The 49,879-nt window shown below is 63.0% G+C and carries 40 protein-coding genes and 5 tRNA genes; 29 read left to right on the top strand and 16 right to left on the bottom strand.

Annotated elements, in window-relative coordinates; translation table 11 throughout:
• The first annotated feature begins 28 nt into the window (after window positions 1-28).
• Window positions 29-1,318, top strand: a complete 1,290-nt coding sequence (locus tag AADX97_RS24135) for a citrate synthase (protein ID WP_374235028.1) — start codon at window positions 29-31, stop codon at window positions 1,316-1,318.
• A gap of 187 nt (window positions 1,319-1,505) precedes the next feature.
• On the opposite strand, the gene AADX97_RS24130 is transcribed toward AADX97_RS24135, so the two are convergent.
• Window positions 1,506-2,003 (bottom strand): hypothetical protein, encoded by a 498-nt coding sequence (locus AADX97_RS24130; RefSeq protein WP_374234941.1) that lies wholly within the window; start codon window positions 2,001-2,003, stop codon window positions 1,506-1,508.
• 450 nt (window positions 2,004-2,453) lie between these two features.
• Here AADX97_RS24130 and AADX97_RS24125 point away from each other — a divergent pair, with 450 nt between their 5' ends.
• On the top strand, window positions 2,454-3,035 hold the full coding sequence (locus tag AADX97_RS24125; protein ID WP_374234942.1) for an OmpA family protein: 582 nt from the start codon (window positions 2,454-2,456) through the stop codon (window positions 3,033-3,035).
• A 233-nt stretch (window positions 3,036-3,268) separates the two neighbouring features.
• On the opposite strand, the gene purB is transcribed toward AADX97_RS24125, so the two are convergent.
• The 7 genes from purB to AADX97_RS24090 all read right to left on the bottom strand — a co-directional run bounded on the left by purB (window position 3,269) and on the right by AADX97_RS24090 (window position 14,140).
• Entirely contained in the window at window positions 3,269-4,636 is a 1,368-nt protein-coding gene (gene purB, locus AADX97_RS24120; protein ID WP_374234943.1) for an adenylosuccinate lyase, read from the bottom strand.
• Between the two features lie 10 nt (window positions 4,637-4,646).
• The gene (gene acnA, locus AADX97_RS24115) at window positions 4,647-7,307 is read right to left on the bottom strand and encodes an aconitate hydratase AcnA (RefSeq protein ID WP_374234944.1); all 2,661 of its coding nucleotides are present in this window, start codon (window positions 7,305-7,307) and stop codon (window positions 4,647-4,649) included.
• Window positions 7,308-7,589: 282 nt separating this feature from the next.
• Window positions 7,590-10,781 (bottom strand): efflux RND transporter permease subunit, encoded by a 3,192-nt coding sequence (locus AADX97_RS24110; RefSeq protein ID WP_374234945.1) that lies wholly within the window; start codon window positions 10,779-10,781, stop codon window positions 7,590-7,592.
• Window positions 10,782-10,783: 2 nt separating this feature from the next.
• Window positions 10,784-12,196, bottom strand: a complete 1,413-nt coding sequence (locus AADX97_RS24105; RefSeq protein WP_374234946.1) for an efflux RND transporter periplasmic adaptor subunit — start codon at window positions 12,194-12,196, stop codon at window positions 10,784-10,786.
• Between the two features lie 1,151 nt (window positions 12,197-13,347).
• Window positions 13,348-13,731 carry a formylglycine-generating enzyme family protein gene (locus tag AADX97_RS24100; protein ID WP_374234947.1) on the bottom strand — a complete coding sequence of 128 codons (384 nt, stop codon included), beginning with the start codon at window positions 13,729-13,731 and terminating at the stop codon, window positions 13,348-13,350.
• Window positions 13,653-13,838, bottom strand: a complete 186-nt coding sequence (locus AADX97_RS24095; protein WP_374235030.1) for a hypothetical protein — start codon at window positions 13,836-13,838, stop codon at window positions 13,653-13,655. The genes AADX97_RS24100 and AADX97_RS24095 overlap by 79 nt, the downstream gene beginning before the upstream one ends.
• A 158-nt stretch (window positions 13,839-13,996) precedes the next feature.
• The gene (locus AADX97_RS24090) at window positions 13,997-14,140 is read right to left on the bottom strand and encodes a hypothetical protein (RefSeq protein ID WP_374234948.1); all 144 of its coding nucleotides are present in this window, start codon (window positions 14,138-14,140) and stop codon (window positions 13,997-13,999) included.
• Between the two features lie 338 nt (window positions 14,141-14,478).
• Here AADX97_RS24090 and ubiA point away from each other — a divergent pair, with 338 nt between their 5' ends.
• Window positions 14,479-15,390 carry a 4-hydroxybenzoate octaprenyltransferase gene (gene ubiA / locus AADX97_RS24085; RefSeq protein ID WP_374234949.1) on the top strand — a complete coding sequence of 304 codons (912 nt, stop codon included), beginning with the start codon at window positions 14,479-14,481 and terminating at the stop codon, window positions 15,388-15,390.
• Window positions 15,391-15,432: 42 nt separating this feature from the next.
• Here the strand turns inward: ubiA and AADX97_RS24080 are convergent, their stop codons facing one another.
• The 3 genes from AADX97_RS24080 to AADX97_RS24070 form a co-directional block, all read right to left on the bottom strand.
• Window positions 15,433-15,972, bottom strand: a complete 540-nt coding sequence (locus AADX97_RS24080; RefSeq protein WP_374234950.1) for a hypothetical protein — start codon at window positions 15,970-15,972, stop codon at window positions 15,433-15,435.
• A gap of 174 nt (window positions 15,973-16,146) precedes the next feature.
• Entirely contained in the window at window positions 16,147-16,896 is a 750-nt protein-coding gene (locus AADX97_RS24075) for a ThiF family adenylyltransferase (protein WP_374234951.1), read from the bottom strand.
• Window positions 16,897-17,157: 261 nt separating this feature from the next.
• On the bottom strand, window positions 17,158-17,568 hold the full coding sequence (locus tag AADX97_RS24070; protein WP_374234952.1) for a hypothetical protein: 411 nt from the start codon (window positions 17,566-17,568) through the stop codon (window positions 17,158-17,160).
• 79 nt (window positions 17,569-17,647) lie between these two features.
• Here AADX97_RS24070 and AADX97_RS24065 point away from each other — a divergent pair, with 79 nt between their 5' ends.
• Entirely contained in the window at window positions 17,648-17,785 is a 138-nt protein-coding gene (locus tag AADX97_RS24065; protein WP_374234953.1) for a hypothetical protein, read from the top strand.
• Window positions 17,782-18,600 carry a lysophospholipid acyltransferase family protein gene (locus tag AADX97_RS24060; RefSeq protein ID WP_374234954.1) on the top strand — a complete coding sequence of 273 codons (819 nt, stop codon included), beginning with the start codon at window positions 17,782-17,784 and terminating at the stop codon, window positions 18,598-18,600. Before AADX97_RS24065 ends, AADX97_RS24060 begins: the two co-directional genes overlap by 4 nt.
• A 144-nt stretch (window positions 18,601-18,744) precedes the next feature.
• Here AADX97_RS24060 and AADX97_RS24055 read toward each other — a convergent pair whose 3' ends face one another.
• The 4 genes from AADX97_RS24055 to hemA form a co-directional block, all read right to left on the bottom strand.
• Complete coding sequence (locus AADX97_RS24055; protein ID WP_374234955.1) at window positions 18,745-19,134, bottom strand: hypothetical protein; 390 nt, start codon at window positions 19,132-19,134, stop codon at window positions 18,745-18,747.
• Between the two features lie 421 nt (window positions 19,135-19,555).
• The gene (gene prmC, locus AADX97_RS24050; RefSeq protein ID WP_374234956.1) at window positions 19,556-20,497 is read right to left on the bottom strand and encodes a peptide chain release factor N(5)-glutamine methyltransferase; all 942 of its coding nucleotides are present in this window, start codon (window positions 20,495-20,497) and stop codon (window positions 19,556-19,558) included.
• Complete coding sequence (gene prfA, locus AADX97_RS24045; RefSeq protein ID WP_374234957.1) at window positions 20,490-21,569, bottom strand: peptide chain release factor 1; 1,080 nt, start codon at window positions 21,567-21,569, stop codon at window positions 20,490-20,492. The genes prmC and prfA overlap by 8 nt, the downstream gene beginning before the upstream one ends.
• Entirely contained in the window at window positions 21,566-22,840 is a 1,275-nt protein-coding gene (gene hemA, locus AADX97_RS24040) for a glutamyl-tRNA reductase (protein ID WP_374234958.1), read from the bottom strand. Before hemA ends, prfA begins: the two co-directional genes overlap by 4 nt.
• Window positions 22,841-23,016: 176 nt before the next feature.
• Here hemA and AADX97_RS24035 point away from each other — a divergent pair, with 176 nt between their 5' ends.
• The 7 genes from AADX97_RS24035 to AADX97_RS24005 all read left to right on the top strand — a co-directional run bounded on the left by AADX97_RS24035 (window position 23,017) and on the right by AADX97_RS24005 (window position 30,361).
• A complete protein-coding gene (locus tag AADX97_RS24035) occupies window positions 23,017-24,801 on the top strand; it encodes a tetratricopeptide repeat protein (RefSeq protein WP_374234959.1) in 1,785 nt (594 codons plus the stop codon).
• 11 nt (window positions 24,802-24,812) lie between these two features.
• On the top strand, window positions 24,813-25,685 hold the full coding sequence (ispE, locus tag AADX97_RS24030; RefSeq protein WP_374234960.1) for a 4-(cytidine 5'-diphospho)-2-C-methyl-D-erythritol kinase: 873 nt from the start codon (window positions 24,813-24,815) through the stop codon (window positions 25,683-25,685).
• A 46-nt stretch (window positions 25,686-25,731) separates the two neighbouring features.
• Window positions 25,732-25,806, top strand: a tRNA-Gln gene (locus tag AADX97_RS24025).
• Window positions 25,807-25,985: 179 nt separating this feature from the next.
• Window positions 25,986-26,924: a ribose-phosphate diphosphokinase gene (locus tag AADX97_RS24020; RefSeq protein ID WP_374235032.1), complete on the top strand. Its 939-nt coding sequence runs from the start codon at window positions 25,986-25,988 to the stop codon at window positions 26,922-26,924.
• Window positions 26,925-27,002: 78 nt separating this feature from the next.
• Entirely contained in the window at window positions 27,003-27,611 is a 609-nt protein-coding gene (locus AADX97_RS24015) for a 50S ribosomal protein L25/general stress protein Ctc (RefSeq protein WP_374234961.1), read from the top strand.
• Window positions 27,612-27,743: 132 nt separating this feature from the next.
• Window positions 27,744-28,340, top strand: a complete 597-nt coding sequence (pth, locus tag AADX97_RS24010) for an aminoacyl-tRNA hydrolase (RefSeq protein WP_374234962.1) — start codon at window positions 27,744-27,746, stop codon at window positions 28,338-28,340.
• Between the two features lie 527 nt (window positions 28,341-28,867).
• Window positions 28,868-30,361 (top strand): OmpP1/FadL family transporter, encoded by a 1,494-nt coding sequence (locus AADX97_RS24005; protein ID WP_374234963.1) that lies wholly within the window; start codon window positions 28,868-28,870, stop codon window positions 30,359-30,361.
• A gap of 196 nt (window positions 30,362-30,557) precedes the next feature.
• Here the strand turns inward: AADX97_RS24005 and AADX97_RS24000 are convergent, their stop codons facing one another.
• Window positions 30,558-31,895 (bottom strand): UDP-glucose/GDP-mannose dehydrogenase family protein, encoded by a 1,338-nt coding sequence (locus AADX97_RS24000; RefSeq protein WP_374234964.1) that lies wholly within the window; start codon window positions 31,893-31,895, stop codon window positions 30,558-30,560.
• 258 nt (window positions 31,896-32,153) lie between these two features.
• Here AADX97_RS24000 and AADX97_RS23995 point away from each other — a divergent pair.
• From AADX97_RS23995 to AADX97_RS23915, 17 genes are all read left to right on the top strand, one after another.
• Window positions 32,154-32,238: transfer RNA gene (locus AADX97_RS23995), tRNA-Tyr, on the top strand.
• A gap of 134 nt (window positions 32,239-32,372) precedes the next feature.
• Window positions 32,373-32,446, top strand: a tRNA-Gly gene (locus tag AADX97_RS23990).
• Between the two features lie 21 nt (window positions 32,447-32,467).
• Window positions 32,468-32,543 (top strand) — tRNA-Thr (locus tag AADX97_RS23985).
• 93 nt (window positions 32,544-32,636) lie between these two features.
• Window positions 32,637-33,827: an elongation factor Tu gene (gene tuf, locus AADX97_RS23980; RefSeq protein ID WP_374234965.1), complete on the top strand. Its 1,191-nt coding sequence runs from the start codon at window positions 32,637-32,639 to the stop codon at window positions 33,825-33,827.
• 75 nt (window positions 33,828-33,902) lie between these two features.
• Window positions 33,903-33,978, top strand: a tRNA-Trp gene (locus AADX97_RS23975).
• Between the two features lie 49 nt (window positions 33,979-34,027).
• The gene (secE, locus tag AADX97_RS23970) at window positions 34,028-34,405 is read left to right on the top strand and encodes a preprotein translocase subunit SecE (RefSeq protein WP_374234966.1); all 378 of its coding nucleotides are present in this window, start codon (window positions 34,028-34,030) and stop codon (window positions 34,403-34,405) included.
• A 2-nt stretch (window positions 34,406-34,407) separates the two neighbouring features.
• The gene (nusG, locus tag AADX97_RS23965) at window positions 34,408-34,941 is read left to right on the top strand and encodes a transcription termination/antitermination protein NusG (protein ID WP_374234967.1); all 534 of its coding nucleotides are present in this window, start codon (window positions 34,408-34,410) and stop codon (window positions 34,939-34,941) included.
• A 148-nt stretch (window positions 34,942-35,089) separates the two neighbouring features.
• Window positions 35,090-35,524, top strand: coding sequence for a 50S ribosomal protein L11 (gene rplK, locus AADX97_RS23960; protein ID WP_007195676.1), 435 nt, complete (start codon window positions 35,090-35,092; stop codon window positions 35,522-35,524).
• The gene (gene rplA, locus AADX97_RS23955) at window positions 35,524-36,219 is read left to right on the top strand and encodes a 50S ribosomal protein L1 (protein ID WP_374234968.1); all 696 of its coding nucleotides are present in this window, start codon (window positions 35,524-35,526) and stop codon (window positions 36,217-36,219) included. The genes rplK and rplA overlap by 1 nt, the downstream gene beginning before the upstream one ends.
• Before the next feature lie 266 nt (window positions 36,220-36,485).
• Window positions 36,486-37,013, top strand: a complete 528-nt coding sequence (gene rplJ, locus AADX97_RS23950; RefSeq protein WP_374234969.1) for a 50S ribosomal protein L10 — start codon at window positions 36,486-36,488, stop codon at window positions 37,011-37,013.
• A 51-nt stretch (window positions 37,014-37,064) separates the two neighbouring features.
• Window positions 37,065-37,442 (top strand): 50S ribosomal protein L7/L12, encoded by a 378-nt coding sequence (gene rplL / locus AADX97_RS23945; RefSeq protein ID WP_374234970.1) that lies wholly within the window; start codon window positions 37,065-37,067, stop codon window positions 37,440-37,442.
• 241 nt (window positions 37,443-37,683) lie between these two features.
• Entirely contained in the window at window positions 37,684-41,856 is a 4,173-nt protein-coding gene (rpoB, locus tag AADX97_RS23940; RefSeq protein ID WP_374234971.1) for a DNA-directed RNA polymerase subunit beta, read from the top strand.
• Between the two features lie 289 nt (window positions 41,857-42,145).
• Window positions 42,146-46,357 (top strand): DNA-directed RNA polymerase subunit beta', encoded by a 4,212-nt coding sequence (gene rpoC, locus AADX97_RS23935; protein ID WP_374234972.1) that lies wholly within the window; start codon window positions 42,146-42,148, stop codon window positions 46,355-46,357.
• A gap of 344 nt (window positions 46,358-46,701) precedes the next feature.
• Window positions 46,702-47,076 carry a 30S ribosomal protein S12 gene (gene rpsL, locus AADX97_RS23930; protein WP_007195682.1) on the top strand — a complete coding sequence of 125 codons (375 nt, stop codon included), beginning with the start codon at window positions 46,702-46,704 and terminating at the stop codon, window positions 47,074-47,076.
• A 52-nt stretch (window positions 47,077-47,128) separates the two neighbouring features.
• Window positions 47,129-47,599: a 30S ribosomal protein S7 gene (rpsG, locus tag AADX97_RS23925; protein ID WP_007195683.1), complete on the top strand. Its 471-nt coding sequence runs from the start codon at window positions 47,129-47,131 to the stop codon at window positions 47,597-47,599.
• 41 nt (window positions 47,600-47,640) lie between these two features.
• Window positions 47,641-49,737, top strand: a complete 2,097-nt coding sequence (gene fusA / locus AADX97_RS23920; RefSeq protein WP_374234973.1) for an elongation factor G — start codon at window positions 47,641-47,643, stop codon at window positions 49,735-49,737.
• A gap of 21 nt (window positions 49,738-49,758) precedes the next feature.
• Window positions 49,759-49,879: GTP-binding protein (locus AADX97_RS23915; RefSeq protein WP_374238653.1), on the top strand; the 121-nt coding region annotated here is incomplete at its 3' end.

Here is a 49,879-nt window from a genome sequence, read left to right as displayed (position 1 = left end):
CCCCGAACCCCGAACCCCGGAGATCGTCATGTCCAACGAAGCGACCTTGACCGTGGGCGACGCGACCTATCGTTTCCCGATTATCGAGGGTACCGAGGGGGAGCGCGCAATCGATATCCGAAAGCTGCGCGCGGAAACGGGCTTGATCACCCTTGATCCCGGATACGGCAATACCGGGAGTTGCCAAAGCGCCATTACCTTTATCGATGGCGAGCAGGGGATCCTCCGCTACCGAGGTATTCCGATCGAGCAGTTCGAGCAGGCGCCGAACTTCGTCGAGGTTGCCTGGCTGCTGATCTTCGGTCATCTGCCGAGTCCGGAGGAATACGACACCTTTGCTGCCGATTTGACCGGGTGCGCGAACCTCGACGAGGGGATGAAGCATCACTTCGAGGGTTTCCCGCGCGCGGCGCCGCCGATGGCCATCCTCTCGGCCATGATCAATGCCCTGTCCTGTTTTCATCCGGAGATCTTCGAGCTCCAGGACAAGGATTCGGTGCGGATCGCTGCGGCGGGGTTGATCAGTAAGATCCGCACCATCGCCGCCTACGCCTACCGTCACTCCAAGGGGCTACCCTACATCTATCCGGATCCCAAGCTGAGATATGTGCCGAACTTTCTGCACATGATGTTCTCCCAGCCCTTCGAGCAGCATGTCTGCGAGCCGATCGTTCGAGACGCACTCAACCTGATCCTGTTGCTACACGCCGATCACGAGCAGAACTGCTCGACCTCGACCGTTCGGATGGTCGGCTCGAGCCAAGCCAATCTCTTCGCATCCTGTGCGGCAGGCGTCTGCGCGCTTTGGGGTCCGCTGCACGGTGGCGCGAACGTTGCCGTGCTCGAGATGCTTGAGCAGATCCATCAGGGACAGATGACCCCGGACGACTATGTGCGTCTGGCGAAAGACAGGGACAGCAAGGTCCGGTTGATGGGTTTCGGTCACCGGGTCTATCGGAATTTCGACCCGCGCGCACGGATGTTGGCGAACGTCGCGGAGCGGCTCCTGCCGCAGCTCGGTTTCAAAGATCCGCTGCTCGACATTGCGCGTCGGCTCGAGGAGATCGCGCTCGAAGATCCTTACTTCGTGGACCGGCAGCTCTATCCCAACGTGGACTTTTACAGCGGCATCATCCTGCGCGCGATCGGGATTCCGGTGAACATGTTTACGGTCATGTTCGCGATCGGGAGACTTCCCGGTTGGATCGCCCATTGGTGGGAGCAGGAGCAGACGCCCGGCAATAAGATCGCCCGGCCGCGTCAAATCTATGTCGGGCCGCGAGAGACCGACCGCGTGCTGTTGAGCGAGCGACGCTGATGCGCGACGCGGGTCGGGCGGAGTGCGCGCGCCGGACCGCGCGGCGCGGACTCAGGCGAATTCCGGAAACCGTCATCCCAAGAGCATAGGTTGTGCCGAGCCGTGCGAGGTACAACCAGCCGTCGGCGCACGTTGTGCTTCCTATCGTCAGCACAACCTACGGGTATCGAATCTTGCGGAAATCGCATCAAAGGTGGAGGTGCCGAGCTTCGATGTCGGCCTCGGCGTGCTCCCACATCTGCTCGAAGTCGGCACTCAGCCGACGCGCCTCCCGTCGCCCGTGCATATCGGCGACGCCTTCGCTGCCTTCCGCGGATGGCCGCTTGATGTAGGCGCGCCGGTCGCCGATCAGAAAGGCATCGGGGCGATCCGCGGCGTCGTCCGCAAGACGCCGGATCGCGATCCTCGATGTTAGACGCTGAGCTAGTCCGACGATGCGGTCCCCGCCTTGGTTGCGTTTGTCCGGATGGCTCAAAAGGACATGGACAGGCGAGTCCGGCTGGGCGAGTGCAAGCCTCTTGACGGCATCGATGAACTCCTTCGTGTTGTACAGATCGAGGTCCAGCGTACGATCGAACAAGAGCAGCTCGCGTTGCGCCCCTTGTGCAATCGCAATCCCCGCGTCTCGAATTTCGCCCCGCGTTGCGAGCATGCGGGGGCCTGGCTGGTGTCGGGTCCCGTTCATGTTATTAGGGCTCCTGCTCTGCGGGCCTTGAGTGCGTGCCGTCCGGCCCCGATCGCTAAATACTGCCTCCCGGTGTCCGGACGTGGCAGTTGTGAATACGCAACAAACCTCGGCGATTGTTCGCAAGCCGCGTTGTTGCTTTGATTGAGGATCGCTTCGCCGATCGTGGCTGTGGTATTGAGAAAGCGGTCGTTGCAAATATGTCTCGCGCACCGAAAAAAGTTGCACTTTTGTGCCTGTTGTAGGCTAAAATGTCGTTGTCCCAAGTGCGGTCTGTCGATGCCGTCCGCGCCCTATCTTAATCGATGAGTTGACCGAAAGACGGCAGACCCGCGGCGAACGAGCGATCCAACGACGACGATGATGTTGCTTTTTCCTGACATGTCTTCCGCCCAAGGCCAAAGCCGACGCTTGAATCATCATCCATCCACCTGAACAGGAAACCAAAAGATGCGCAAACAGAAAAAGACCTCAAGGCTGGCCGCGCTCGCAGCCCCGCTTGCGATGGCCGTTACATTGGCCGCTCCGCTGTCGGTCCAGGCCGACTACAATTACGACCACTTCTGGTCCGCTCAGCCCAAAGGCACGGCTTGGGTGACCAGCTACGGCGAATGCTGGCAGAGTCTCCACGGCGCGAATGATTTGGAGCCCTGCGTGAAGGCCGCCGTGGTTCCGAAGGAATTCGTCGTCCGTCTGAACTTCGAGTTCGATAAGTACGAGATTCAGAACATTGTGAACGACGCCGAGCTGCAACGCCTCGACGACTACATCGCTCAGGTGAAGTCGACCGATACCCGCGAGGAGATCTCGCTCGTCGGTCACACGGATGCTAAGGGTTCCGACGAGTACAACATGGCGCTCGGTATGCGTCGTGCCGAGACGATTCGTGACTACATGGTCAACAAGGGTATCCCGGCCAGCGATATCGTGTCGGTCACCAGCATGGGCAAGCGCGACATGCTGCCTGAGTACGACATCTTCTCGGTGCAGCAGCGCCGCGTGAAGATCCTTGCCGAGTACGAGGGCAACTAAAGCCCCCGACGCCGACACGCGTTGCCTCGATCGCCGGTTTCGAGCCGGCGATCGAGCCGGCCGAGATTAACCGGCCATCGCTTTACCTCTCTCTTGTCCATCCCTTTTGATTACCACGACGATCACGTCAGTGCCCGACGTGGCAGGGTCCAATAAGCCTCATCCCCCCGACCGGGGCTTATGGGAGGGCCGTTCACGTCTCGACGTGAGCGGCCTTTTTATTGGCCCATCACTCAGATTTCGCGTGCAAGCCGAGCGGCGTCCCCGAGATAGGTCGCGGGTGTCAGTGCCGCAAGCTGGGCCTTCGCCTCTTCCGGGATCTCCAATCCATCGATGAAGACCTTGAGCGCTTCCGGTCCGATGCGGTGCCCGCGCGTCAACTCCTTGAGCCGCTCGTAAGGGCGGTCGACGCCGTAGCGGCGCATCAGGGTCTGGATGGGCTCTGCCAAGACCTCCCAGTTCGCATCTAGATCGGACGCCATCCGTGCAGGATCGGCCTCCAGCTTGCCGATTCCGCGCAGGGCCGATTGGAGTGCGATGCTGGTGTGGGCGACGCCGACGCCAAGGTTCCGCAGAACCGTCGAGTCGGTGAGGTCGCGCTGCCAACGCGAGATCGGCAGCTTCGCGGATAGAAACCCCAGGATGGCGTTCGCGATCCCGAGGTTGCCTTCGGCGTTCTCGAAGTCGATCGGGTTGACCTTGTGCGGCATGGTCGAGGAGCCGACCTCGCCCGCGACGGTACGCTGCTTGAAATAGCCCAGCGAGATGTATCCCCAGAGGTCGCGTGAGAGGTCGATCAGGATGGTGTTGAAACGCGCCACGGCGTCGAACAGCTCCGCCATGTAATCATGGGGCTCGATCTGGGTCGTGTAGGGGTTCCAGGCGAGCCCGAGAGACGCGACGAAGTCGCGGGTCAAACCGGGCCAGTCGACCTCCGGATAGGCGACGCGATGAGCGTTGTAGTGGCCGACCGCGCCGTTCATCTTGCCCAGCAGCGTCACCTCGGCGACGCGGTCGCGCTGGATGCGCAGCCGGTGGACGAGGTTCGCCATTTCCTTGCCGAGCGTCGTCGGCGTGGCCGGCTGTCCGTGGGTGCGCGAGAGCATCGGCTGATCGGCATAGCGATGCGCCAAACCCCGGACGGCCGCGATGACGGCGTCCATCTCGGGCAGCAGGATCTGCTCCCGCCCGGCGCTCAGTATGAGCCCGTGGGCGAGATTGTTGATGTCCTCGGAGGTACAGGCGAAGTGAATGAACTCGCTGGCCGCGTGGAGTTGGGGATGTGCTGCGACCCGCTCCTTCAGGAAATATTCGACCGCCTTCACATCGTGATTCGTCGTGCGCTCGATTTCCTTGATGCGTTGTGCATCCGCGACGCCGAACTGCTCCGCGATGTCGTCGAGCAGCCGGTCGGCATCGGTCGAGAAGACCGGCACCTCCGGGATTCCGGGGTGCCGCGATAAGGTTTGCAGCCAGCGGATCTCCACCAGCACCCGGTAGCGAATCAGCCCGAATTCGCTGAATATAGGCCGCAGATCGGTCGTCTTGGCGCCGTAACGCCCGTCGACGGGCGAGATGGCGGTCAGGCCGGTGAGATCCATCGCCATCGGATCAGGCCGCGAGCCGACGCAGGACGTAGGGCAGGATCCCGCCGTGCCTGTAGTAGTCGATCTCGTTCGGGGTGTCGATCCGCACCTTGGCCTTGAAGGTCTTCACCGACCCGTCGGGCACCGTCGCACTGACGGTGACCGACTTCGCCTCGGCGTTCTCGAGCCCGGTGATGTCGAACTGCTCGGTCCCGGTCAGGCCCAGCGATCGGGCGTTCTCGCCCGGCAGGAACTCGAGCGGCAGGATGCCCATGCCGACCAGGTTCGAGCGGTGGATGCGCTCGTAGCTCTCGGCGATGACGGCGCGCACGCCCAAGAGACGGGGTCCCTTCGCCGCCCAGTCGCGCGAGGAGCCCGAACCGTATTCCTTTCCGGCGATCACGATGACCGGCGTCCCCTCGGATTGGTACTTCATCGCTGCGTCGTAGATCGACATCTCCTCGCCGCCCGGCTGATGCAGGGTCACGCCGCCCTCGGTGCCTGGGGCCATCAGGTTGCGCAGACGGATATTGGCGAAGGTGCCGCGCATCATCACCTCGTGGTTGCCGCGCCGCGAGCCTAGGCTGTTGAAGTCCTTGGGGTCCACGCCCTTCTCGATCAGATACTTGCCCGCCGGAGAGTCCGGCTTGATGGAGCCGGCCGGCGAGATGTGATCGGTGGTGATGGAGTCGCCGAGCACGGCCAGGCAGCGCGCACCTGCGATGTCCTCGGCCGGGGCCACGTCCAGCGTCATCCCGTCGAAATAGGGCGGGTTGCGGATGTAGGTCGAGTCCGGCCAGTCATAGGTCTGGCTTGCGGCCACCTCGATCGACTGCCAGCGCGCATCCCCGGCGTAGACGTCCGCGTAGGCGGAGGTGAACTCGTCGACGGTGACGTTCTCGGCGATGGCCGTGTTCACCTCGTCCTGGGTCGGCCAGATGTCCTTGAGATAGACAGGTTGGCCGTTCGGTGCGGTCGTCAGCGGATCCTGGTAGGGATCGAGATCGATCCGCCCGGCGATGGCGTAGGCGACGACCAGCGGCGGGCTCGCCAGATAGTTCATGCGCACCTCGGCATGGACTCGGCCCTCGAAGTTGCGGTTGCCCGAGAGGATGGACACGGCGCAGAGGTCATTGTCCGCGATGGCCTTGGAGACCGGCGCGGGCAGCGGGCCGGTGTTGCCGATACAGACCGTACAGCCGTAGCCGACGTTGTGGAAACCCAGTGCCTTGAGCGGCTCGGTGAGCCCGGCGCGATCCAGATAACGCGTCACCGCCATCGAGCCCGGGCCGAGCGAGGTCTTCACCCAGGGTGCGGCCTTGAGCCCCAGGGCCGCGGCCTTCTTGGCGACCAAGCCGGCGGCGAGCATGACGCTCGGGTTCGAGGTGTTGGTGCAGGAGGTGATGGCGGCGACCACGATGGAGCCGTCGCAGATCTCGACCTCGTGCCCGTCCATGACCGCCTTCGCGGTGCCCTTGCTCGGGATGTTGCGCTCCTTCTTGAGCGCGGCCAGCGCGGCCGGGAAGTGGCTTGCCATCTCGGTGAGCGGTACCCGGTCCTGCGGGCGCTTCGGGCCGGCGAGCGAAGGTACGACATCGCCCAGATCCAGCCCCAGGGTCTCGGAATAATCGGCCTCGGCAGCGTCGGCGGTGTGCCAGACGCCCTGTGCCTTGCAGTAGGCCTCGACCAGGGCGATCTGCGCCTCGTCGCGACCGGTCAGGCGCAGATAGTCGAGCGTGACCTGATCGACCGGGAAGAGACCGCAGGTCGCCCCGTACTCAGGCCCCATGTTCGCGATGGTGGTGCGCTCGCCCATCGGCAGGGTCGCGATCGCCGGGCCGTAGAACTCGACGAACTTGCCGACCACGCCGTGCTTGCGGAGCATGTCCACGATCGTCAGGACCAGGTCGGTCGCGGTGACGCCTTCGCGGAGTGTGCCGGTCAGCTTGAAGCCGACGACCTTGGGGACCAGCATCGAGACCGGTTGGCCCAGCATCGATGCCTCGGCCTCGATCCCGCCCACGCCCCAGCCCAAGACTCCGATCCCGTTGACCATCGTCGTGTGTGAATCGGTGCCGACACAGGTGTCGAAATAGGCTTGGGTGCGGCCGTCGAGCGGATTCGGGAAGACGACGCGCGACAGAAACTCGATGTTGACCTGATGCACGATGCCGGTGTCGGGCGGCACGACCTTGAAGCCGTCGAGCGCCTTCTGGCCCCACTTTAGGAACTTATAGCGTTCCTGATTCCGCCGGAACTCAAGCTCTGCATTGAGTGCGAAGGCGTCGTTCGAGCCGAAATGATCGACCTGCACCGAATGGTCGATGACCAGCTCGGCCGGCTGCAGCGGGTTGATCTTGCGCGGATCGCCCCCGAGCGCCTTCATCGCATCCCGCATCGCGGCCAGATCGACTACGGCCGGGACACCCGTGAAATCCTGCATCAGCACGCGCGCCGGGCGGTATTGAATCTCTTTGGAGGGCTCGGCCTTGGGATCCCAGTTGGCCAGGTCCTCGATGTCCGATCGGGTGACGGTGACGTCGTCCTCGTTGCGCAGCAGGTTTTCCAACAAGATCTTCAGCGAGAAAGGCAGGCGCGCGCTGCCGGGGACGGCGTCGAGCTTGAAGATCTCGTAGTCCGTACCGGCGACGTCGAGTGTGGCTTTGGCGTTGAAGCTGTTGGTCATGCGGTGCTCCGGGTTCGGCGAACAGGTTGGATCCGATTCTAGCGGCCAAGCCCGTGCGGCGCTATATGCTGCGGTGCAATATTCCCGGCTCGCGCAGCAGCGCTTCGATCCACCCGAACGACCCGAAATCAGAGTTGTTCACGTGCGCAAGAATGTGCGCGGGTCCGGCACAGCGACGATTCACAGGTGAGCCGACCCAAGGTCTCGACGACGAGGCTCCGGCTCCGGCCTCGTCATCGAGAAGATGCTTTGATCTCCCGGGGCGGTGCTCGGGGTGACTCGCTACATGGCTGTCTCCGTGGCCTTGGCCTCGGCCGTCGGCTGGGCGCCGGCGTCTTCGTCCGCGTCCTCCGGCTTGGGCTTGATCCAGGCTCCCCCCTTTTCGCCAAGCCACTGGAACATGACGTAGAGCGCGGGGATCAGCAGGATGCCGAAGATCACGGCGAAGAGCATGCCGCCGAGCACGGTGGAGCCCAGGTGGATGCGGGCGTTGGCGCCGGCACCGGTGGCGAGCACCAGCGGCATGAGACCGATGATGAAGGCGAGCGCGGTCATGAGCACGGCGCGGAAGCGCATGTGCGCGGCGATGAGGGCCGCATCCAGCAGGCTCTTGCCGCCTTCGCGCTGCTCCTTGGCGAACTCCACGATCAGGATGGCGTTCTTGCCGGCGAGGCCGATCAAGAGGACCAAGCCGATCTGGGTGTAGAGGTCGTTGTCGAGTCCGGCGAGCCAAAGGGTGACCGCGGCCCCCAGGATGGCGACGGTCACCGAGGTCAAGACGGCGAAGGGGATCGACCAACTCTCGTACAGGGCGACCAGGAAGAGGTAGCCGAAGAGGACGGCCAGGCCGAAGACGGCAATCTCCCCGCCTGCACTCTGCTGGGCCTCCTGTAGGGACAGGGCGGTCCATTCGAAGCCGTAGCCGTCGGGCAGGGCCTTCTTGGCGGCCTCCTGCATGGCGGCCATGGCGTCGCCGGCCGAGTGTCCGGGGGACGGGCTGCCGCTGACCATCGCCGTGAGGAACTCGTTGTAGCGGAAGACCAGGTCCGTGCCCAGCTGCTCGCGGATGGTCGCCAAGGTGCCGATGGGGACCATGGCTCCGCTCGCCGAGCGGACATAGGCACCGGCCAGATCGTCCACCGTCATGCGCGCATTCTGGTCGGCCTGGACGTTGACCTGGTAGGTCTGTCCCTGATAGGTGAAGTTGTTGACGTAGGTGCTGCCGAAGGTGGCCTGCAGGGTGTTGAAGACATCGGCGACCGGGACGTCCAAGTACTGCGCCTTGGTCCGATCGAGCTCCAGGTAGAGCTGCGGGACGTCGGCGCTGAAGGACGAATAGGCCCGGCCGATGCGCGGGTCCTGCTGGGCCGTGGCGATCAGACCTTGCAGCGTCTGGGTCAGCTCCATTGGAGACTGCCCGCCGAGGGCCTCGAGCTGCATGGTGAAGCCGCTGGCCTGGCCGAGGCCGGGGATGGGCGGCGGCGGGAAGAGGAACACCGTGGCCTCGGAGATGGCGCTCATCTGCCCTTGGAGGTTTTCGAGAAGACCCTTGATCCGTAGCTCCGGGGTGGTGCGCTCGTCCCAGGGATCGAGGACGATGACGCCCATGCCGCTGTTGGAAGAGGGCGCGCTGGTCAGCATGCTGAAACCCGAGACCGTCATGACGTTGGCGACACCGGGTGTGCGCGCGGCGATCTCTTGAACTTGGGTGAGCACCTCCGTGGTGCGCGGTAAGGCGGCGCCGCTGGGCAGACTCACATCGACGAAGAGAACGCCTTGGTCTTCATTGGGGATGAAGCCGGTCGGCAGGCGGTCGAGGAGCAGCACCGCAACCGTTCCGATGAGCACGATCAGCAAGCCTGCGATCGGGGCGCGCCGGGCGAAGATGCGCACGATGCCGACATAACCGTCGCGGGTCTTGTCGAAGCCTGTGTTGAACCAGGCGAAGGGTCCGCGTTTCGCCGCCTTCGGCTTGCGCAGCACGAGCGAGCAGATGACCGGGGAGAGTGTCAACGCATTGAGCGCGGAGATGGCCACCGCGGCGGAGATGGTCAGCGCAAATTGGCGGAACATCTCGCCCGAGATGCCGGGCAGGAAGGCGACCGGCGCGAAGATCGCAAAGAGCACCAGGGTGGTGGAGATGATCGGCCCGGTCACCTGCTCCATGGCCTTGAGGCTGGCGGCGCGTCGGTCGAGCCCCTCTTCGAGCATCAGACGCTGGACGTTTTCCACCACGACGATGGCGTCGTCGACGACCAGTCCAATCGCCAAGACCACCGCGAAGAGACTGATGGTGTTGGCCGAGAACCCCGCCGCGAGCAGGACGACGAAGACACCGATCAGGGACACCGGGATGGTCAAGGCCGGGACGATGGTCGCGCGCAGGTCCTGCAGAAAGATGAAGACGACCAGGAGCACGATCACCGAGGTGATGCCCAAGGTGAAGATGATCTCCTGGATCGACGCCTTCACGAAGAGGGTCGAGTCGTAGATGACCTCGGCCTCCACACCTGCCGGGAACCGGGTCTTGAGTGTTTCGAGCTCGGCACGGACCGCCTCGGCGACGTCGAGCGCATTGGCCTGGGGCGATTGATAGATGCCGATGGCTGCGGCTGGCTTGCCGTTGAGGAACGAGATCTGGCTGTAGGATTCAGCGCCGAGCTCGACCCGGGCGATGTCCTTTACGCGCACGATAGCCCCGTCCTCTCCGGTACGCACCACGATCTGCTCGAACTCGCTCGGCTGGACCAGCTGGCCTTCGGTCACGATCGCGTATTGGAGGACCTGTTCGTCGGCGATGGGCGGGCCGCCGATCTGTCCGAGTGCGGCCTGAAGGTTCTGGGCCTGGATGGCGTTGATGACGTCGCTCGGGGTGATCCCGAGCGCGGACATCAGCTCGGGCTCAAGCCAGATGCGCATGGAATAGTTGAGTGGGCCGAAGAGACTGGCCTCGCCGACGCCCGGGATGCGCGCGACCTCGTTCTGGATATTGATGGTCGTGAAGTTGGACAGGAAGATCGGGTCCTTGCTGCCGTCCGGCGAGAAGACGTTGATGAACAGCAGCAGATTGGTGGACTCGGCCTGGACCGTGATGCCCAGCGCCTGGACCTCTTGGGGCAGCTGCGCGAGGGCTTGGGAGACCCGGTTCTGGGTGTTGACCTGGGCGATGTTCGGGTCGGTGCCGACCTCGAAGGTGACCGTCAGGTTATAGGTGCCCGCGGAGGAGGCGGTCGATGACATGTAGATCATGCCCTCGACGCCGTTGACCTGCTGCTCGATTGGGCTGCCGACGGTGTCGGCGATGGTCTGGGCGTCCGCACCCGGGTAGCTGGCCGTGACCTGGACTACCGGCGGGACGATGTTCGGATACTGAGAGACCGGGATGCTGAAGATCGACAGGAGCCCGGCCACCACGATGATGGTCGAGACCACTGCCGCGAGGCGTGGCCGATCGACGAAGACCTTGGAGATCATGATCAGCTCCCTGGCTTCGGCGCGGGTCGGGGTGTGGTCTGATCCGCGGGGGCTTTCTCTGCTCTTTCCGGCTCTGCTTTCTCCGGCTCTATCGGTTCAGGCTTGGTGCCGGCGGTTTCGCTCGCGGGCGCCGGGGGTGTCTTCTCGGAAGAAGCGTCGCTTGTGCCGTCGGTCTTGGTGCCTTCCGCGTCTTTAGGTGCAGCCGCTTGAGTCGGTGTGACCACCATCCCCGGCTTGATCTTCTGAATGCCGGAGACGACGACGATCTCGCCCTCCTTCAATCCGGCATCGACGACGAAGTCGGTCCCCATCTGGCTGCCTGTCTTGATGGTCCGCAAGGCCACCCGGTTGTCCGAACCCACAACATAGACCTGTTTCCCGTCCTTGGTCTGGATGACCGCCCCGGCCGGGATCACGGGCTGGCGCTTCTGCTCTGCGGTGTGGATGAGTGCCGTGATGAACTGGCCCGGCAGCAGCACGCCTTCCGGGTTGGGGAAGTCCGCATAGATGGCGATCGAGCCGGTGCTGGCGTTGATCTGGTTGTCGACGAAGGCGATCGTCCCTTTTTGCGCATAGGTCACGCCGGTCGGGAGGATCAGCTCGGGCACGTAGTTTTGAAAGTTCTCGCCCGGGGTGCCGGCCGCCTCCGTAACCCGCACGAAATCCGCGCTCGGGATCGAGAAGACGGCACGGATCGGGTCGAGCTGCACCACGGTGGAGAGGACCTTGCTGCTCGGCCCGACGAGGTTGCCGACGGTGTAGTTGGTCGCACCGATGCGCCCGTCGATCGGGCTCGCGATGCTCGTGTAGCCGAGGTTGATTTGGGCGGTCTTGATGTCGGCTTGGGCCTGAAGGACGGCGGCTTTGGCCTTGTCCAGGTTCGCTTGGGCCATGTCGCGTTGAGCCCTCGACCGGTCGAATTCGGCCTGGGATGTGTCGCCCTTCTTCACCAGTGCCGAGAAGCGCTCGAACTGGGCCTGCGCGTCCAACAGGCCTGCCTCGGCACTCGCGACTTCCGCGACAGCGGAGGCCAGCTCGGCGTTGGCCGCGTCGAGTTGGGCCTGGAACGGCGGTTGCTCGATCTGGTAGAGGATCTGTCCGGTCTTCACCGGCGAGCCCTCGTCGAATGCGACCTCATCCAAGAACCCCTCGACCCGCGCCTGGACGCTGACCTGTTGGATCGCCTGTATGGTCCCGATGAAGCGCCCGTGATGATCGACGAGCTGCGTCTCCACCGCGGCAACGACGACAGCGGGCGGGGGCGGGGTCCTCTCGCCACTACCGGCCGGCGGGTCCGCGGCGAGCACCGTCGAGCCGACCGTCAGGGTCAGCAGCGAAGTGGTTAGCATCGGCAGCGTCGCGTTGAGCCACGCGCCCGCGGGTTGGCCGGGTGTTCTTGAAGGCGTTGTTCTCATGGGCGATGCCTCTCCTTGGGGCAGGGGGATATGCGCCGACATCCTCATCCGGGATTCGAGGGCGGCACGGGCTGGGGGTCAAGCTGGGTCCGGGGCAAGGCGTCACGTTATCAAGCATCGAGCGATGCCGGACCGAATCCTTCGGGGTGTTGGCGCGGTGACGGGGATGCGGTCGATCATGATGCTCCCGGAGATGGCCTCGGACGGCTGCATGAGGCGGGTCGCGATGGGGGATTGTACCGCGCAGTCGCGCGGACGGGGGACCGGGAAGACGCTGAATCATGCGCGGAATGCGACGCGCTCGACAGCGTCGTGCACGCTCGACGCTGGTCTCGCGCTCGAGCGCCCCCCGGAGCGGGGCTCCTCTGTCGGAGCGGCCCCGGCGATCACGGTACCGCCGTCATCGACATACGGAATGCCGGCTCCGCTAACTGCTCGGACTGTCACACCCCGCACAATACCGACTCGCCCGATCGGACCAAGGTCAAGCTCGCCATCACCGAGAACTGCGGGAGCTTCCATCAGAAGCAGGTCGAGACCTGCTGAAAGTCCTATCACGGCCAGGTGGTGCGTCTGGGCTACACCCATACCGCCAAGTGTACGACCGTCACGGCCTTCGGTCATCTGATCGTCGTGCTCGTCAACATCGTCCGGGCCGGCAAGGCTTCCAGTGGTTCGGTCCGACCTCGATGGTGCCCAATTGGCAGGACATCCGCGACAGCGGGGCCATGTTCAAGCCGTTTCTCGGGATGGCCCCGCTGCCGAAGCTCGACCGCTGGTCTGATTGGGAGAAGTACGATATTGCGACCGGCGCCGTGCCTTTGGAGGAGCTCAAGCGTGACCATGCGCCCGAGTACGAGCGGCTCGAGGCGGGCGGCGAGCTCGAGAAGGATCTGATCAAGCCGCCGACCGAGCGGGCGCGCCGACCCGGTCGCAAGGTCACCGGCTGGATGATCAATATCGGCCTGATCTTGGCGGGGCTGGTACTGGAGGGGGTATTTCGACGTTTTAGGCGATTCCCGGAGAATCCCATACCCGTAGGTTGTGCTGACGGTAGGAAGCACAACTTTCGCCGGCGGTTGGTTGTGCCTCGCACGGCTCGGCACAACCTACGGCCTCAAGGATTTTCGGAATTCGCCTTAAGGAACGGTCTAGGGTCTAAAGTAAGCAAAACAACTCGACGAGAGGATACCTTTGCCACGGTTGTCGTTGTCGCAATCGGCCTTGCTCGTACCGACTCCGGCCATCGTGGCACCTGGCGCAGAGCGCCGGAGGGCATGCGTGTCGTCATCGTTCGCCTGATCGCTCTTAACGCAGGCGCCGGCGCTGAAGGGCGTCGTGGTGCCGGCGCGTGCGGCGTAATCCCATTCCGCCTCGGTGGGCAGTCGGAAGCCCTTGTCGGTCAGGCGATTCAGCCAGCGCAGATACTCCTGGGTGTCGTTCCAGGAGACGTTGATCACGGGGTGATCGCCGCGACCCCAGCCCTCGTCGGACGGGTTTTGGTGCAGCCCTGATCGATCACGCAGGTATCCCATTCGGCGAAGATGACTCTGCGTTTGCCGATCTCGAAGGCGGGAACGCGGACCTCATGCTGTGGTCCCTCGTCGGAATCGCGCCGGGGCTTGTCGGCCGGACTGCCCATCAGGAAGCAGCCGGCCGGGACCGAGACCACGGCGATCTCCGGGGCGAGGCTGAGCTGCAGGGTCTGCTCCGTTCCGACGGCGACGAAGTTATCCTGCTCGGCCGGGTCGAAGCCGTCTCGGCGGGCCGTGATGCGATACTCGCCCGGGGCGAGATGGATCAGAAGGTCTCCTGTCGCGTGCTCGGAGCGGTGGCTTTGCGCTCGCCGTCGACAAACAACTGCGCGTCTCCGGGGATGGTGAAGATACGCACTGCGCCGGTCGTCTCCGCGGAGAGTGTCGCACCGGGCAAGAGTGCAGCCACGCCTAAGAGCAGGATCGTTGAATAGCGCGCGGGATGGATCCCTCGTGTTCGGGTTGGGGGATGAAACCTGCTGCAGCACTGCAGAGGTGTCGAGACCGTTCGTTGTCGTTGTCGTAATCGATCATCACCACGATTACGACAACGACAACGAAAATGATCTCGGACGGTAATCTCTGCACCGATCGACTCGATTAAGCGCGGTGGTGGACCGCCGGAGAACCGGACTGCGCGGCATCACGACAAGCGGATTCTAAACCGCGCGTCTTTCTGCGTCTGTGCCTGTGCGATAATTCGGCGCGATTTTAGTCTTCACTTCAGCTCGGATGACGACTGGCGATATGAGCTTTCCCGAGGTCAAGACCGGCAGCCGGCGTTCGCTGTCCTGGCGCGAGCGCCTGCATGCCTATGTGTTGCTGGTGCGCCTGCATCGGCCGATCGGCATCTTCCTATTGATGTGGCCGGCGCTTTGGGCCTTGTGGTTGGCCGGGGAGGGACAGCCGCCCTGGCAGGTGGTCACCGTCTTCGTGCTTGGGGTCGTGTTGATGCGCTCGGCCGGATGTGCGATCAACGATTTCGCAGATCGGGACTTCGACGGGCATGTCGCGCGCACCCGTGAACGGCCGTTGGCGACCGGCGCGGTCTCCCCGCAAGAGGCGGTGGCGATCTTCGTGATCCTGTCGCTTGTCGCGTTCGCTTTGGTGCTCTTCATGAACTGGCAGACGGTGGCCCTGTCGGTGGTCGCGGCCGCGCTGACCCTGATCTATCCCTTCATGAAGCGCTTCACCCATGTGCCTCAGCTGTTTCTCGGCGCGGCCTTCGGATGGGCGATTCCGATGGCCTTCACGGCCGTGACCGGCGGCATCCCCGGGTACGCCTGGCTCTTGTTCATCGCGACCCTCATCTGGGCGCTGATCTACGATACCCAGTATGCGATGGTCGATCGTGAGGACGATCTGAAGATCGGGATCAAGTCGACCGCGATCCTCTTCGGCAAGCGGGATCGGCTGATCATCGGGTTGCTGCAGCTGTCGATGCTGGGGCTCTTGGTCTGGATCGGGCTGCTGGCCGAGCGCGGGTTCTTTTTCTTCGGGGGGGTGGCGGTCGCCTCGGGGCTCGCGTTCCATCAACAGGTGTTGATTCGGGAGCGCGCACCGGCGTACTGCTTCAAGGCATTCCTGAACAACAACTACTTCGGCATGGCGATCTTCGTCGGGCTGTTGCTCGACTATGCCTTCGCCACGGGAGCTTGATGCCGGGCGGATCGACTGATCAGCCCGGATCGGTCGAGAGTCTCAAGGTGAGGGATGGGTGATGTGCGGTTCCTCCCTGATCACCACGGCATCGGCGTTCGGGAAGCGTTCGACGACCCAATTCGGGAGCTTGGCCTGGTTGGCGTGATAGAGGGCATCGGACTCAATGATGATCAATATGAGAACCGTCGCCATCACGGGTAGGATCCCAACACCGATCACCAGCGCGAAGACCGCCTCCTTCATCATCCCGCCGTAGGCATATCCGATCCAGCCGACCACGACCGCGACGAGGAGCAAGCCGAGCATCACCAAGAAGATCCGGCTGCGTCTGGCACAGATCTGCCAGTGACACATGACATACCAGGAGTCGCGGCCGATGCCGCGCTTCGCACGCCAAAGCGTGAAACCGAGGATGCCGAAAGAGATGGCCGGGATGATGGCCATCACCCAGGGAAAGCTTCCGGCCAAGCCGCCCATCGCGACCGCGAGCAGGATGTGGTTGGCGATCAGGTTGGTCAGGAATAATTCGTGCGGGATGTTGGCCTTTTTGATTTGATCGGGGCTGATTTCGAAGCGCATGAGACAGATGACCTGTTCGACTGCTTGTGTGAAAGGACCGGGTGCGCCTGTCCGTGAAGATGCGCCCCGATATACATGGACGTGCGGCGGGTTTTCAGTCGCTTGAGCCGCGGAAACCACGTTTTGGTTTTGTGTGCTGATTCTTGCCGTCGAGCCCGAATCCTCGGCCTTTTCTCAAGCCCGCCTCACGGAGCAGACCGGGCACTGCGGATCGGAAGGCAAGCGCAGGCTTCGCCACTGCATGAGCGCAGCATCGAGCAGCAAGAGGCGCCCGAACAGGGGCTCGCCGAGTCCGGTCAGGATTTTGATCGCCTCTGTGGCTTGAATGCTGCCGATGATGCCGACCACCGGGGCCAAGACGCCGTTGGTCGAGCAGGTCTCGTCGATGCCGCCGTCGCGCGGGTAGAGACACTGATAACAGGGTCCGCCGGGTTGGCCGGAGAAGGCCGTGACCTGGCCCTCGAGACGGATCGCCGCGCCGCTGACCAGTGGGACACCGGCAGCCACACAGGCCGCGTTCACGGCAAACCGGGTCGCGAAGTTGTCGCAGCAGTCGAGCACCAGATCCACGTCGGCGACGATGTCCGGCAGCGTCTCTTCGACGAGGCTGCGCTTGACGGTGACCAGCTCCACGTCCGGGTTAATCGCGGCGAGTGCGATGCGCGCCGACTCCGCCTTCGGCCACCCGATCTGCGCGGTCGTGTGGATGATCTGGCGCTGGAGGTTGGACAGATCCACCGCGTCGAAATCAGCCAGCACGAGTCGCCCGACACCGGCCGCGGCGAGATACATGGCGACGGGCGAGCCCAGTCCGCCGAGCCCGACCACCAGGACGCTGGATGCCCGCAGTCGCTCCTGACCCTCGATCCCGAAATCGGACAACAGGATCTGGCGGCTGTAGCGCAGAAGCTCGGCGTCGGTCACGCGGAGCCTCCGGATCCGAGCCGCCAGCTTCCTGCCCCAAGTCGACAGCCTCCAGCTTCCAGCCACCAGCTCCCGGCCTCAGGCCCCCGGCCGGGCTGGCTCCGTAGCTTTCGTCGAATGACGAATCTCCCGTGGACTTCGTGTTGTCCGATAACGTTGCTCTCGTGCGGCGCGGCGCGCTGGATCTTGGTGACCTGGGTGAGTCGTGCTGTCAACATGCTGGAGGCTGGAGGCTGGAGGCTGGAGGCTGGAGGCTGAAAGCTACAAATACCGCCGCCAATGCTCCGGCCGATCGTCCCGGCAGCCGTGCTCGATCATCTCGTAGCGCTTGGCGAAGACCTTCTTGGTGCAGTTGCTCTCGCCGTTCGGACAGCCGCAGTTGGCGCGGAATGTGTCTTCGGTGTAGTAGTAGAGCGCGCGTTTAACACGGTAAATCAAACGGTTGTCGATGTGGAGGCCGAGCTCCGTCAGGGCCTCCTCGATTTCTTGGAGGCGGGTGACGAGGACGTCGTAGGTGACCTTGAGAAGGATCGGTGCGACGGGGTTGGTGTCGAGGATACCGTCCACATCCTTCAGGAACCGTGCGGCGGTTGCCGCTTGGTGCGGATCCGGATGGATCTCCTGGAAGGGGATCTCGCGGGACTTGATGCGGTCGGCGTCTGAGATGTGCATGGTATCCTTATGCTAATCGCGGCATCGCAATTCTCAAAGCGGAATCCTGCCGGCTCGCTCGCTGCTCGATCGAGCCGGGATGTTGCTCCGATCGGCGCTCGACGGGGAGCCGTTCGGAGTCGAGTTGTTCGGCCTCTCCGAACGCTCGGCCGGGTTTGTGCTCGAACGCATGTTCCGTGCCGAAGCCATCCGTAACCAGTCATGGAACAGCGCATGACCGAAAGAGATCTTCCCGACGCGGATACTGCACTCCGGCAGGGGCCGAGTCCCGGGCGACCGGAAGCATCCGATCCGGATCTTCATGTCGGACGCGCGATCGGTCGCGGTATCCGTCTTCGCAGCATCCTTTTTTTCATACTCTACAACCTGATGGGGATCTTCCACAGCATCGCCGCTTTTGTTGTGGCCCCATTTCAGACCTTCGAGCAGCGTTATCGGTTCGTGAACCTCTGGTCGCAAGCGACCATGTGGTTGCTGCGTCGGCTCAACGGTGTCGAGATCGAGGTCAGCGGGCTTGAGAATATCCCGCGGGGCGAGCCCGTGGTGGTCTTGGCCAATCACCAAAGTCAGTGGGAGACCTTCTATCTTCAGTTGCTCATCACGCCTCAGGCGACGGTGCTCAAGCGCGAGCTCCTTTGGGTGCCGTTCTTCGGTTGGGCGCTCATCCTTCTGCGGCCGATCGCGATCGACCGAGGCCAGCCGGGTCAGGCATTGAAGACGATCTTGCGTATCGGTCTGGAGCGGCTCGAGCAGGGAGTCAGCGTGGTGATCTACCCGGAGGGCACGCGTCAACCGCCAGGGCAGGTGGGGCGATTCAATGCCGGAGGCGCCATGTTGGCCTGTCGTGCCGGACGACGGGTCGTCCCGATTGCTCACAATGCGGGTGACTGCTGGCCGGCGCGGTCGCTGTGGCGTTTCCCCGGCACTATCCGGGTCGTGATCGGAGAGCCGATCGATTGCGCGGGCAAGACCCCGAAGGCGGTGAACGAGAAGGCGGAGGGCTGGATTCGCGCGACGCTCGGGCGGTTGTGACGAGGTGTTCGGCCCTGATATGACAAATTCCGATCGATGCCCAATACGCACCGGAGTTTCGGCTTTCCGGTCGTTAAGCCACCGTTTAGGCTTTCGTTTCTAGGCACTAAGCACTAACCGCTATTTCTCAAAGATGCGACGCGGTCAGTTCGTGACCGGTACGCGCCCCTCGACGACTGCAGCGTAGTAGGCGCTGGCCTCCAAAAGCTCGATCACACGCGGATCCGCCAAGGCATGGGCGATCTGTTCCAACTCTGCACTCGCGAACCGACCGCTCGGCGAGGCGTCGCCCCGGATGCAGGCATCCGTCACCGTCTCATCGGATGCCTCGTGCAGCCGTGCAAGCATGTGCTCTGCCATAAGCTCGGCGGCGATCCGGCGCTGCTGCTGATACCAGTCGCGACCGGCCTGTGTCGCGAAGCTGCGTTCATTCTCGAAGCTGCCGTCGAGGCCGACTGCGAGAGGCCGGGTGTCGGCGACGACGGCGGACGAGCCGACCAAAGTAGCGATCAAGAGGATCGAAGTTGTTTTCATCAGTCTTTGCTCTGTCATAATTTAAGTTAATGCTAATATACTGACGGACAGAGTCTGAGTCAAGGGGTAGGGAAATGGGCGGGTCGCCAGCGGCCAGCCGCCGGGCTCCAGCTATCAGCTATCAGCTATCAGCTATCAGCTATCAGCTATCAGCTATCAGCTATCAGCTATCAGCTATCAGTTATTAGGTATTAGCTCACGGACTTCCGTAAACGACTTAAGGCATGGACCAACAGTGTTTATTGCGAGGCGGTCGATCGATTGGTGGGTGAGCCGATGTTCGACCTGCATCCGAAGCCGTGGCTGGACTGCCCGATGCCGGTGGCTCGCAGATACTTTAGATTCATTGGAGCCACGTTGCAGAAAACGGCTACCCATAGCCTCTGGCTGATAGCTGATAGCTGATAGCTGGCGGCCGCACTCACACGCGAGCGATCGTCAGGCGATCGTGGCCGGCGAGGTCGGTTCGGGTGCTCGGCGCTAAAAGGCCAGCGTCGGCAAGGATTCTGCGCACGTCGCTGCCTTGGTCGTAGCCGTGCTCGAGGATCAGCCAGCCGCCGGGGCGGAGGCAGCGCCGTGCATCGGCCGCGATCGCACGACAGGCACCCAGGCCGTCGCCGCCGGGGGTGAGGGCCTCGCGTGGCTCGAAGCGGAGATCGCCGCGGGCGAGATGCGGGTCGCCGGCGGCGACATAAGGGGGGTTGCTCACGATGGCGTCCAGGCTGGCGGGCGGGAATGCGTCCGACCAGTGCGCCACGAGTAGGGCCACGTTTCGCAGGCCGAGCCGCACGAGGTTTTCGCGGGCGACCTCAAGCGCGGCGGGCGAGCGGTCCGTCGCGAAGACCTGCCATGCGGGTCGCTCCGTGGCCAAGGCGGCAGCGATGGCGCCGCTGCCGGTGCCAAGGTCGGCGATCCGCAGGGGGGCGTCGGCGAGGAGGGACTCGAGTGCCGTCTCCACCAGCAGCTCGGTCTCGGGGCGCGGGATGAGGGTCGCGGGCGTGACGCAGAGCTCCAGGCTCCAGAACTCCTGGCGAGCGCGGATGTAGGCTACGGGCTCGCCGGCCAAACGGCGGGCAAGGAGTGCGTCGAAGCGGGCGTAGGCAGCGGGTGCGACGGGATGGTCGGGCCAGGCGAAGAGACGGGTCCGCGACCAGCCTGTCGCTTCGGTCAGCAGCAGCTCGGCCTCCAATCGAGGCGTGCCGTCGGGGAGGGTTGCAAGCGCCGTTGTCGCCCGCTGAAGGACGGCGGCGACGCGCAGCTCGACCGCGCGCGGTGTTCCGCCGGATCCTTCTGTCGGCTCCGAGTCACCCTCCCCCGAGCCCAACCGGTCTGATCCGGGACCGTCCGACCCGGTCTCAGCCATCCATCATCGCGGTCAGCACTTCAGCCTGATACTCTTGCAGGAGCGGGTCGATGACCTGGTCGAGCTGGCCCGTCATGATCTCGTCGAGTTTGTAGAGGGTCAGGTTGATGCGGTGGTCGGTCAGTCGGTTCTGGGGGAAGTTGTAGGTTCGGATCCGCTCGGAGCGGTCGCCGCTGCCGACCTGGAGCTTGCGCGATTGCGCCTGCTCGGAGGCCTGGGTCTCGCGTGCGCCGGAGAGCAGCTTGGCCTGGAGCAGCGACATGGCCTTCGACCGGTTCTTATGCTGGGAGCGTTCCTCCTGGCACTCGACGACGATCCCGGAGGGCAGGTGGGTGATGCGGATCGCCGAGTCGGTCTTGTTGACGTGCTGACCGCCAGCACCCGAGGAGCGATAGGTGTCGATGCGCAGCTCGCTCGGATTGATCGCGATGGAGTCGATCGAATCGGCCTCGGGCATGACGGCGACGGTACAGGCGGAGGTGTGAACGCGGCCTTGGGACTCGGTCTCGGGGACGCGCTGCACCCGATGCGCGCCCGGCTCGAATTTCAGGCGCGAGAAGACGCCGTTGCCGATGATCCGCACAATGACCTCTTTGTAGCCGCCGAGCTCGCCGGCGCTCTCGGAAATCGGCTCGACCTGCCAGCGCATCAGCTCGGCATAACGCAGGTACATCCGCAGGAGGTCTCCGGCGAAGAGTGCGGCCTCGGCCCCGCCGGTGCCGGCGCGGACCTCGAGAAAGACGTTGCGCTGATCGTCGGGATCCGGCGGGACGAGGAGACGATAGACCTCGGGCTCGAGCTGCTCGCGCCGGTCGTTTGCCTCGGCCATCTCCTCGCGCGCGAGTGCGGCCATCTCCGGATCGGCGAGCATCTCCTCGGCGGCAGCCAGGTCGAGCTCAGCTGCGCGATACCGGTTGTAGCCCGCGATGAGCGGCTCGAGCTGGGCATACTCCCGACTCAACTCGCGGAACCGATTTTGATCGGACTGGGTCTCGGATTCGGCCAGCAACGCCACAACCTCGCCGAAGCGCTCCGAGATGCGCTCCAGCTTGCTTCGGATGGATCGGTTCATAGAGTCGAGTTGGCGCGGTTCGGGTCGAGCTGGAAGAGCTCGTTGGCCGCCACCAGGATCTCCGCCTCGCCCTCTCGGGCGGCTTGGCGCAGACGCGAGCTGGGCGCATGCAGCAGCTTGTTGGTCAGGGTGTGGGCGAGATAGTTGAGGACCTCGGTCGGCGGCTTGCCGGCGTCGAGCTGGCGCTGGGCGCGTGCAAGGACATCGTCGCGCAGCTCTTCGGCGCGTTGGCGATAATCCTGGATGAGCCCGGCGGCATCCAACGAGCGCAGCCAGGCCATGAACTCGTCGGCGTGGAAGGCGATGATGTCCTCGGCTTGGGCAGCGGCGGCCTGGCGCGAGCGCAGGCCCTCGTCGATGACGCCTTGCAGGTCGTCGATCGTGTAGAGGTAGACGTCGCTGAGCTCCCGGACCTCGGGCTCGATGTCGCGCGGCACGGCGATGTCGACCATGAACATCGGGCGGTGTTTGCGCTTTTTCAGAGCGCGCTCGACCGTGCCTTTGCCGAGCACCGGCAAGGGACTCGCGGTGGAGGCGATGACGATGTCGGCCTCGGCCAGGTGGTTGCCGATCTCGGCAAGGGCGATCGCGTATCCGTCGAACTGCGAGGCCAGCTCATGGGCGCGCTCGACGGTGCGGTTCGCGACGATGATGCGGCCGATGCCGGCGCGGTGCAGGTGGCGGGCGGCCAGCTCGATGGTCTCGCCGGCGCCGATCAAGAGTGCGGTCTGTTGGGACAGGTCGCTGAAGATCTGGCGTGCGAGGTTCACCGCGGCGAAGGCGACCGAGACCGGGCTGCTGCCGATCGCGGTCTCGGTGCGGACGGTCTTGGCGACCGAGAAGGCGTGCTGGAAGAGACGTCCGAGCAGTTTCCCGGTTGCGGTACAGTCCGTCGCGGTCTGATAGGCGTTCTTCACCTGACCCAGGATCTGCGGCTCGCCCAGGACCATGGAGTCGAGCCCGCTGCAGACGCGCAACAGGTGGGTGACCGCATCGCGCCCCAGGTGGGCGTACAGAAACGGCCCCACTCGTTCCTGCTCGACCCCGTGGAAGCGGCTCAGCCAGTGACGAGCCGCCTCCTCGGAGCAATCCTGCACCGCACAGTAGATCTCGGTGCGGTTGCAGGTGGAGAGTACGACACCCTCGGCGATACCGTCGCAATTGGTGAGGTCGCGCAAGGCGCCGACGATGATGTCGGGACCGAAGGCGAGCCGCTCGCGGACATCGACCGGCGCCGTCTTGTGATTGAGTCCGAGAACAAGCAGCTTCATAGTACCGAGGTCGTCAGGTGGTGATCCTCGCGATTGTCCGACTTTCGGGGGTCGATGAAAACCCACTGACGTGGATCTTGTGGTTTTTCGGGTGTAGGGGGGACGGAACTGCTTCGCTATACTGGGCTCTCACGATCACAATCGTCGTTGGATTGGCTCTTGCCGGATCATCAAACATGCCACGCTCGTCTCTGCTTTCCACTGTCGGGTTCTTTGCCGTCTTGGTGCTCCTGTCCGCGGGCGCGTTCGCGCAGGTCCCGGATCCTGTCACGAACGCGGCGCCGAGCCCTCCGCAACCCGAGGGATCTGCCGGCACGCCGGCCGACCTCCCCGAGGCCGATGCAGCGGGTCTCTCCGGCGGGCTGAATGCCGATCAGGTCTACGCCGTGCTGGTTGCCGAGGTCGCCGCACGTCGCGGGGATATGGACACGGCCTTCACCTACTATCTCGAAGCGGCAGACCTCATGCAGGATCCCCGCTTGACCGAGCTGGCCGTGCGTGCCGCCATCACCGCGGGCAACGATGCGGCGACCGAGCAGGGCTTGCGGCGTTGGCTGGACCTCGATCCGACTTCGACCGGCGCGCATCAGATGGGCGCCTTCTCCCGCATCAAGGCGAACGACCACGAAGGGGCGCTCCTGCATCTGATGCGTCTCGTGCAGCTTTCGCCCGATGACCCGGACGCGGCGTTCGGACACGCCGCCGCGATCATCGCGCGCGCGCCGACGCCCGCGGCCCGGGTCGGACTGATGCAGGCATTGGCCGACCAGTTTCCGCAGAGCGCGCATGCGCAACAGTCGCTCGCGATGGTGGCGGCCAGCGCGTCGCAGCTCGAGATCGCCGATGCCGCCGCGCGTCGGGCGCTCGAGCTGCGCCCGGAATGGAACAAGCCAAGACTGTTTCTGGTGAAGCTCCTGATCTCATCGGACAAGCGCGGTGAAGCGCGGTCGTTGCTGGAAGAGTATCTCGCACTGAGTCCGGACGATCAGGTGTTGCGCATGTTGTACGGTCAGCTCCTCGTCGAGGAAGAGGAGTTCTCCGGCGCGCGCGATGTTTTTCAGCGCCTACTCGACAATCGCCCGAAGGAGCCGGATGTGCTGTTCGCTGTCGGGGTACTGTCGTTGCAGCTCGAGGACACGGAAGGAGCGCGCATCTATTTCACACGTCTCTACGAGACCGGGGAGCGTCGAGACGACGCGGCCTTCTACCTTGGGCAGGTCGAGGAGCGTGCCGAAAATTCCGAAGCCGCTCTCTCGTGGTACGGCAAGGTGAAAGGCGCGAATTCGGTCGATGCGCAGATTCGCACGGCATTGCTGAGTGCGAAGGGCGGCGATGTTCGGCGTGCGCGCGAGATCCTCCAACAGCTGCGCGACCGAGGGCCCGATAACGCCGTTCTTCTCTATCTGGTCGAGACCGAGATTCTCGAGTCGGTCGGCCGGACCGACGAGGCGATGGCGATCTTCGACACCGCCTTGCAGGCATTTCCGGACGACGAGAATCTGCTCTACGCTCGCGCGCTCTCGGCGGTGAAGCTCGATCGGATCGTCCTCGCTGAGCAGGACCTGAGGCGGATCATCGAGATCGACCCCGAGCACGCCGATGCCCTGAATGCACTCGGCTACACCTTGGCGGATCGAACCGACCGCTACGCCGAGGCCAAGGGCTACATCGAGAAGGCCTATGCGCTCAAGCCGGAGGAGCCGGCGATCCTCGACAGTATGGGCTGGGTGCATTACCGTCTCGGCAATTACGAGACCGCCCTCGATTATCTCAGGCGCGCGCTCGAGCACATGAGTGACGGGGAGATCGCGGCGCACCTCGGTGAGGTGCTATGGGCCATGAATCGTCGCGAAGAGGCCCTCGCGGTTTGGGCGGCGGCGGCCAAGGAGCATCCGGACCACGAGTATCTCAATGAAGTGATGGGGCGGCATCGCGCCTCCGGCGGCGACCCGTCCCGATGAGCCAGAGTCCGATGAGCGAGCCTTCCATGCTCGCGCCTTCCGCCGTGGCCTTTTGGCCCGCGCCCGCCAAACTCAATCTGATGCTGCGCATCGTCGGGCGTCGGGCGGACGGTTATCATGAGCTGCAGACAGTGTTCCAGTTCATCGACCGTTGCGATCGGCTTCGGTTCGAGGTGCGCGAGGACGGGCTGATCCGTCGTCTCGTCGAGGTGCCGGGTGTCGCGCAGGAGGACGACCTGACCGTCCGCGCGGCGCTAATCCTCCGGGACGCCACCGGTTGCCGTCTCGGGGCAGATATCCACTGCGAGAAGTTGCTTCCGATGGGTGGAGGGCTCGGGGGCGGCAGCTCCGATGCGGCGACCACACTGGTTGCACTCAATCGACTCTGGGGCACCGGTCTGGGCGAAGACTCCCTCGCGGAGCTGGCCCTGCATCTTGGCGCAGACGTACCTGTCTTCGTGCGCGGATGTGCGGCTTGGGGAGAGGGTGTGGGGGAGCGCCTGACGCCGGTCATGTTGCCCGAGCCCTGGTATCTTGTGCTGTCCCCGCACTGCTCCGTCTCCACGAGGGATGTGTTTATGCATCCTGAGTTGACACGGGATTCGGAGCCCGCCACACTAGCGGACTTCGTTGCCGGCGATATATCAAACGATTGCTTGAGCGTCGTGCGACGCGAGTACGCTCCGGTCGCGGAGGCCCTCGACTGGCTTTCGGGCTGGGGAGGCGGACGTATGACCGGAACCGGGGCCTGCGTATTTGCGGTCTTCGAGGATCGCCTGCGAGCGCTCCGCGCGCTTGAGCAATGTCCGCCCGCGATGCGCGCCTTTGTCGCCCGCGGGCTGAATCGATCTCCGCTGCTCGCGCACATGGACACGCTGCCCTGATCCGGCGGCGTGACGAGCGTGTGGTTTCGACGTCTAAACCAATTTTTGGGGCGTAGCCAAGCGGTAAGGCACCGGGTTTTGATCCCGGCACCCCCAGGTTCGAATCCTGGCGCCCCAGCCATACCCCGCCGAGGCGAATCGAGTCCGGACGGCGCTGCGTCCGTTGGCGCTTTCCTGCGTCGCACCGCTTCACCGCCTGCGTCGCACCGCTTCACCGAAAGCGTCGTCGCTTTTTTCCGAGCCCGGGTACTGTCATCCCCTCAGCAAGACGTTAGGAAATCGCCAGTGCCTGCCAGCCATTTGATGGTTTTTTCCGGGAATGCCAATCCGGAGCTCTCGGTGGAGATCGCCGGTTATTTAAGCGTACCGATTGGGAAGGCCGTCGTCGGCCAGTTCAGCGACGGGGAGGTGATGGCCGAGATCCAGGAGAACGTGCGCGGGCGCGACGTCTTCGTCGTGCAGCCGACAGGGGCTCCGACCAACGACAATCTGATGGAGCTGTTGGTGATGATCGACGCCCTGCGCTGGGCGTCCGCCAAGCGCATCACCGCGGTCATCCCGTATTTCGGCTATGCCCGGCAGGACCGCCGGCCCCGGTCCGCGCGAGTTCCGATCACGGCGCGCTTGGTCGCCAAGATGATCGGTCAGTCCGGCGCCGATCGCGTTCTGACGGTTGATCTGCACGCGGATCAGATCCAGGGCTTTTTCGACATCCCGGTTGACAACGTCTACGCCTCGCCAATTCTGTTGGGTGATGTTTGGCGAAAACGCTACGAGGATCTCATGGTGGTTTCGCCGGACGTCGGCGGTGTGGTGCGGGCGCGCGCCTTGGCCAAACGGCTCGACGACGCGGATCTTGCGATCATCGACAAGCGTCGCCCGCGGGCCAACGAGGCGAAGGTGATGAACATCATCGGCGATGTTCGGGATCGCTCCTGCGTCATCGTAGATGACTTGGTCGATACGGCCGGGACACTTTGCAGCGCCGCAGCGGCGCTGAAAGACGCCGGGGCCTGTCAGGTCGTGGCCTACTGCACCCACGCGGTGCTCTCGGGGCCGGCCGTCGACAACATCTCGGCATCTCGGCTCGACGAGCTGGTGGTCACCAATACCATTCCATTGCGTCCGGCCGCGAAGGCTTGTAACAAGATCAGGCAGTTGAGTATCGGCGAGCTGCTTGCCGAAACGATGCGCCGGGTCTCGAACGAAGAGTCGGTCAGCTCGCTGTTCGTCGACTGATATCAAACCATTGCGGCGTTGCGATCCTGGTCGCGGGATCCGGCGCATTTTGTCGTCATCATCAACCGGAGAACGCCGATGAGCGTCAGTTTCGAGATCAACGCGCAGACCCGCGCACTTGCAGGAACGGGTGCGAGCCGCCGCCTGCGTCGCACGGGGCAGGTGCCCGCCATCGTGTACGGTGGTCATCAGGAGCCCGAGATGGTCTCGGTCGGCCATAACGAGCTGCTCAAGCACCTGGAGAACGAGGCATTTTACTCGCATGTACTCGATCTGAAGATTGGGGAGCGCTCGGTGAAGGTCGTCTTGAAAGACCTGCAGCGCCATCCGGCCAAGCCGTTCGTGCAGCATGTGGACTTTCTGCGGATCACGCAGGACGAGAAGCTGCGCATGAGCGTGCCCTTGCATTTCGTCAACGAGGAGCGCTCCAAGGGTGTGAAGATGGGCGGGCAGGTGTCCCACAACATCACCGAGCTCGAGATCGTCTGTCTGCCCAAGGATCTCCCGGAGTTCATCCTCGTCGACATGGGCGAGATGGACATCGGCCAGATCATCCATCTGTCAGAGATCCAGATGCCCGAGGGTGTGAGTCTTGCTCATACCCCCGATTCGGACGAGGCCGTCGCCATGGTTTACGGCCCGCGTGGTGGCGGCGACGAGACGGAGGAGGAAGTCGAAGGCGCCTGATATCATCGGACGCCGCAGGCGGCGGACGACAGTGCTGATTCGATTCCCTGACAAAGGGTTTTTCCGTGGCGACCGGTTGCTCGATGGTCACTCTTCCGGCCTTGAGTGCCGGTCGTCGCTCGGCGGTGTCCGGTGAGCGAGTCCGCCGGCATCCGTCTGATCGTCGGGCTCGGCAATCCCGGCGAGCAGTACGAGGCGACGCGTCACAACGTCGGGTTTTGGCTCGTCGACCGGATCGCCGGGAGTTTTCGCGAGACGTTCCGCGCCGAGTCCAAATTCTTCGGCCAGCTCGCTCGCATCCAGCTCTCGGGGCCGGATCTGCGTCTGCTCAAGCCCTCGACCTACATGAATCGCAGCGGTCAATCGATCGCCGCGGTCGCCCGCTTCTATTCGATCTCCCCCGAGCAAATCCTCGTTGCTCACGACGAGCTCGACCACCCGGTCGGCCAGGTACGCCTCAAGCAGGGCGGTGGCCATGCCGGGCACAACGGCCTGCGCGACACCATCGCCGCACTGGGCGGCAGTCGTGACTTTTGGCGCCTGCGGATCGGGATCGCCCATCCCGGGGATCGCACCCTGGTGACAGGTTATGTCCTCGGGCGTCCGTCCAAGGCCGATGTCGAGCAGATCGACGCAGCCCTTGCCGATGCCGAGCTGATCCTCGAGGACCTCGTCGCCGGTCACTTTCAGATCGCCATGAATCGTCTCCACTCGCAACGGCGCGATTGAACGCCGTTAGGATTCTCATTCGCAGTTCGTGCACACTCGACCCCGCATGGGCCGAGCCCGTGAGAACTACGTCTGCAATCCTTTAACATCCTGATTTTTATTTCCTAAACCGCGTCAGCGACAGCGTCGATGAGGTCGGTCGAGTTCGAATCAGCATCAAGCGTCGATCGTTGACTCCGGACGTGGTTTAGCGGAGTTTGACAAATCGCAATCCCGAGCCGAGTATTCCGCCCGATCTCCGTGATCGCCGTGCGTCTCGGCCCTTTCCGCAAAAGTGCCTCACCGCGCCTTCTGCAGACATCCCGTCGAATGACGCCGTATTCGGGAACGGGCTATCGCTCGCACTGAATCCGAAGTCATCCGACCTGTCGGCGGGGGAGTTCGTCTCCGCGGCTTTCAATGACGGCTCATCTCCGAGCTCGACAGCCCGTCGATACCGGTGTTGGCTCGCCCTTCGAACGGGGTTCGACAACTTAACGACAAAATTAGCCGTTGAAGCGGCATGATGATTGGAGGACTTATCGCACATGAACAGAACATTCAAGTGGCCGCTGACGGCTGCAGCGATTGCGTGCGCAACCGTGCCGACACTGGCATTGGCGACCAACGGATATTTCTCCCACGGCTGGGGCACAAAGTCCAAGGCGATGGCGGGCGTCGCCGCGGCATTGCCGCAGGATACGCTGGTTACGGCCACGAACCCCGCCGGAATGGCATTCGTCGGGACATCCCTTGATGTTGGATTGTCCTTCTTCACCCCCTCGCCGCGGGGCTATGAAGCCAACGACGACTACTCCGTAGACCCCGTATCGGGCTTTCCGACCGGGCCCTTCATCGCCCCTGGCCGATACGACAGCGAAGGTGATTGGTTTCTGATCCCGAGCTTCGGTTTCAATTACGAGCTTGATGAAAGAAGCACGATCGGCTTTACCCTATTCGGCAACGGCGGGCTGAACACCGATTATCGGGATCGTCCGGTCTGGGAGAATTTTGCCGCGGCGCCCAATCAGCTGGCGATCGGGCCTGGGATGATGCCGCCCCCCGGCACCATTGCGAGCCCCAGCGGACTTCTGTTTACGCAGACCAATCCGCCGATGCCCGTGACGGACCCGAGCATGCCCCCCCCGCCGAACGGCAACAACGCCAACCCCGGCGGTTTTCTGAGCGCCTCCGGCTCGACCGGCGTCAACCTCGAGCAATTGTTCATCGAGATCCCCTATACCTTCAAGTTCGCGGATGGAAAGCAGGCGGTCGGTATCGCGCCGGTTTTTGCGATGCAGAGTATCGAGGTTAAAGGGCTTCAGCCGTTCCGCGCGGCATCCTTGTACCCGGACAAGGTCTCGAACAACGGAACCGACTGGTCCTACGGCGCCGGACTGCATCTGGGATGGTACGGCGAGGTAACCGATCAACTGGCGTTCGGGATGTCGTATCGCACCAAGATGTGGATGTCGGAATTCGATGACTATAAGGGGTTGTTTGCAAATCAGGGTGAGTTCGATATCCCTGCGATGTTGAACTTCGGCGTCGCCTTCAAGGCGCGGCCGGACCTGACCCTTGGCTTCGACTACCAGCGCATCTTCTACGGCGAGGTCTCGTCGATTTCCAACTCGAACGACAACGACATCTCGCCCTGTTTCACCTCGAATCCCAAACCCGCGTTCTGTTTGGGCGGGGATGACGGAATCGGTTTTGGATGGGACAGCATGGACATCTTCAAGTTGGGTGTGCGTTACGACCACGACGAGAAGCTGAGTCTGATGGGCGGCGTGAGCTACAACACCGAATTCGCCTCCGGTCGGCAGGCCCTGTTCAACATTCTGGCGCCCGCGACCATTCGTTGGCACCTTACCCTGGGTGCGTCCTATCGCTTTACGGAAAAGGATGAGTTCGCACTCGCCTTTTCCTACATGCCGGAGGAAGAGTTGAGCGGCACGAGCCCCAGCATCACCCAAGCGCAAACGGGCTCCATCTACATGGAGCAGATGGATATCCAGATCGGTTGGAATCACCGCTTTTAAACCGCGCCCGGTGCGGGATGCCTCGTTTGTTGGATTGGCTTGACCGCGCCACCTTCGACAACTGTCGGAGCTGGCGCGGTTTAAGGGGAGTCGGCGAGGCTCGTCCGGCGTGCAGGGCGCCCTTCGTCGCGGGGGAGCGGGGCTCGGCTCGAAGCCGATGACCCGCAGGCCCGACGCGTCCGATCAGGGCGGGGTGCTACTGAGCTGTCATCGGCAAACGACCGATCGAGATATAGGTCAGTCCGGTTGCGGTCGCGAGCTGCCCGTCGAGGATGTTGCGACCGTCGAAGATCACTCCGGCCTTGAGCTTGTTCTTCATTACCCGGAAATCCGGGCTGCGAAACTGCGCCCACTCTGTCAGCACGGCAAGTGCGTCCGCACCCTCCAATGCCGATACGGCATCGTCGACGAGTGCCAGATCGGTTCGCTCACCGTAGATGCGGTGTGTCTCGGGCATCGAAACCGGGTCGAATGCCTTAACCTTCGCGCCGGCCTCCCAGAGCGATTCCATCAAGACGCGACTCGATGCCTCGCGCATATCGTCGGTGTTGGGCTTGAACGAGAGACCCCAAACGGCGATGGTGCGGCCCTGCAGATCGCCATTGAAATGCGCGTGGATCTTCTTGAACAGAATATCCTTCTGTCGGAAGTTCACGGCCTCGACGGCATGCAGCAGCTGCGGGTCGTACCCCAAGCTGCGCGCGGTGCGTTCGAGCGCGCGCACGTCCTTCGGGAAACAGGAGCCGCCGTAGCCGCAGCCGGGATAGATGAATTGGTAGCCGATGCGCGGATCCGAGCCGATGCCGACGCGGACCTTTTCGATGTCGGCGCCGACCGCCTCGGCGATGTTTGACAGCTCGTTCATGAAGCTGATCTTGGTTGCCAGCATGGCATTGGCCGCATATTTCGTCAGCTCGGCCGAGCGCACGTCCATTAGCATGACGCGGTCGTGGCTGCGATTGAAGGGGGCATAGAGTGCCCGCAGCAGCTCGCCGGTACGTGGGTTGTCCGTGCCGACGATGATGCGATCCGGGCGCATGAAATCATCGATTGCGGCACCTTCCTTCAGGAACTCGGGATTGGACACGACATCGAATTCAACGGTACTGCCCCGAGCCGTTTGTGCGTCCCGCACAGCGGCGGCCACTTTGTCGGCAGTGCCCACGGGTACCGTCGATTTGTTCACGAGGATGCGATAGCTGTCCATGTGCTCGCCGATGCTGCGTGCGACCGCAAGGACGTACTGCAGGTCCGCCGAGCCGTCTTCGTCCGGCGGCGTGCCGACCGCGACGAACTGAAACAGTCCATGCCGTACCCCTGCCTCGGCATCGGTCGAGAAGGTTAGCCGGCCGGCCTCGCGATTCTGCTTGATCAGCTCGTCGAGCCCGGGCTCGTAGATAGGCACGCCGCCGCTGTTGAGGAGGGCGATCTTGGCTGGATCGACATCGATGCAGAGGACGCGATTGCCGACCTCCGCCAAGCAGACGCCAGTGACCAGTCCAACGTAACCGCTGCCAAAAATTGTAACGTCCATTCTTTTCATCTCCGGGCGTTTTCAGTCGGATCTACAGGGATCGAGGGGCCGTCCGTGTCTGCGCAGCGCCCTTGCATCAAAGTGATGCGCGTCGTCCCCGGCTCGTTCGCCGATTGTATACCGAGCGCGCGTGGGTGTTTCGGAAAGCAGGGTGCGCCACGTCCGCCGGGCATCTGGCGCGCCCGGTCGCCTTGCGAGCAATCGTCCACTCCGGCTTGACGCTGGTAGCTCAACCTCATATACTGTGTCGCTCTTTAAGGAGGGGTTCCCGAGCGGTCAAAGGGATCAGACTGTAAATCTGACGGCTCAGCCTTCGGAGGTTCGAATCCTCCCCCCTCCACCAGATTAAGGGACGCGGAGGCGTCTTTCCGGGCTGGTCGTGCGCACCGAAGGTTTGCCTCCGAGGTGCGCGAGGGCGTCGTCGGTCTGCTCGGCAGCGACCTCCCTCCAAGCCCCGCGGTTCGGCGTGAAAGCGCTGCGGGTGTAGTTCAACGGTAGAACCTCAGCCTTCCAAGCTGATGGTGTGGGTTCGATTCCCATCACCCGCTCCAATCAGAGCATGTTTTAAGAACGCCCATGTAGCTCAGTTGGTAGAGCACACCCTTGGTAAGGGTGAGGTCACCGGTTCGACTCCGGTCATGGGCTCCACTGTTTTGTTCGAGAATCAATCGTCGATCTCGGATCATCGTCTCGGTCAGGTCCGGCGCGACTTGTCGATTTGAACCATGCGGGGAGCCGTTCATGTCCAAAGCAAAATTCGAGCGCAGCAAGCCACACGTGAACGTCGGCACGATCGGCCACGTCGACCACGGCAAGACGACCTTGACGGCGGCGATCACGACGCACCAGGCGAAGCAATTCGGCGGTGAGGCGCGCGCCTACGACCAGATCGACAATGCCCCGGAAGAGCGCGAGCGCGGGATCACGATTGCCACGGCGCACGTGGAGTACGAGACCAAGAACCGTCACTACGCCCATGTGGACTGCCCCGGCCACGCCGACTACGTCAAGAACATGATCACGGGTGCGGCGCAGATGGACGGTGCGATCCTGGTGGTGTCCGCCGCGGACGGCCCGATGCCGCAGACCCGCGAGCACATCCTGCTGTCGCGTCAGGTCGGGGTGCCTTACATCGTGGTATACCTGAACAAGGCCGACATGCTCGACGATCCCGAGCTGCTGGAGCTGGTGGATATGGAGGTGCGCGAGCTGCTTTCCAAATACGACTTTCCCGGCGACGACACCCCGATCGTCACCGGCTCGGCGAAGCTGGCGCTCGAAGGCGTGGACTCGGAGATCGGCACCCAGTCGATCGACCGGCTGATGGACGCGCTCGACAGCTACATTCCGCAGCCCGAGCGTGCGGTGGACGGCGCCTTCCTGATGCCGATCGAAGACGTCTTCTCGATCTCCGGGCGCGGCACCGTGGTGACCGGACGCATCGAGCGCGGCATCGTGAAGGTCGGCGAAGAGGTCGAGATCGTCGGCATCAAGGACACCGTGAAGACCACCTGCACGGGTGTGGAGATGTTCCGCAAGCTGCTCGACCAGGGTCAAGCCGGCGACAACGTCGGGGTGCTGCTGCGCGGCACCAAGCGTGAAGACGTGGAGCGCGGTCAGGTGCTGGCCAAGCCCAAGTCGATCAACCCGCACACCCATTTCGAAGCCGAGGTGTACGTGCTGAGCAAGGACGAGGGCGGCCGTCACACCCCGTTCTTCAACGGCTATCGTCCGCAGTTCTACTTCCGCACCACCGACGTGACCGGCGCCTGCGAGCTGCCCGAGGGCATCGAGATGGTGATGCCGGGCGACAACGTGAAGATGACGATTAAGCTGATTGCGCCGATCGCCATGGAAGAAGGGTTGCGCTTTGCAGTGCGCGAAGGCGGCCGCACCGTCGGTGCCGGCGTCGTCGCGAAGATCATCGAGTAGTACGGGTCATCGCGGCTCGCAGGGCAGTGTTGATGGGCCTGCCCGACACGATCCGCGAACGGTCCTGATTGTTTTAGGCCAGTAGCTCAATTGGCAGAGCAGCGGTCTCCAAAACCGCAGGTTGGGGGTTCGAGTCCCTCCTGGCCTGCCATACAACCCATCGCCCCGTTTAATTTATCGCTCAGGCGACACCCGATCTCATGAACTCACGTGCAGAGGCCCGAGGGGCCGGCTTGGATACTGCCAAGCTGGCAATCGCTGCGTTGTTGCTGGTCAGCGGCATCTTCGCCTTCTATTTTTTCGAGGGCTTCTCTGTCCTGCTCCGTGTGATCGGGCTGCTGGTCATCAGCGGTGCTGCGGCGGCGATCGCATTGCAGACAGCGCAAGGTCGGGCTTTGTGGCAATTCGTGTCCGATGCGCGAATGGAGGTTCGCAAGGTCGTGTGGCCGTCACGTCAGGAGACCCTGCAGACGACGCTGATCGTCATCGTGATGGTGTTGATTGTGGGCATCATCCTATGGCTCTTCGACATGGTGCTGATGGCGATTCTCAGATTCCTCACCGGCCAGGGGGGCTGAGTATGTCCAAGCGTTGGTTCGTCATCCATGCCTACTCAGGTTTCGAGGGGCAGGTCAAGCGTTCGCTTGAGGACCGTGTCAAGCGCGCCGGACTCGAGGAGTTGTTCGGCCTGATCCTGGTGCCGACTGAAGAAGTGGTTGAAATGCGTGCGGGTCAGCAACGCAAGAGCGAGCGAAAATTCTTCCCCGGTTATGTGTTGGTCCAGATGGAGATGACCGACGAGACCTGGCACCTCGTCAAAAGCGTTCCTAAGGTGATGGGTTTCATCGGCGGTACCGGGGATCGGCCGGCGCCGATCCCGGATTCTCAGGCCGACGCGATTCTGTTACGCCTGCAGGAAGGCGGCGAAAAGCCGCGGCCGAAGGTGCTTTACGAGCCTGGCGAGGTCGTTCGCGTCGTCGACGGTCCCTTCACCGACTTCAACGGGGTCGTCGAGGATGTCGATTACGACAAGAGTCGAGTGAAGGTTTCGGTTCTGATCTTTGGGCGCTCGACACCTGTCGATCTCGAGTTCGCGCAGGTCGAGAAGGCCTGATTTGCGGATTGTCGCGGGTGTCTTGACGCCAAGCCCCGTTCACTGCCGTCGCCGTCCGTGCGGCGTCGATACCGAGTCCCCGTGAGGGACCTTTGTCGGGGGAGCCGAGACTCGATCTGCGGCGTCAGCACCCCACTGGAGAAAAACCATGGCGAAAAAGATCAACGCCTACATCAAGCTGCAGGTCAAGGCAGGCGAGGCGACTCCAAGCCCGCCCGTCGGTCCTGCGCTTGGTCAGCACGGCGTCAATATCATGGAGTTCTGCAAGACGTTCAACGCGCGTACGCAGGAGCTCGAGAAGGGGATGCCGATCCCGGTTGTCATCACGGTCTATTCGGATCGTAGCTTCACCTTCATCACCAAGACACCGCCGGCCTCCATTCTCCTTAAAAAGGTGATGGGGATCCAGAAGGGCAGTCCGAATCCGAACACCAACAAGATCGGTGTCGTGACGCGCGAGCAGCTTGAGCAGGTCGCCACCGCGAAGATGCCTGATCTGACTGCTGCTGATATGGATGCGGCCGTCCGCACCATCGCAGGTAGTGCCCGTGCGATGGGACTCGATGTCGAGGGGGTGAACTGATGGCTCGTCTATCCAAGCGCATGCGCGCGATTCAAGAACGCGTCGAGCGCGGCAGACTCTACCCGGCGGAAGAGGCATTCTCTCTCCTCAAAGAGCTGTCGCACATCAAGTTTTCGGAAAGCGTCGATGTCGCCGTGAATCTCGGTGTCGACCCGCGTAAATCCGATCAGGTCGTGCGCGGCTCGACCGTTCTGCCTCACGGCATCGGTAAGACTGTACGGGTGGCGGTGTTCGCCCAAGGAGCGTCCGCGGATGCCGCGAGCGAGGCCGGCGCTGATCGCGTGGGGTTCGATGATCTCGCAGAGGACATCAAGGCCGGCAAGCTCGATTTCGATGTCGTGATTGCCTCGCCGGATGCCATGCGTCTGGTCGGACAGCTCGGCAAGATCCTCGGCCCCCGCGGGCTGATGCCGAACCCCAAGGTCGGCACGGTGACTCCCGATGTTGCCGAGGCGGTTCGCAACGCCAAGGCGGGACAGGTCCGCTACCGTACGGACAAGGCCGGCATCATCCATTGTCCGTTGGGCAAGGCCGATTTCGAGCCCGTGAAACTGCGGGAGAATCTCGAAGCCCTGCTTGCGAATCTCATGAGATCCAAGCCGAGCAGCTCGAAAGGCGTTTACATGCGCAAGGTCACGGTCTCGACCACCATGGGCCCGGGCCTGACCGTGGATCACGCGGGGCTCAGTTTTTAATGTGATCTCGCGGGGCTTGTGCCCTGCGACATCCGGTCTTCTTTGGGGCCCCGGCGAAAGCCGGGGGCTGTCAAAGACCGCAGGTGTCCCCCGCCCGAAAAGGATTCGGTGTTGCGGACTTAATGGCTTGCCTGCCTGCGCAGACGGTGCCCCCGAATCAGTCGTTCTGCTGGTGACGGTGCACATGATCGCCCTGGGGTGCGCGCTGGATGCGTGCACTCGACGGCACCGGCTCAGGCCGGGTTTACCGACAAGAGGTGACGAACATGGCGCTCAGTTTTGCGCAAAAAGAAATCATCGTCGCCGAGGTCGCGGAAGTCGCCAAAGGTGCCCATTCGGCCGTCGGGGCCGAGTATCGGGGCTTGACCGTGGAACAGATGACACGGCTTCGCGTGGAAGCGCGCAAGGCCGGAGTCTATGTTCGCGTGGTCAAGAACACCTTGGCACGACGTGCGTTGCAGGATACGGACTTTGCGTGCATGAGCGAGGGGCTGAAAGGCCCGTTGGTTCTCGCCTTCTCGCAGGAAGACCCCGGTTCGGCTGCGCGCGTCATGGAAGCCTTTGCAAAGGACCACAACAAGGTCGAGGTGCGTCTTGTCGCCCTCGGAGGCAAGCTGCTTGATCCCTCGGAGCTCGGCAATCTCGCCAAGATGCCGACCCGCGATCAGGCGATCAGCTTGCTCATGGCCGTGCTGAAGGCGCCCGTGCAAAAGCTTGCAGCGACGATAAACGAGGTGCCGGGCAAGTTGGTCCGCACCATCGCCGCGATTCGCGATGCGAAAGAGGCCGCTTAGGCGGCTTCGTCCACCAGCAAATCCATTTTAGAGAAATCTCAGGAGCTCACCATGGCCGTCTCGAAAGACGAGATCCTTGAAGCAATCGGCAACATGACCGTGCTGGAGGTCGTCGACCTCATCAGCGCGATGGAAGAAAAATTCGGCGTGACCGCCGCCGCCGCCGTGGCCGCCCCGGCTGCCGGCGCCGGTGTGGAAGCCGCACCGGTCGAGGAGCAGACCGAGTTCGACGTCATCCTGGCATCGTTCGGTGCCAACAAGGTTGCGGTCATCAAGGCCGTACGCTCCCTGACCGGCCTCGGCCTGAAGGAAGCGAAGGACGCCGTCGAAGGCGCACCGACGACCCTGAAGGAAGCCGTTTCCAAGGGCGAGGCCGAAGAGGCCAAGAAGCTCCTCGAAGAGGCTGGTGCCACGGTCGACGTGAAGTAACGGCGCATTGCGTCGAGCCTTCTTTCGGTGGGACCTTCGGGCTGGCGGCGAGTAGCCGTCGGCCTTTCGCCGTTTGGTTTTGGCGATCCGAGTCGGCGACTCGGCTTGCCGGTGGCGCCCATAGACCGGGCGACGTCGTCGATGACGACCTGACCGCAGAGGTCCAACCCCGACGCCCGCGACCCGCCGCGGCGTCGAACCCCGTCCCGGACACAAGCACGTATTTCGAGGGAAAGGCATCATGGCCTATTCGTTCACCGAAAAAAAGCGCATTCGTAAAGACTTCGGCAAGCGTCCGAGCATCCTGGACGTGCCTTTCCTGTTGGCGACGCAGATCGATTCCTATCGCGAGTTCCTGCAGGCCGACCGGCCGATCGGGGACCGGCGCGACGTGGGTCTTCATGCGGCCTTCAAGACCGTCTTTCCGATCGAGAGCTACTCGGGCAACGCCGTTCTCGAATACGTGAAGTATCGGCTCGGCGATCCGGTATTCGACGAGCGCGAGTGTCATCTGCGCGGTGCAACCTTCGCCGCACCCTTGCGCGTGCTGTTGCGTTTGGTGATCTACGACCGTGATGCCCCGGCCGGCTCCAAGGTCATCAAGGACGTGCGCGAGCAGGAGGTCTACATGGGCGAATTGCCGCTCATGACCGGCACCGGCACCTTTATCATCAACGGCACCGAGCGCGTCATCGTCTCGCAGCTGCACCGTTCTCCCGGTGTCTTCTTCGACCACGACAAGGGCAAGACCCACTCCTCGGGCAAGCTGCTCTTCTCGGCGCGGGTCATCCCGTACCGCGGATCCTGGCTCGATTTCGAGTTCGATCCCAAGGACAACGTCTTCGTGCGCATCGACCGTCGCCGCAAGCTGCCGGCCACCATCCTGCTGCGCGCGCTGGGCTACGGCGTCGAGGATATCCTCGAGCGCTTTTTCGTGACCGACACCTTCCGGATCCGCGATCGGTCGGTCACGCTCGACCTGGTTCCGGAGCGCCTACGCGGCGAGACGGTCGGATTCGATGTCATGCTCGGTGACGAGCTGCTCGTGGAATCCGGGCGTCGCGTGACCGCTCGGCATATCCGCGAGCTTCAGAAGGCCGGCGTGGAGCGCCTCGACGTCCCATCCGACTTCCTGATCGGCCGGGTCCTGGCCCATCCGCAGATCGACACCGAGACCGGCGAGGTGATCGCCGAGGCGAACGCCGAGATCACGCCGGAGCTTCTCGAAACCATCTTCGAGAAAGGCATCGAGACCCTCGAGACGCTCTTCGTCAACGACCTGGATCACGGACCCTACATCTCCGAGACGCTGCGGATCGATCCCACCACCAGCGACCTCGAGGCGCAGGTCGAGATCTACCGCATGATGCGTCCCGGCGAGCCGCCGACGAAGGAGGCGGCCCAAAACCTGTTCCACAACCTCTTCTTCACCCCGGATCGGTACGATCTTTCCGCCGTGGGCCGAATGAAGTTCAATCGGCGTCTCGGGCGCACCTCCGAGGAAGGGCCGGGCGTCATCTACGACGGGCGCTATTTCAGCGGTCGAAACGACGAGCTCTCCAAGCGGCTCCATCAGGAGCAGGGCGAGACCTCCGACATCATCGATGCGCTCAAGGTCTTGGTGGAGCTGCGCAACGGCCGCGGTAGCGTCGACGATATCGACCACCTCGGCAATCGGCGCATCCGCTGCGTCGGCGAAATGGCCGAGAACCAGTTCCGCGTGGGTCTGGTGCGGGTGGAGCGAGCGGTCAAGGAGCGTCTGTCGCTCGCCGAGTCCGAGGGGCTCATGCCGCAGGAGCTCATCAACGCCAAGCCCGTCTCGGCCGCGATCAAGGAGTTTTTCGGCTCCAGTCAGCTCTCGCAGTTCATGGACCAGAACAACCCGCTGTCCGAGGTGACCCACAAGCGTCGCGTCTCGGCACTCGGTCCGGGCGGTCTGGCGCGCGAGCGTGCCGGGTTCGAGGTGCGCGACGTGCACCCGACCCATTACGGTCGCGTCTGCCCGATCGAGACCCCTGAAGGTCCGAACATCGGTCTGATCAACTCCTTGGCCGTTTATGCGCGGACCAACTCCTACGGTTTTCTGGAAACCCCCTACCGCAAGGTGGAAGGTGGCCGGGTGACCATGGACATTCAGTACCTATCGGCGATCGAGGAAGGCAACTTCGTGATCGCGCAGGCCAACGCCACGCTCGACGACGAGGGTCACCTGACCGACGCCCTGGTGTCCTGCCGTCATGCCAACGAGTTCACGATGCGCGCGCCCGAGGAGGTCCAGTTCATGGACGTCTCGCCGCGTCAGATCGTCTCGGTGGCGGCATCCCTGATCCCCTTCCTCGAGCACGACGACGCCAACCGGGCGCTGATGGGCTCGAACATGCAGCGCCAAGCGGTGCCGACCCTGCGGGCCGAGAAGCCGCTGATCGGCACCGGCATGGAGCGTGTGGTTGCCAAGGATTCGGGCGTCTGTGTGGTCGCGCGTCGCGGCGGTGTCATCGAATCGGTCGATGCCGCGCGCATCGTGGTGCGGGTCAACGACGATGAGGCTGTGCCCGGCATCCCCGGCGTGGACATCTACAATCTCACCAAGTACACGCGGTCCAACCAGAACACCTGCATCAATCAGCGGCCGTTGGTCAAGCCGGGCGATGTCGTTGCAGTGGACGACGTGCTCGCGGACGGGCCTTCCACCGACATGGGCGAATTGGCCCTGGGGCAGAACCTGCGGGTCGCCTTCATGCCCTGGAACGGGTACAACTTCGAGGACTCGATCCTGCTCTCCGAGCGTCTGGTGCAGGAAGATCGCTTCACCAGCATTCACATCGAGGAGCTGGCCTGTCTGGCCCGCGATACCAAGCTGGGGCCGGAGGAGATCACGAGCGATATCCCCAACGTCGGCGAGTCGGCCTTGGCTAAGCTCGACGAGTCGGGCGTCGTCTATGTCGGTGCGGAGGTGCGCGACGGCGACATCCTGGTCGGCAAGGTCACGCCCAAGGGCGAGACCCAGTTGACGCCCGAGGAGAAGCTGCTGCGTGCGATCTTCGGCGAGAAGGCGTCCGATGTGAAGGATACCTCGCTGCGTCTGCCCTCCGGGATGAGCGGCACGGTCGTCGATGTGCAGGTCTTCACCCGCGATGGCGTGGACAAGGACAAGCGTGCGCTCCAGATCGACGAGATGGAGCTCGACCGCGTGCGCAAGGATTTTGCCGACCAGCAACGCATCATGGAGAACGACACCTTCCAGCGTGTGGAGCGACTGCTGGTCGGCAAGGTTGCCGACGGCGGGCCGCGCAATCTGGCCTCGGGCGCGAAGATCACCAAGGCCTATCTGCAGGAGCTTGCATCCAACGGCTCGCGCGATCAGTGGCTCGAAATTCGGATGCGCGCCGAAGACGTCGCGACCCAGCTCGAGGCCGTTGCCGCACAGATCAAGCAACAGCGGGAGGAATTCCGCGATCGTTACGAGGTCAAGAAGCGCAAAATCTCAAGCGGCGACGATCTCGCCCCGGGCGTGCTCAAGATGGTCAAGGTGTACGTGGCCGTCAAACGCCGCGTCCAGCCCGGCGACAAGATGGCCGGGCGCCACGGCAACAAGGGTGTTATTTCCAAGGTGGTGCCGATTGAGGACATGCCCTTCTCGGCGGACGGCGAGCCGGTGGACATCGTTCTGAATCCGCTCGGTGTGCCTTCGCGCATGAATGTCGGGCAGGTGCTCGAGACCCATCTCGGCTGGGCGGCCAACGGGCTCGGTGTGAAGATCGAGAAGATGCTGCGTGCGCATACGGCGGTCGTCGAGCTGCGTGCCTTCCTCGAGAAGGTCTACAACACCAGCGGCAAGCGCGAGGACCTCGCCAGCTTTACCGACGAGGAGATCTTGGATCTGGCGCGTCATCTGACGCGGGGCGTACCTCTGGCGACGCCGGTGTTCGACGGCGCGACCGAGGAGGAGATTCGGGCGATGCTCAAGCTCGCCGACCGCGACAATTCCGATATCGGCATCCCGAGCGGCCAGACCCAGCTCTACGACGGGCGCACCGGCGATCCGTTCGAGCGACCGGTCACGGTCGGTTATATGTACATCATCAAGCTGAACCACTTGGTCGACGACAAGATGCATGCGCGCTCCACCGGGCCTTACAGCCTGGTCACCCAGCAGCCATTGGGCGGCAAGGCACAGTTCGGCGGGCAGCGGTTCGGCGAGATGGAGGTCTGGGCTCTGGAGGCCTACGGCGCCGCCTACACCCTGCAGGAGATGCTCACCGTGAAGTCCGACGACGTGAACGGACGCACCAAGATGTACAAGAACATCGTGGACGGCGACCATCGGATGGAAGCGGGCATGCCCGAGTCGTTCAACGTGCTCGTGAAGGAAATTCGGTCGCTGGCGATCAACATCGAGCTGCAGCAGGACTGAACCGAGTCCGGAGGGGTTTGCGAGGATTGAGCCCCTGCGTGGCCGAATCGCAATCAACGCGCGTTGGCGCGACGCGGTTCAGGACCTTTATTTTTGTTGTTCTGAACCGCGTCGGCTCCGTCGTTTGTGAAGAGTATCGAGGCCGAGTCAAATGCGACCAGAGTGTATGTCGCAGTGGACGCGGTTCAGTTCTTGGCCCTTGGCATCGAGTGCCGGGCTCCGCTTTCGAGCGGATCTCGAGCGGTCGGCCGATTGCTGATCATCGTCATTGTAGGCAGGAGATAAGATCTTGAAAGATCTACTTAAAATCATCAAGCAGCAGGGTCAGGCACTGGAATTCGACGCGATCAAGATCGGACTCGCCTCTCCCGAGATGATCCGTTCCTGGTCCTACGGCGAGGTCAAGAAGCCGGAGACGATCAACTACCGGACCTTCAAGCCGGAGCGTGACGGGCTGTTTTGCGCCAAGATCTTCGGTCCGATCACGGACTACGAGTGCATCTGCGGCAAGTACAAGCGTCTGAAGCACCGCGGTGTGGTGTGCGAGAAGTGTGGGGTCGAAGTCACGCTGGCGAAGGTCCGGCGCGAGCGCATGGGCCATATCGACCTAGCGAGCCCGGTCGCGCACATCTGGTTCTTGAAGTCCCTGCCGTCGCGTATCGGTCTGCTGCTGGACATGACCTTGCGCGACATCGAGCGCATCCTCTATTTCGAGTCCTTCGTGGTGGTGGACCCGGGCCTCGTGGTCGACTTGGAGCGTGGTCAGCTGCTCAACGACGAGCAGTATCTCGAAGCGCTGGAGGCGAACGGCGACGAGTTCGACGCGCGCATGGGTGCGGAGGCCGTCTACGAGCTGCTGCGCACCATCAAGTTGGAGGACGAGGTCCGGCGCATGCGCGAGGACATCGAGACCACCAACTCCGAGACCAAGATCAAGAAGCTCTCCAAGCGCTTGAAGCTCATGGAATCGCTGATGGCCTCGGGCAATCGTCCGGAGTGGATGATCTTGACCGTTCTGCCCGTCCTGCCGCCCGAGCTGCGCCCCCTGGTGCCGCTGGACGGCGGTCGGTTCGCGACCTCGGACCTTAATGACCTCTATCGGCGGGTCATCAACCGCAACAACCGTCTCAAGCGTCTGCTTGACCTGGTTGCGCCCGACATCATCGTGCGCAACGAAAAGCGCATGCTGCAGGAGTCGGTCGACGCGCTGCTCGACAACGGGCGCCGCGGTCGCGCGATCACGGGCACCAACAAGCGCCCGCTCAAGTCGCTTGCCGACATGATCAAGGGCAAGCAGGGTCGGTTCCGTCAGAACCTGCTCGGCAAGCGCGTCGACTATTCGGGCCGCTCGGTCATCGTGGTCGGCCCGACCCTGATGCTGCATCAGTGCGGTCTGCCCAAACGCATGGCCCTAGAGCTCTTCAAGCCCTTCATCTTCAGCAAGCTGCAGTTACGCGGCCTGGCGGCGACCATCAAGGCTGCCAAGAAGATGGTCGAGCGCGGCACGCCCGAGGTCTGGGACATCCTCGACGAGGTCATCCGCGAGCACCCGGTGATGCTCAACCGCGCGCCGACCCTGCATCGCCTCGGCATCCAGGCCTTCGAGCCGGTCCTGATCGAGGGCAAGGCTATCCAGCTGCATCCGCTGGTCTGCACCGCCTTCAATGCGGACTTCGACGGCGACCAGATGGCCGTACATGTGCCGCTGTCGCTCGAGGCGCAGCTCGAAGCCCGCGCGCTCATGATGGCATCCAACAATATCCTCTCGCCCGCCAATGGCGAGCCGATCATCGTCCCTTCGCAGGACGTGGTACTCGGGCTCTATTACATGACCCGCGAGCGCGTCAACGCAAAGGGCGAGGGCAGCGTCTTCTCCGATATCGACGAGGCGCGCCGTTCCTACGAGACCGGCCACGCCGATCTGCATGCGCGCTGCAAGGTGCGTATCCGCGAGGTGATCAAGCACAAGGACGGCACGATGGAGGAGAACACGGCGATCCGGGCGACGACCCTGGGTCGAGCCCTGGTGTTCGCCATCGTTCCCGACGGACTGCCGTTCGATCTGGTCGACCGTGCGCTCGGCAAGAAGCAGATCTCGCGCTTGATCAATACCTGCTACCGCCAGCTCGGTCTGAAGGAGACTGTGGTCTTCGCCGACCAGGTCATGTACATGGGCTTCCGTATGGCGACGCGTTCCGGCGTCTCGATCGGTCTGGAAGACATGGCGGTCCCGGAGGAGAAGGCGGGGATCCTCGCGGCCGCCGAGAAGGAGGTCAAGGAGATCCAGGATCAATACGCGTCCGGGCTCGTGACCAACGGCGAGCGCTACAACAAGGTCGTCGACATCTGGTCGCACACCAACGATCGCGTCGCCAAATCCATGATGAGCAAGCTCGGCAAGGACAGCGTCATCGATCGCGACGGCAACGAGGTCACTCAGGACTCCTTCAACTCCATCTACATGATGGCGGACTCCGGCGCGCGTGGCTCGGCGGCACAGATTCGGCAGCTCGCCGGTATGCGCGGTCTCATGGCCAAGCCGGACGGCTCCATCATCGAGACGCCGATCACCGCGAACTTCCGCGAGGGTCTGAATGTTATTCAGTACTTCATTTCCACGCACGGTGCGCGCAAGGGCCTGGCCGATACGGCGCTCAAGACCGCCAACTCGGGTTATCTGACCCGCCGTCTGGTCGATGTGGCGCAGGACATGGTAGTACTCGAGGTCGATTGCGGCACCGAGGGCGGGTTGATCATGACACCCATCATCGAGGGCGGCGACGTGGTCGAGCCTTTGCGCGAGCGCATCCTCGGACGCGTTGCGGCCGTCGATGTCTATCAGCCCGGCGCCGACGAGCTGGTCTGCGAGGCCGGGACCCTGCTCGACGAGTCCTGGGTGGAGCGCTTCGAGACCTTCGGTATCGATCAGGTCCGCGTGCGCTCGCCGATCACCTGCGAGTCCCGGCTCGGTGTCTGTGCCCAATGTTACGGACGCGATTTGGCGCGCGGGCATCGCGTGAACCTCGGCGAGGCGGTGGGTGTGATCGCCGCCCAGTCGATCGGCGAGCCCGGCACTCAGCTGACCATGCGCACCTTCCACATCGGTGGCGCGGCATCGCGGGCCGCGGCGGTCAACAGCATCGACATCAAGAACGCCGGCTCGGTACGCCTTCACAACATTAAGGTCGTCGAGCATCACTCGGGCAAGAACCTGGTCGCGGTCTCGCGCTCCGGTGAGCTGACCGTCGTCGACGATCGCGGGCTCGAGAAGGAGCGCTATAAGGTGCCCTACGGCGCCAGCCTGCGTGCCGCCGACGGCGATCCCGTGAAGCCGGGCGACGTCGTGGCCAACTGGGATCCGCATACCCATCCGGTTGTCACCGAGGTGGCCGGCAAGCTGGCCTTCGAGGACTTCATCGAGGGCGTGACCGTGCAGGGTCAGGTCGACGACGTGACGGGTCTGACCTCGCGCGTCGTCATCGATCCCAAGCAGCGGCCGTCCTCGGGCAAGGATCTGCGTCCGATGGTCAAGTTGCTCGACGAGGACGGCAACGAGCTGAAGATCGCCGGTACGGATCTGCCGGCGCGCTACTTTCTCCCGGCGGGCGCCATCGTCGGCGTGGAGGATGCGGGGAACGTTGGCGTCGGCGACATCTTGGCGCGTATTCCGCAGGAGTCGAGCAAGACGCGCGACATCACCGGCGGTCTGCCGCGTGTTGCGGACCTGTTCGAGGCCCGCAAGCCGAAAGAGGCGGCCTTGCTCGCCGAGGCCAGCGGCACGATCGGGTTCGGCAAGGACACCAAGGGCAAACAGCGCCTCGTCATTACCATGGACGACGGCGAGACGGTCGAAGAGCTGATCCCCAAGTGGCGCAACGTTAATGTCTTCGAAGGGGAGCGCGTGGAGCGGGGCGAGATCATCGCCGACGGCGAGCTGGCCTCGCACGACATCCTGCGCTTGAAGGGCGTCACCGCCTTGGCCGAATACCTCGTCAAGGAGATCCAGGACGTCTATCGGCTGCAGGGCGTGAAGATCAACGACAAGCACATCGAGGTGATCGTTCGCCAGATGCTGCGCAAGGTCGAGGTCACCTCCGCGGGCGACACCCGTTTGCTGCGCGGCGAGCAGGTCGAGCATGCGCACCTGATGGACGAGAACAAGCGGGTCATGGCCGAGGGCAAGCAGCCAGCGCTCTACGAGCCTCTGCTGCTCGGTATCACCAAGGCGTCGCTGGCCACGGAGTCCTTCATCTCGGCCGCGTCCTTCCAGGAGACGACCCGCGTATTGACCGAGGCCGCGGTGCGCGGCTCTACCGACCGCCTAGCTGGTCTGAAGGAGAACGTCATCGTCGGTCGCCTGATCCCCGCAGGATCCGGTCTAGCGCATCACCAGGAGCGGCGTCGGCAGCGGCAAATGGAGATGCCCGCGTCAGGGAAGGTCGAGATGGCGACCGAGGAGCTCGAAGAGGCATTGAAGAAGGCGCTTAATACCTCCGGGTGACTTCGGTTCACGCGTTGCTGCGGGGCGCCGCTTCGGAGTACCCGCACCATTCGCATCGTACGGGATCGGAGTTTCACACCGCTTCGGAGCCGATGGTGTGGCTAACTGGTTGACACCACCGGTCCTCCTCCCTATACTGCTCGGTCTCAGCTAGACGGCTCCTCGCCGTCTAGCCTCTTTTTTTCTAGGTCTGGTTCCTTGGTCTGGGTATCCGTCCGCCCGGTCCCCGAGTCGATCGATCGCATACGTGCGGCTGTGCCGTCTTAACCAGTCGGCCCGCGGTCGCGCAAGAGTGATTTTACGCTTGTGTATTCGGCGCCGCTGCGCCTTTGGAGACTGATTGCATGGCAACGATCAACCAACTCGTGCGCAAGCCCCGCAAGCGTGTCGTGGCGAAAAGCACCGTACCTGCACTCGAAGCCTGTCCTCAACGACGTGGCGTTTGTACGCGGGTTTATACCACGACTCCGAAGAAGCCGAATTCCGCTCTGCGTAAGGTCGCTCGCGTTCGGTTGACCAACGGGTACGAAGTCGCCTCCTACATTGGTGGTGAAGGTCATAACCTACAAGAGCACTCGGTGGTGCTGATTCGTGGCGGGCGTGTCAAAGATCTTCCCGGTGTGCGCTATCACACGGTACGCGGCACGCTCGACACCTCGGGTGTCGAGAAGCGGCGTCAGGGCCGTTCCAAGTACGGCGCCAAGCGCCCCAAGAAGTGACCCGGTCGCAGATCGGTCAGCCCAATTGAGTGATATCGGAGGCTAAAAGAACATGCCGAGAAGACGCGTTGCCGCCCGTCGCCAGATCCTTCCCGATCCTAAGCACGGAAGCGAGCTCCTGACCAAGTTCATCAATATGATGATGGAGGACGGCAAGAAGTCCGTCGCCGAGCGTATCATCTATACGGCGCTCGATCAGGTGACCGAGAAGAAAGGCGGACGTCCGGTCGAGTTGCTCGAGCAGGCGATGGACAATGTGCGCCCGGCGGTCGAGGTCAAATCACGACGTGTCGGCGGCGCGACCTACCAAGTTCCGGTTGAAGTGCGCTCGACGCGGCGAAATTCGCTGGCGATGCGTTGGATCATCGACGCGGCACGCAAGCGTTCCGAGAAGTCGATGGCGCTGCGCTTGGCCGGCGAGTTGATGGATGCCGCGGATTCTCGTGGTTCCGCCGTGAAGAAGAAAGAAGATACGCATCGGATGGCCGAAGCAAATAAGGCCTTCTCGCATTACCGCTGGTAGCAGCGGAGACCGAGTTTCATTCAATCAGGGCGGATACAGTCGTGGCACGTAGCACCCCAATCGAGCGGTATCGCAATCTCGGCATCATGGCACACATCGATGCCGGGAAAACAACGACCACCGAGCGCGTACTCTTCTACACGGGTGTCTCGCATAAGCTCGGTGAGGTGCACGACGGCGCCGCCACCATGGACTGGATGGAGCAGGAGCAGGAGCGCGGGATCACCATTACCTCCGCTGCGACAACCTGTTTTTGGAAGGGAATGAGTCGGGACCGTCCTGAGCATCGGATCAATATCATCGACACGCCCGGGCACGTCGACTTCACGATCGAGGTCGAGCGGTCGCTGCGTGTACTCGACGGTGCCTGTGCGGTGTTCTGCGCCGTGGGCGGTGTCGAGCCGCAGTCTGAAACCGTCTGGCGTCAGGCGGACAAGTACGGCGTACCGCGGATCGCGTTTGTGAACAAGATGGATCGCATGGGCGCAAACTTCTTCCGCGTCGTGCAACAGGTCAAGGACCGGCTCGGTGGCAACGCCGTCCCGATTCAGGTTCCGATCGGTGCCGAAGAGGACTTCAAAGGCGTCGTCGATCTCGTCCAAATGAAGGCCGTCTATTGGGACGAGGCGTCCCGCGGTATGGAATACGAGCTTCGCGAAATTCCCGAAGGTCTGCAGGATCTCTGTGAGGAGTGGCGTGAGCATATGGTCGAGGCCGCTGCCGAGGCCAATGAAGAATTGATGGAGAAGTATCTCGAAGGCCATGCCTTGACCGAGGCCGAGATTATGGCCGGTCTGCGTGCCCGCACGCTGAAGAGCGAAGTTGTGCCCATGATGTGCGGCTCCGCCTTTAAGAACAAGGGCGTCCAGGCGATGCTGGATGCGGTTCTCGACTACATGCCGTCGCCGGTCGATGTGCCGGCCATCAAGGGAATTCTCGACGACAAGGACGAGTCCGAAGGCGAGCGTCAGGCCTCGGATGATGCGCCGTTCGCGGCACTTGCGTTCAAGATCGCAACCGACCCCTTCGTCGGCACGCTGACTTTCTTCCGTGCCTATTCGGGTGTGCTCAAGTCCGGGGACACCATCTACAACCCGGTCAAGCACAAGAAGGAGCGCATCGGCCGTATCCTGCAGATGCACGCCAACGAACGCCAGGAAATCAAAGAAGTCCATGCCGGTGATATCGCCGCAGCGGTCGGACTGAAGGATGTCACCACGGGTGACACCCTGTGCGATCTCAACAAGGTGATTACGCTTGAGCGTATGGAGTTTCCCGAGCCGGTTATTTCGGTTGCGGTGGAGCCCAAGACGAAGAGTGACCAGGAGAAGATGGGCGTGGCCCTCTCGAAGCTGGCGCAGGAGGATCCGTCCTTCCGCGTGCACACCGACGAAGAATCCGGTCAGACCATCATCTCCGGGATGGGCGAGCTGCATCTGGAGATCATCGTCGACCGGATGCGTCGCGAGTTCAAGGTCGAGGCCAACGTCGGTGCGCCGCAGGTCAGCTATCGCGAGACGATCCGCAAGAGCGTGGAGCAGGAAACCAAGTTTGCGCGTCAATCCGGTGGCCGTGGTCAATACGGTCATGTCTATCTGAGGATCGAGCCGCAGGAGGCAGGCATCGGATACGAGTTCGTCAATGCGATCGTCGGCGGTACAGTTCCCAAGGAATACATCCCGGCGGTCGACAAAGGCATTCAGGAGGCGATGAAGAACGGCATCCTCGCCGGATTTCCGATGGTGGATATCAAGGTTACACTCTACGACGGCTCATACCACGAGGTCGACTCGAGTGAAATGGCCTTCAAGATCGCCGGGTCGATGGGTATCAAAGAGGGCGCGGCCAAAGCCAAGCCTGTTTTGCTTGAGCCTATCATGAAGGTCGAGGTCGTGACGCCCGAAGAGAACATGGGCGATGTCATGGGCGATCTGAATAGTCGTCGCGGCATGATCCAGGGGATGGACGATGCGCCATCCGGAAAGATCATCCGTGCAGAGGTCCCCTTGTCCGAGATGTTCGGCTATGCGACGGACCTCCGGTCGGCCACCCAGGGAAGGGCGACCTACAGCATGGAGTTCTGTAAGTACAACGAAGTGCCCGCCAGCATTGCCGAAGCGGTCTCAAAGAAACAGTAACGACGACAGGGGTAGAGTGGGATGTCCAAAGCAAAATTCGAGCGCAGCAAGCCACACGTGAACGTCGGCACGATCGGCCACGTCGACCACGGCAAGACGACCTTGACGGCGGCGATCACGACGCACCAGGCGAAGCAATTCG

The sequence above is a fragment of the Thiocapsa sp. C2-2m genome (assembly GCF_041903745.1).
Lineage (GTDB): Bacteria > Pseudomonadota > Gammaproteobacteria > Chromatiales > Chromatiaceae > Thiocapsa > Thiocapsa roseilacustris.
This window is presented reverse-complemented; position numbering and strand designations above follow the sequence as displayed.

Coding starts and splice junctions, on each gene's coding strand:
- AADX97_RS24135 (WP_374235028.1), top strand. CDS start 29: ATGTCCAACGAAGCGACCTTGACCGTGGGCGACGCGACCTATCGTTTC.
- AADX97_RS24130 (WP_374234941.1), bottom strand. CDS start 2,003: ATGAACGGGACCCGACACCAGCCAGGCCCCCGCATGCTCGCAACGCGG.
- AADX97_RS24125 (WP_374234942.1), top strand. CDS start 2,454: ATGCGCAAACAGAAAAAGACCTCAAGGCTGGCCGCGCTCGCAGCCCCG.
- purB (WP_374234943.1), bottom strand. CDS start 4,636: ATGGATCTCACCGGCCTGACCGCCATCTCGCCCGTCGACGGGCGTTAC.
- acnA (WP_374234944.1), bottom strand. CDS start 7,307: ATGACCAACAGCTTCAACGCCAAAGCCACACTCGACGTCGCCGGTACG.
- AADX97_RS24110 (WP_374234945.1), bottom strand. CDS start 10,781: ATGATCTCCAAGGTCTTCGTCGATCGGCCACGCCTCGCGGCAGTGGTC.
- AADX97_RS24105 (WP_374234946.1), bottom strand. CDS start 12,196: ATGAGAACAACGCCTTCAAGAACACCCGGCCAACCCGCGGGCGCGTGG.
- AADX97_RS24100 (WP_374234947.1), bottom strand. CDS start 13,731: ATGGGATACCTGCGTGATCGATCAGGGCTGCACCAAAACCCGTCCGAC.
- AADX97_RS24095 (WP_374235030.1), bottom strand. CDS start 13,838: ATGGGCAGTCCGGCCGACAAGCCCCGGCGCGATTCCGACGAGGGACCA.
- ubiA (WP_374234949.1), top strand. CDS start 14,479: ATGAGCTTTCCCGAGGTCAAGACCGGCAGCCGGCGTTCGCTGTCCTGG.
- AADX97_RS24080 (WP_374234950.1), bottom strand. CDS start 15,972: ATGCGCTTCGAAATCAGCCCCGATCAAATCAAAAAGGCCAACATCCCG.
- AADX97_RS24070 (WP_374234952.1), bottom strand. CDS start 17,568: ATGCACATCTCAGACGCCGACCGCATCAAGTCCCGCGAGATCCCCTTC.
- AADX97_RS24065 (WP_374234953.1), top strand. CDS start 17,648: ATGTTGCTCCGATCGGCGCTCGACGGGGAGCCGTTCGGAGTCGAGTTG.
- AADX97_RS24060 (WP_374234954.1), top strand. CDS start 17,782: ATGACCGAAAGAGATCTTCCCGACGCGGATACTGCACTCCGGCAGGGG.
- AADX97_RS24055 (WP_374234955.1), bottom strand. CDS start 19,134: ATGAAAACAACTTCGATCCTCTTGATCGCTACTTTGGTCGGCTCGTCC.
- prmC (WP_374234956.1), bottom strand. CDS start 20,497: ATGGCTGAGACCGGGTCGGACGGTCCCGGATCAGACCGGTTGGGCTCG.
- prfA (WP_374234957.1), bottom strand. CDS start 21,569: ATGAACCGATCCATCCGAAGCAAGCTGGAGCGCATCTCGGAGCGCTTC.
- hemA (WP_374234958.1), bottom strand. CDS start 22,840: ATGAAGCTGCTTGTTCTCGGACTCAATCACAAGACGGCGCCGGTCGAT.
- AADX97_RS24035 (WP_374234959.1), top strand. CDS start 23,017: ATGCCACGCTCGTCTCTGCTTTCCACTGTCGGGTTCTTTGCCGTCTTG.
- ispE (WP_374234960.1), top strand. CDS start 24,813: ATGAGCGAGCCTTCCATGCTCGCGCCTTCCGCCGTGGCCTTTTGGCCC.
- AADX97_RS24015 (WP_374234961.1), top strand. CDS start 27,003: ATGAGCGTCAGTTTCGAGATCAACGCGCAGACCCGCGCACTTGCAGGA.
- AADX97_RS24005 (WP_374234963.1), top strand. CDS start 28,868: ATGAACAGAACATTCAAGTGGCCGCTGACGGCTGCAGCGATTGCGTGC.
- AADX97_RS24000 (WP_374234964.1), bottom strand. CDS start 31,895: ATGGACGTTACAATTTTTGGCAGCGGTTACGTTGGACTGGTCACTGGC.
- tuf (WP_374234965.1), top strand. CDS start 32,637: ATGTCCAAAGCAAAATTCGAGCGCAGCAAGCCACACGTGAACGTCGGC.
- secE (WP_374234966.1), top strand. CDS start 34,028: ATGAACTCACGTGCAGAGGCCCGAGGGGCCGGCTTGGATACTGCCAAG.
- nusG (WP_374234967.1), top strand. CDS start 34,408: ATGTCCAAGCGTTGGTTCGTCATCCATGCCTACTCAGGTTTCGAGGGG.
- rplK (WP_007195676.1), top strand. CDS start 35,090: ATGGCGAAAAAGATCAACGCCTACATCAAGCTGCAGGTCAAGGCAGGC.
- rplA (WP_374234968.1), top strand. CDS start 35,524: ATGGCTCGTCTATCCAAGCGCATGCGCGCGATTCAAGAACGCGTCGAG.
- rplJ (WP_374234969.1), top strand. CDS start 36,486: ATGGCGCTCAGTTTTGCGCAAAAAGAAATCATCGTCGCCGAGGTCGCG.
- rplL (WP_374234970.1), top strand. CDS start 37,065: ATGGCCGTCTCGAAAGACGAGATCCTTGAAGCAATCGGCAACATGACC.
- rpoB (WP_374234971.1), top strand. CDS start 37,684: ATGGCCTATTCGTTCACCGAAAAAAAGCGCATTCGTAAAGACTTCGGC.
- rpsL (WP_007195682.1), top strand. CDS start 46,702: ATGGCAACGATCAACCAACTCGTGCGCAAGCCCCGCAAGCGTGTCGTG.
- rpsG (WP_007195683.1), top strand. CDS start 47,129: ATGCCGAGAAGACGCGTTGCCGCCCGTCGCCAGATCCTTCCCGATCCT.